Below are 57,671 nucleotides of genomic sequence, written 5' to 3' on the forward strand. Positions count from 1 at the left end.
CCCATAGAATACCCTGATTGGGAGGCCGGGTGGGGGAGCGGGCCGGCACCGCGAAATGCGCCCGCGGCGCATTTCCAAATAGATTCTAAGACGCTCAGGGGTCGGGCGCTGGACGCGCCGCCCGATAAACTCCGGTTGCGTCGCACAGATCGCTTTGCTAGGGGCGCTCGCCTGCCAGCCAGCGGCCCCGTCCGATGGCATCTAACACGTGCGGCCGTGGCGGAACTGGTAGACGCGCAACGTTGAGGTCGTTGTGTCCGAAAGGACGTGGAAGTTCGAGTCTTCTCGGCCGCACCACTCTCCCTCGCAAGAGGTTGAAACTAAAGAGAAAGCCTGGCGATCTTGGCTGGCTTGACGCTTTCGCCCAGCTGAGCTTTACATTCTCGTTCACCGATATGATTGGCTGGAAGAACTCGGCGACGGCGCGGCCGCGCTCGCGCTGCGACGCGCTATCGAGCGCCACATCGTTTGACACGCCCTCTAATTATGATAGCGCTACCTAAAATGTAGCGCGATTGTTGCAAGCTACGCGCCGCGGGCCATCGAGCGGAGAGGGTCGGAACGAATTGCGGTATCCTTCACCGGCGCGGGGATGGCCCCAGGCAGCGGAATCCAGACATTCCGGTCTGTCACGACCACCAGCAACAGCTGCCAGATCGCACAGCGCGCGTTGGATGACCGCGGGCCGGGACTCGTCGCGATGGACGAGCTTCTTTCTTGTCCCCCGGCACTAAAAAGGGATTTTCTCATGAGGCTTTCCAGACGCGATCTCGTGGCATCGTCCTTGGCGCTCGCAGGTGCATCCGCGATGGCGTCCGCGAGGGCCGACACGGGAAGCGGACTCCCTGCGACGGGATCAGGCGAGATTATCGAGCTATGGCCGCGTCCGCCCGCCGGCGCTCTGCATCCGGGTATGACCGAAATTGTCGAACAGAGCTCGTCGGACCCGGCCTATAGCAGCCGGCGTATCAAGGGCGTCTCCAGGCCTCGCGTCATCGCTTTCCCGGCGGCCCAACCGAACGGTTCGGCCATGCTGCTCATTCCCGGCGGCGGCTTCGCCTGGAACTATTTCGAGCATGAAGGCTATCGTGTCGCCGACATCCTCAATCGTGCCGGCATTACTTGTTTCGTTCTGATCTATCGCCTGGCTCAGGACGGGTGGAGCAATCCGGCGAGCGTTGGTCCAGCCGACGCTCAGCGCGCGATGCGCGTCATCCGCGCCCGCGCCACGCATTTCCATGTCGACCCCGACCGGGTCGGCGTCATGGGGTTCAGCGCAGGCGGCTTCCTGACCGCCACCCTGACCACGCGGCATTCCGCATCATTCTACGCTCCCGTCGATGCCGCCGACCAATTGAGCGCGCGGCCCTTCCTCACGGCACCGATCTATGCGGTCCAGACGGTCGACCCGGCTTACGCTTATGACGGAGTGGCGCCGTCGCTTTTTGGTGGGTCGCCAACCGCGGCACAAATTCGCGAATGGTCGCCTGATCTGAACGTCACGCCGGCGGCCACACCCGCTTTCCTGGTGCATGCCGAAGACGACGGCACCGTGCCCGTGGCCAACTCCGTACGACTGCGCGACGCGATGGTCGCGTCCAAGATTACGGTGGAGACCCATTTGTTCGCCCATGGCGGTCACGGCTTCGGCGTTGGCGGGCGACCAGGCGCACCCGACGGCCTGTGGCTCCCGCTTTTCCTCAATTTCGCACGGCAACAGAAACTCTTTCCGTGAATCCGTCGCGACAATATTCGTCTAATTATCTATTATAATTACAAAAAATCGACAGTGGAGGTGTCATGAAGCGGTTTGTTCGTTGGACGTCCTTCGGCGTTCTGTCGGTATCGCTACTGAACGGAGCAGCTTATGCTTCACCCGATCCACTGGCACCGACCGCTCGCTGGACCGCCGTTACCACCGGACAAGCGGCAACCCCGCCAATGGGTTGGAACTCGTGGAATGCCTTTCACACAGGCGTCATCGAGGCGGGCGTCCTGGATTCCGCCAAGGTAATCGTTGACAGTGGCTTGGCCAGAAAGGGCTATCGCTACATCAACCTCGACGATGGCTGGTGGCTGAAACGGCGCGCGACGGATGGCCGCATGATGGTGCGCACCTCGACCTTTCCCTCCGCGGCCGTTGGCGGACCCGGACAGGACAGTTTCAAGCCTTTCACCGATCATCTTCACGCCATGGGCCTGAAGGCCGGCATCTATTCGGATATCGGCGCCAACACCTGCTCGCAGGCCTTCGCACCCAATGCACCGAACATGCCCGAGGGTAACGTCGCCGAGCGCGAGGTCGGTCTATATGGTCATATCGATCAGGACATTAAGCTCTATTTCGGCGATTGGGGCTTCGATTACATCAAGGTCGACGGCTGCGGCATCCGTGCCTTCGGCCCCGACAGCCAAGGCGTCAAATCCGGCCAATACCGCGCGCTCGGACCGTTGGTCGACATAATGGAAATTCGCCGCACCGACATCTCGGCGGTTCGCGATCTCTACCAGCGGGTTGCCGACGCCCTGCATCGTACCAACCCCGATGGCGACTATGTTTTCTCGATCTGTGTTTGGGGATCGGCCGACGTCCGCGCCTGGGCTAAAAACGTGGGTAATCTTTCGCGGACCAGCGATGACCTCACGCCCAGTTGGACGCGGATGCTGGCCAATTTCGACAGCACGGCCAACCGCGCGCTTTATGCGCATCCCGGTTCGTGGAACGATCCCGACATGCTCTTTGTCGGCCAAGGCGACTTTGACGAGCATCATCTGACCGAAGCGAAATCGCATTTCGCGCTGTGGTCAATGCTGTCGGCGCCGCTTTTGATCGGATACGACCTGAGGCACGCGCCGCAATCGCTGATGGACATTTTCGGCAATAGCGACATCATCGCGATCGATCAGGATGCCGCGGGAAATCAGGCGGTACTGGCCTATGACACCGATGACGTGCAGATCCTGGTCAAAGTGCTCGGCAATGGCCACAAGGCGGTGGCCGTCTTCAACCGTGGACTCGCTCCCGCCGATGTGACCTTGACGGCCGAGCACATGAAGTTCGCCGGGACCTCCCCGGTTACGCTCAGGGATCTGTGGAGCGGCGCCACGCTTCCCGCCTTTTCCGGCGAATTGAAGCTCCATCTCGACCCGCGTGAGACACTCATCTTCGATGCGGCGGGCACGCCGGCCCTGGCGGATGGCGTCTATCTTTCGGAAATGCCGGGGCGGGTGAACCCAGCCGTTGATGGCGTGGTCGTCCCGCAACCGGACCCCACGATCCATCGCATGATCACTCCATGGGGTAGCACCGCCGATACCGGCGAACCGCCCGCTTATACCGGATGGGGCGGCGCGCAGGCCGATGCCACGCCCTATCGTCAGGCATTACGTGTCCATGGCGCGATGTACCGAACGGGCCTGGGCGCCCTTTCCAACTCCCGGTTCGAGATCAAGGCGAATGGCGAATTCCGTAGCTTCGTCGCTGATGTCGGCGTCGATGATTCGACATTCGATACCGACGATGTCGTGACCTTCTCCGTCTATGGCGACGGGAAACTGCTGGCGACCTCAACACCGGCGCGTTTTGGCCAGGCCGTACAGACATTGCGCGCCAAGATTGCCGGCGTGAAGATCGTCGAACTGGTAGCGCGCGGCAAATCCACCAAGAACAAGATGCCGACGGTCGTCACATGGGGCAATGCGGCGATGCTCAGGAACTAGTCCGGGTAATCGGCACGAACCGGATTGGAGCGTCCGATATTGAGCGCGCCCACCTCCTCGTTGGCGGGGGAGGATATGCGTGTCGCGGCCGGTTAGGTGCTCTGGATGCGGCTTCTGACTTACGGCGCCAAATTTGGACCCAGCAACTCCCGCAACTGGTGTTGATCCAGTCCTTCTAGCGGCCGGCACGTGCCGGCCGCGACGGGGTCAGGCCGGCACGTCGACCCGCGCCAGCTTCGGGCTGAGCAGATGGACCACGCCGATCGCGATCAGATAGACGCTGCCGGCGACCGCGAAGATCAACGTGTAGCTGTGCGTCGTCTGCAGGATATAGCCGGTGAACTTCGCCATCCCCATGCCGCCGATCGCGCCGACCGTGCCGCCGATGCCGATCACCGACCCGACCGCGGCCCGCGGGAACATGTCCGACGGGATGGTGTAGAGATTGGCCGAGAATGCCTGGTGCGCCGCCGTCGCCAGCCCGACGATCCCGACCGCCAGCCACACGCTGGCGGCATATTGCGCGAAGAAGATCGGCATCACCAGGAAGGCGCAGACCAGCATGGTGAGCTTGCGTGCCGCATTCGCGCTATAGCCGCGCTTCATCAGGGTCGAGGACGACCAGCCGCCGGCGACGCTGCCGATATCGGAGATCAAATAGATCGCGACCAGCGGCGGACCGAAGTTCTTGAGATCGAGATGATAGGTCTTGGCGAGGAAATCGGGCGTCCAGAACAGGAACAGCCACCAGATCGGATCGATCAGGAACTTGCCCAAGGCATAGGCCCAGGTTTCGCGATAGCCGAGCAGCTTGAGCCAGCCGATCTTTTGCGGCGGGTCGGCGGGGTCGCTCTCGATATAGGCAAGCTCGGCCGCCGACACGCGGGGTTGCTCGCGTGGGCGGCGATAGATCGCGATCCAGGCGACCAGCCAGATCAGGCTGAACACGCCGGTCGAGATGAACGCCATCCGCCAACCGTAGGCCAGCGTGATCATGGGCACGATCAGCGGCGTGATGATCGCGCCGACATTCGATCCGGCATTGAACACACCGGTAGCGAAGGCGCGCTCCTTGGCCGGAAACCATTCGCTGACCGCCTTGAGGCCGGCGGGGAAATTGCCCGATTCACCGACGCCGAGCACGAACCGCGCGCCGTTGAATTGCATCGCCGGCGAAATCATCGTGCCGAACAGCTTGAACGGCCCGGTGATGAGGCCGCACAAGGTGTGGCCGGCGGTCCAGATCACGAACGCGATCGAGTAACCGATCCGCGCGCCGACCATATCGACGATCTTGCCGAAGCTCAGATAACCGATCGCATAAGCGACCTGGAACCAGAAGACGATGTCGGCATAGGTGGTTTCGTTCCAGCCCAGTTCGGCTGAAATCGTCGGCTTGAGCACGCCGATCATCTGGCGATCGACATAGTTGATCGCGGTCGCCGCGAACAGCAGCCCGCAAATCACCCAGCGATAGCGGCCGACCCGCATATCCACCCGTCCGGCGTCCGGCATCCCGGTCGTCGCCATCGTCTCTCTCTCCCTCGAAAGTGACCTCTTAACGGGCCTTGATCGTGCACTCGACCGTCAACCGGTCATCGAATCTCGCCTCGACGCGGTCGCCGATGCGCACCGGGTGTACCCCAGTTACCGCGCCGGTCGATATCCATTGTCCGGCCTCCAGCGCGATACCGCGCGCGGCCATCAGCTCGAACAGGAAACGCGCCGCCCCGAATGGCCCGTCGAGCATCGTCGCGGTCGTGGCCGCGCCGGCACGCTCGCCCTCGATCCATGTTTCGACCGGCCAGGCGTCGAGGTCGATGTCGCGCCAGCCCTCGACCGCCGCGCCGACGATCAGGCCGTTATTGTTGCCAAAATCGGAAATGGTGACTGGCGCGCCGTGATCGTTGATCCCGGGAAACGGCGAACTGGCAATCTCGATCCCGACATGGACCGCATCGATCAGCGCCCGCGCGTCGTCGATCGTATAATGGTGTTTGGCCGGATCGGGCGCGGTGCCGATGCGCAGCAGGAATTCGGCCTCGGCGGCGGCGAAACCGTCCGCGAACACCGGCATCGCGATCGGCGAACCGTCGGCGATGACGACCTGATTGGTGAAGATCGGACCGGCCAGCCGGTCGACCGCGCCGATCGGCGGATTGATCCGCCCGACTTTCCATCCGGCGACTTTGCCCTCGGTCAGCGCCAGCGCGGCGTCCTGCACGGCATAGGCATCGTCGAGCTCGGCCGGCATGTCGCCGGGATAATCGGGCAGGGCGTGGCCGTCGCGGCGCGCGCCGACGAACGAGCGCGCAATACGCGTGATATTGTCGACGTTATCGTCTGGCTGCACCGCCGAACCCCTCCTCGCCCTGATGGCATTCTTCCTGGTCGACTGCGTATGGGAAACCGGTGTCAATGACAAGCCCGGCAACGTGTCAGGCGTGCATCTCGGCTGGAATTTCGCCGCGAAAGGCGGCGTTCGCGGCGGTTTTCAGCAGTGCGACCAGCTCTGCGTCGCCTTCGATCGCGGGCGGAAAGCCCAACCCCTCGTCGATCAGCCCTTCGACCACGCGAGCAGGCGTTTCGGCCAAAGCCAGCGCGGCAAGACGGTCACCCGCCGGATCGATGATTCTGCTACCCGCCCGCGCCCGCTGCATGAGAAATGCGACCCAGCCGCCCAGCGCCGCGACGACATGGCGCGGCATGCGCCCGGCCGCGCGATTGGCGAGCAAGGTATCGCCGAGCCGATACGGCAGCTTCTGCGATCCATCCTGCGCGATCTGATCGAGCCGGTGGACGATCGCCGGATTGGCGAAGCGCCGCAGCACCGCATCGGCATAGGTCCGGAGGTCCAGCCCCGGCACCGGGGGCAGCATCGGAATGATATCCTCGCGGATCATCGCATCGACGAAGCGCGCCAGCAGGGGATCGCCGATCGCCTCGGCAACGCTGACATGACCGCGCAGCAATCCGGCATAAGCAAGCGTCGAATGCGCGCCGTTGAGGATCCTGAGCTTGGCGCGCTCATAGCCGCCGACATCGGCGGTGAGGGTCGCGCCGACCGCGCCAAGATCGGGCAGCGCGCCGACATCCTCGATTACCCATTGCGCGAACGCCTCGCGCTGGACCGCGGCGCGATCCTCGACGCCCAGCGCCGCCGCGACATCGGCATAGAGCGCGTCGTCGGACGCCGGAGTGATCGAATCGACCATGGTCGACGGCACGGACACTTCGCCCGCCACCCAATCGCCCAGCGCCGGGTCGAGCCGCCTGGCGAACGCCACCAGCGCAGCATGGAGCTTGGCGCCGTTCGCGGCGAGATTGTCGCACGGCATCGGCACGAATGGCGCGATGCCGCCGGCATGCCGCGCCGCCAGCCCGGCGACGATCCAGCCGATCACGCTGGTCGGGACGGCCGGCCGCGCCAGATCGTGGACGATATCGGGATGGCCGAAATCGAGCGTTCCGTCCGCCGCCAGGCAATAGCCTTTCTCGGTCACCGTGGTGGTGACCAGCCGCGTGTCGGGCGCGGCGAGCAAGGCCAAGGTCCGCGCCGCGTCCTCCGGCCCCAGGAACTCTTTGTGCGCGCCGATCACGCGCAGGCTCGACTCGAGGTCGCGAATGGCGAGCGTGTAAAGCCCGTCCTGCTCCGCCAACGCCTCGATCGTGCCGCGGCTGCGCAGCGACACCGCGGCGATTCCCCAGCGCGGATCCTGGTCGAGCAAGCGGTCGACATACGCGGCCTGGTGCGCGCGATGAAAGGCACCCGGACCGAAATGGACGATCCCCGTCGCGACCGGGCCGCGCGTACGCGGCGCGGATATCCCCATCGGCAGCCCGGCCAGGGCAGCGCGCGACAACCGGGTCACAGGGTCACTCCGCGCTTCCAGATCGCGATTTCGCGCTCGCCATTGCGTTCGGCCGCGGTCGGCTCGCCCGAGGCGATCGCGCAGAGCCGCTCGGTCAGCGCCGCCTCCATCGTCTCGAACCCTCGATCGAGCACCATCCCCGCATCGAAGTCGATCCAGGCCGGCTTGCGCGTGGCGAGATCGCTGTTCGACGATATCTTGATCGTCGGCACCGGGAAGCCGAGCGGCGTGCCGCGCCCCGTCGTGAACAGGATCGCGGTCGCGCCCGCCGCCGCCAAGGCGGTCGACGACACCGCGTCATTGCCCGGCGCCTCGAGCAGGGTGAGCCCGTCTTTGGCGACGCGCTCGCCATAATGGATGACGTCGGCGATCGGCGCGCGGCCCGCTTTCTGCACCGCGCCGAGCGACTTCTCCTCGAGCGTGGTGATGCCGCCGGCAATGTTTCCGGGGGATGGATTTTCCGACACCGGCTCGCCGTGATCGATGAAATATTGCTTGAAGTCGTTGACCACGCCGACGACGCGGCCAAACACGTCTTCGTCGGCGGCGCGGTTCATCAGCATCTGCTCGGCCCCGAATATCTCGGGGATTTCGGTCACGACGACGCGCCCGCCCGATGCCGTGACGCGATCGCTCATCCGGCCGACCAGCGGGTTCGCGGTCAGCCCCGACAAGCCGTCCGACCCGCCGCATTTGACCCCGAGCACCAGGTCGGCGAGCGTCGCTTCCGACCGTTCGCACTGCGCTTGTGCAGCCAGTTCCTCGACCAAGGCGACGCCTTCCGCGACCTCGTCGCCGGCCAATTGCGTCGCCAGCGTGCGGATCGCCGGGCGGCGCCATTCGGGAATGGTCTCGACCAGCTTGGCGATCTGGTTGTTCTCACACCCCAGGCCGAGGATCAGCACGCCGCCGGCATTGGGATGGCAGGCGAGCGAGGCGAGGATCGCCCGCGTCCCGTCGAGATCCTCGCCGAGCTGCGAACAGCCGAAGGGATGCATGAAGGCATGGACGCCATCGACTTTGCCGGCCAGCGCCGCCTCCGCCCGCGCGGCGATCCGCTCGGCGGTCCGCGCGACGCAGCCGACCGTCGGCAGCACCCAGATTTCGTTGCGCGTGCCGACCCGCCCGTCGCCGCGGCGATAGCCCTGGAAGGTGGCGTCGCCCGGCGCGAGATTGGCGCGCGGCGTCGGCGCATAGGTATAAGCCTGTTGTCCGACGAGGGCCGTCGCGACATTGTCCGAATGGACATGTTCGCCCACCGCGATCGACGCGGTCGCGCGCCCGATCGGGAAGCCATATTTGATCACCGCATCGCCCGCCGCGATCGGCGCCAGCGCGATCTTGTGCCCGCGCGGAATCGCCATCGCGGCGGTTACCGGCGCACCATCGGCGACCACCGCCTCACCCGCCGCCGCATCGGCCAGCAAGGTCGCCACATTGTCGTTCGGATCGATCCGAACCGCGTTCGCCGTCATCTTTCGCCTTCTTGAGTAACCGGTGTCAGCTCTGCCCGCCCGGCGGGCCGGAAGCAAGGCTAGCCCAGTAGCGCGCGGCTCGCTATGCCTGTGACGATGGAAAAGACCGGCCAGCCGACGATCAACGATGTCGCGCGCATCGCGGGGGTGTCGAAGAAAACCGTCAGCCGCGTCATCAACCGATCCCCGCTGCTCAACGACGATACGCGCAAGAAGGTCGAGGACGTCATCGGCCAGCTCGGCTACGTCCCCAATCCGCAGGCGCGCGCGCTGGCACTGCGGCGCAATTTCCTGGTCGGGCTGGTCCATGACAATCCCAATGCCCAGACGGTGATGAACGTCCAGCAAGGCATGCTGGAAGCGATCCACGACAGCGAATTCGAAATGGTCGTGCGTCCGGTCGATCGCGGGTCGGCGACGATGCTCGAGGATCTGCGCCTCTTCCTCGAGCGTCAGCGATTGTTCGGCGTGCTGCTGATGCCGCCGATCAGCGAGAATGACGCGGTTGCCAAATTGTGCAGCAATCTCGGCTGCCGCTACGTCCGCATGGGCTCGGCCGAACTCGACACGCCCGAACATATGGTCGCGTCCAACGACCGTGAGGCGGTGCACGAGGCGACGCAATATCTCATCGCCCAGGGCCATCGCCGCATCGGGCTGGTCGCCGGCCCGCACGGCTTCCGCTCGGCACGCGAGCGCCGGCTGGGGTTCGAGGACGCGATGCGCGACGCCGGCATCTCGCTCCCGCGCAGCATGATCGCCGAGGGCAATTATACCTTCGAATCGGGGCTGATCGCGGCCGAGCGCCTGCTCGACGTCGTCCCGCGTCCGACCGCGATCTTCTCGAGCAACGACGAAATGGCGGCGGGCGTGATCCATGCCGCGTGCCAGCGCGGGTTGATCGTGCCGCGCGATCTGTCGGTGATCGGGTTCGACGACACGCCGATCGCCGCGCATATGTGGCCGCCGCTGACCACCGTGCGCTGGCCGATCGCCTCGATGGCGCGGTCCGCCGCGCTCAAGCTGATCACCGGGATCGCCGACAATGACGACGATTCGAGCGTCCCGGAACCGTCGATGTTCCTGTCGACCCTGATCCGCCGCGGGTCGGTGTCGCCACCGGTCGATTGAACGCGTCGGGAGCGGTTGAACTATTAGGTGACACCGGTTACCAGAGCCCCGCTCGACAGAAGCGGGGAGGATGGAGAAGGCTGATGGCTGGCACGCTGGAATTACACCCCGATCGTCTGTTTCCCGCCGATCCGGGCACGCGGTCGATCGCCCGCAATCTCTATGCCGCCGTCGCCGATTCGCCGATCGTCAGCCCGCACGGCCATACCGACCCGGCCTGGTTCGCGACTAACGACAAATGGACCGACGCGACCACCTTGTTGCTGTCCCCCGACCATTATCTCTATCGCATGCTCTACAGCCAGGGCGTCGATCTCGACGCGCTGGCGATCCCATCGCGCGCCGGCGTGCCCGCGACCGATCCGCGTGCCGCCTGGCGGCTGTTCGCATCGCATTACCATCTATTCCGCGGCACGCCGTCGCGGCTGTGGCTCGATCATGTCTTTTCGGTGGTGTTCGGGATCGACCGGGAACTCGACGCCTCGACCGCCGACACCTATTTCGACGCGATCGGGGAGAAGCTGGCGAGCGACGCCTTCCGTCCGCGCGCGCTGTTCGACCGTTTCCGGATCGATTTCCTGGCGACGACCGAGGGTGCGCAGGACGATCTGTCGCACCATCATGCCATCCGCCGCTCGGGCTGGGGCGGGCGCGTCGTTACCACCTATCGCCCCGACGGCGTGATCGACGTCGAGCATGAGGCATTCAAGCCGGCAATGGCGCGCTTCGCCGAGCTGACCGGCGAGGACGTCTATGACTGGCAGGGCTATCTCGCCGCGCATCGCAAGCGCCGCGCCGATTTTCGTGCGGCCGGGGCCACCGCGACCGACCATGGCCACCCGACCGCGGCGACCGCCAATCTGTCGCCAAGCGAGGCCGAGCGCCTGTTCCGCACCATCGTCACCGGCACCTGGACCCCGGCCGATGCCGAGCTGTTCCGCGCACAGATGCTGACCGAAATGGCGGCGATGTCGGTCGAGGACGGGATGGTGATGCAGATCCACCCCGGCTCCTGCCGCAACCACAATGCCGGGCTGTTCGCCAGCCATGGCCGCGACAAGGGCGCCGACATCCCGACGCGGACCGATTACGTCCATGCGCTGAAGCCGTTGCTCGATCGCTTCGGCAATGAGCGCGATCTGTCGATCATCCTCTTCACGCTCGACGAATCGACCTATGCGCGCGAGCTGGCGCCGCTGGCCGGCCATTATCCCTGCCTCAAGCTCGGCCCGAGCTGGTGGTTCCACGACAGTCCCGAAGGGATGCGGCGGTTCCGCGAGATGACGACCGAGACCGCCGGTTTCTACAACACGGTCGGGTTCAACGACGACACCCGCGCTTTCCTGTCGATCCCGGCGCGCCACGATGTCGCGCGGCGCGTCGACTGCGCCTTCCTCGCCAGACTGGTCGCCGAGCATCGTCTTCACGACTGGGAAGCGGCCGAGCTGATCCAGGAACTGACCAGCGGCCTGGTGCGCCGCGCTTACAAGATCGATGATCCCCATTTTGCCGCGCGTGCGGCCTGATTCCCAACGGAGAGTTTCATGTTCGACCGTACCTATTACGCCACCCATCCCGACATGATGGAGTGCGTCTCCAATGAGGAACTGCGCGACCGCTATCTGATCCAGGGCCTGTTCCGCGAGGGCGAGTGTGTGCTCAACTACACCCATGCCGACCGCTTCGTGATCGGCGGCGTCGCGGTCGGCGGCGCACCGGTCAAGCTGCCCGCGCAGACCGAGCCGCCCTCGGCCGTCGGTCATCCGTTCCTCGAGCGGCGCGAACTCGCGATCGTCAATGTCGGCACGGTCGACGGCAAGGTCATTGTCGACGGCGAGGAATTCACGCTCGGTAACAAGGACTGCCTGTACGTCACGATGGGCGCGACCGACGTCGAATTCGCCGGTCAGGGCGCGCGTTTCTATCTCGCCTCCTGCCCCGCGCATAAAGCCTTCCAGACGCGCAAGCTCGGGATCGCCGACGCCAATGCGCTCGAGCGCGGCAGCCTGCAGGAATCGAACGAACGCACGATCTTTCAGCTCGTCATCCCGGGTGTGTGCGACAGCGCGCAGCTGGTGATGGGCCTGACCGTGCTCAAGCCGGGCAGCGTGTGGAACACGATGCCGCCGCACATCCATGAGCGCCGCAGCGAGATCTATTTCTATTTCGAGCTCGACAATCTCGACACCGACCGCGTCATGCACTTCATGGGCGAAGGCGAGGCGACCCGGCACATCGTGATGCAGAACGAGGAAGCGGTGATCAGCCCGCCCTGGTCGATCCATATGGGCGCGGGCACCAAGGCCTATGCCTTCATCTGGGCGATGGCCGGCGAGAACCAGGATTATACCGACATGAACGTGCTGGATATCTGCCAGCTGGCGTAACGTGACTTCCCTCCCTGCAAGGGAGGGGCTGGGGGTGGGTGCCGAGCCGCAAGGCTCGGCGTCATCGCCAGCGAGCCGCGCGACGCTCCGCGCCGCGCACCCACCCATTGTCGGGTGGATCATGCTCCCAGCATGATCCAGAAATGTCCGGGGGACATTTCGACCCGATCAATCCCTCCCTTGCAGGGAGGGGAATGGATATGACAATGACCAATCCCTTCGACCTTTCCGGCAAAGTCGCGATCGTCACCGGCGCCAATACCGGCATCGGCCAGGCGATCGCGCTGGCGCTGGCCGAGGCCGGCGCCGATATCGCCGCCGTCGGCCGTACCCCTGCTCAAGAAACGGTCGAGAAAGCGCGCGCATTGGGCCGCCGCGCCGAGATCGTCTCGGCCGATCTGACGACGATCGAACCTGTGCAAAGAATTGTGGACGAAACGGTGGACAAGCTCGGCGGGCTGGACATCCTGGTCAACAATGCCGGCATCATCCGCCGCGCCGACGCGGTCGATTTCACCGAGGAGGATTGGGACGCGGTGGTCGACACCAACCTCAAATCGGTGTTCTTCCTGTGCCAGGCGGCGGGCAGGCACATGATCGCCAATGGCGGCGGCAAGATCATCAACATCGCGTCGATGCTGACCTTTCAGGGCGGCATCCGGGTGCCGAGCTATACCGCGTCGAAGAGCGGGATCGGCGGGCTGACCAAGTTGCTGGCCAACGAATGGGCGTCGAAAGGCGTCAACGTCAACGCGATCGCGCCGGGCTATATCGCCACCAACAATACGGCAGCGCTGCAGGCCGACGAAGTGCGCAACAAATCGATCCTCGACCGCATCCCGGCGGGGCGCTGGGGCGATGCGAGCGACCTGGGCGGGGCGGCCGTATTCCTGGCGAGCCGCGCGGCGGATTATGTCCAGGGGCATATTCTGGCGGTCGACGGCGGGTGGCTCGCGCGGTGATCTCGCCTCAGGCTCCTCGTCACCCCGGCCTTGTGCCGGGGTCCACGGAGCCGCAGACCGAAAAGCGTGCGGCTCTGTGGATGCCGGCACAAGGCCGGCATGACGGATTGGGGGAACGTAAGTAATGGGCAAACTCCTCGCCTTCGGCGAAATCATGCTGCGGCTCTCGCCACCGGGCCGCGAACTCCTCCTGCAAACACCCAAGTTCGACGTCTGGGTGGCGGGCGCCGAGGCCAATGTCGCGACCGCGCTCGCCCGGCTCGGTCACGAGGTCGGCTTCGTCAGCGCCGTCCCCGCCAACGATCTCGGCGATTCCGCCATCGCCACCTTGCGCAGCCACGGCATTGACACCAGCGGCATCCAGCGCCGCGGCGACCGGATGGGGCTCTATTTCGTCACCTCGGGCGCCGGCATGCGCGCGACCGAAGTGATCTACGACCGCGCGCATTCGAGCTTCGCCGAGGCGCCCACCGATGCCTGGGATTGGGACGCGCTGCTCGAGGGCGTCGATCGTCTCCATCTGTCAGGCATCACCCCCGCGCTCGGCCCGGTGCCGGCGCAGGCCGCGATCGCCGCGGCCGAGGCCGCCGCGGCGCACGGCATCCCGGTTTCGTTCGACGGCAATTGGCGCGGCAAATTGTGGGAGCGCTGGGACGGCAAGCCGCGCGAGATCCTGTCGCGGCTGGTCGCGCAGGCCGATTTGATGTTCGGTAACCATCGCGACATCGCCTTGCTGCTCGACAAGCCGTTTTCGGGCGATGGCGAGGACCGCCGGCGCGAAGCAGCCGACGCCGCCTTCGCCGCTTTCCCCAAGCTCCAGACGATCGCCTCGACCGCACGGCACACCGAGGATGTCGATCGCCATTTGTTGTCGGCGCGGATCGATACGCGCGACGCGCATGCACAATCGGCCGAGATCACGCTGGCCGGCATCGTCGACCGGATCGGCGGGGGCGATGCGTTCGCGGCGGGCGTCCTCCATGCGCTGCGCAACGGCGGAACCATCGACGATGCCGCGCGCACCGGCTTGGCGCTCACAGCGCTCAAACATTCGCTGCCGGGCGATGCCAGTCTGTTCCGCCAGGCCGATATCGACGCGTACCTAGCAGGGGGTCTGGATGTCCGACGCTGAAGGCTGGAGCCGTCGCACTCTGATCGGCGCCGGCGCCAGCGCCGGGGCGACGATGTTGTTGTCAAGCGCGGCGCGCGCGGTCGCGGCGCCCTATGTGCGCGCGCCGTCGGGCGATTTCGTCGGCGAAAGCGACCGCGGCGTCATTGCCTATCGCGGCATCCGCTACGGCGTCGCGCAACGCTTCCGCGCCCCGGTGCCCTATGCCGCGCGCGGCCAAATGCGGCAGGTGCAGAAATTCGGGCCGGTCTGTCCGCAATCGGGCAAATATCAGCCGCAATCCGAGGATTGCCTCTACCTCAACGTCTGGACCGCCGAGCCAAATCCGGCGGCGAAGAAGCCGGTGATGCTCTATATCCATGGCGGCGCCTATTCGAACGGCAGCGTCACCGATCCGCTCAACGACGGGCACAATCTCGCCGCGCGCGGCGATGTCGTGGTGGTGACGGTCAATCACCGCCTCAACGCATTCGGCTATCTCTATCTCGCGCGGCTCGATCCGCGCTTCGCCGATAGCGGCAATTGCGGCCAGCTCGATCTGATCCTCGCGCTCAAATGGGTGCGCGACAATATCGCGGCGTTCGGCGGCGACCCCAATCGCGTGATGCTGTTCGGCCAGTCGGGCGGTGGCGCCAAGATCGCCACCTTGACCGGCATGCCGGCGGCCAAGGGACTGTTCCATCGCGGGGTGACGATGTCGGGCCAGCAGGTCACCGCCTCCGGCCCGCTCCATGCCACCGACCGCGCGCGCGCCTATCTGCGCAAGCTCGGGGCGAGCGAGCGCGATCTCGGCCCGTTGCTGTCGGCACCGACCGAGAAACTGGTCGAGGCGCTGTCGGCCGACGATCCCTTCCTCGGCGGCGGGGTCTATTTCGGGCCGGTGCTCGACATGAAATGGCTCAATCGCCACCCCTTCTGGCCAGACGCCAACCCGCAGGGTCTGTCGATCCCGTTGATTCTGGGCAATGTCCATGACGAAGCGCGCGCGTTCATCCCGCCCGATTCGGACAAGGTGAAGGGCCTGACCTGGGGCAATATGCCCGATCGCCTCGCGCCCGAATTGCGCATCGATGCTTTGCCCGAATGGGTGGTGGCCGAATATCGCAGGCAATTCCCGACCTGGTCGCCGAGCGACGTCTTCTATGCCGCGGTCACTGCCGGACGGAGCTGGCGCGGCCAGGTGATCGAGGCGGAGGAGCGCGCCCGCGCCGGCGCCCCGGCCTGGGTCTATCAAGTGAACTTCGGCTCGCGCACCGACCCGCGCCGCGGCGCCTTCCACACGATGGACATCCCGCTGGCGTTCAGCACGCTCGACGCGGCGGGATCGCAGACCGGTACCGGGCTCGACGCGCGCGCGGCGTCGAAAGCGGTGCAGGACAGTTTCGTCGCCTTTGCCAAGACCGGCAATCCCAACCATCCGGGCCTGCCGGTCTGGCCGAAATACGATCTCGCGCGCCGCGCGACGATGGTGTTCGACGTCGACAGCCATATCGAGAACGACCCGCGCAAATGGCAGCGCGAGCTGTTCGCGCGCATTCCCTATATCCAGCCGGGCACCTGACATGACCGAGTTCGACCGCCGCACCGCCTTGTTCGCGACATTGGGCGCGGCGGTGGCGGCGAGCGGCGCAGCAGCGCAGACCGCGCTCCCGGCCGCTCCGGGCAACCTGCCGCTGACCCTGTCGCAGCCCGACGAGACGATCGACCTCTGGCCCAAAGGCGCGCCTGGCATGCCGGCCAAACCGCCGGTCGAGGTCACCACCGAACGCAGCAAGGACACCGCCAAGCTCAACGACCGCGCGGTCGCCGGCGTATCGACGCCGCGCATGGCGGTCTTCCGTCCCGCCAAGCCGAACGGCGCGTCGCTGCTCGTCTTTCCCGGCGGCGGGTACGTGCGGATGGCGATGGACAAGGAAGGCTATGAGATCGGCCGCCTGCTGGCCGCGCGCGGCGTCACCGTGTTCGTCCTGTTCTACCGCCTGCCCGGCGAGGGTTGGGCGAACCGCGCCGACGTGCCGCTGCAGGACGCGCAGCGGGCGATGCGGCTGATCCGGTCGCGCGCCACGAAATACCGGCTCGACCCCGACCGCATTGGCGCGATGGGGTTTTCGGCAGGCGGGCATTTGTGCGCCGACCTCGTGGCGCGGTTCGCGGCGAAGACGTACGAGCCCGTCGACGCCGCCGACGCGCTATCGGCGCGACCGATGATCGCGGCACCGATCTATCCGGTGGTGTCGATGGACCTGTCGGTCGCGCACGCCGGATCGCGCCAGGCGCTGCTCGGTCCCGATCCCTCGCCTGCGCTGATCGCGGCGCACTCGCCCGACCGCAACATCACGTCCGCCTGCCCGCCCTGCTTCCTCTGCGCGGCGGAGGACGACGCGACCGTGCCGGTCGAGAACAGCCTGTTGCTCCACGCAGCATTGCGCGCGGCCAAAGTGCCGGTCGAACTGCATCTGTTCGGCGAAGGCGGACATGGCTTCGGCCTGCGCGGCGTGGTCAGCAAGCCGGCTGCCGCCTGGCCGGAATTGTTCGTCACCTGGGCGAAGAGCCGCGGGTGGCTGGGCGCTATTTAGAGCGCGATGACGTGAGTTTGACCCGCCGTGACGGAGCGGATTTTGGCGCAGGGCGAGGAACGAGGAGCGGAGCGATGCAGAATGCATCGTGACCGACGAGAGACGCTGCTCTGCGCCAAAAGGCGCCCGCCGCTTTGCGGTTGCCCGGGCGCGCCCGCTGGTCTGCGTCGCGGTCCTTGCGCGTAGCGCCGCTACGCGCTGCACACCGCTCCTTGCCAGCGAACACGCCCGGGCAATCACGGCGGGTCAAACTCACGTCATCGCGCTCTAGCCCGCACCGCCAGCGGATAGCTGATGATCAGCGCCAGCGGGTGCTTGCCTTTCTGTCTTATCCCCATCGTCTCGCCGTCGAAGAAATAGATCGCCTGGCCCGCTTTCACCGGCGCAATGCGGTCGCCGGAGAACGCCTCGCCTTCGCCCGACAGCACGTAATAGACTTCGTCGTGCGCTAGCTTGTGCGCGCCGATCGCCGCGCCGACATGGAGAACGCGCTTGCGGAACTCCATCGCGCGGCCAGGCACCGCGTCGCTGTAACGATAGGCGGTGCTCATCCCGATATTGCCGTGCGGCGGCGGCTCGTCGCGCTTGACCGCTTCTCCGTCGATCACGACCATTCGGGGCGTCGCCGCCTCCTGCGTGAGCAACGCCGCTGCAGCCGCGATGGCGATACGTATTGACATGATTATCTCCTCGTCGCATGTCGTTGACACCGGTTACCAATAGACAGGTAACAGCGGCAAGACCGGTGGGAAAGCCGGCAGCCGTCAGGAGAGGGAAAAAGGGGCACACCACCCACAACCAACTCTCCAACCTGTTGCGCGGTCCGGCGGCACGCGGTGCAACAACCGGTGTCATGGCGACATGAGTCAGGGGAGAGACGATAATGCAAGACCGAGCGAAACCGTTGGCAGTGCGCATCGTGCGGATGGCGCAAGGAGGGTCGACCATCGCGCTCGCTTTCGGCCTGATGCAGCCGGGCTGGGCCTGCGCCGCCGACAAGCCCGCTACCCTACCGGCCGACCAGACCGCCGCAGCGGCGCAGGAAACCCCGGTGCCGGCCCCCACGGCCGCCGACCAGAGCACCGACGACAAGGCGTCCGATATCGTCATCACCGGCTTTCGCGCTTCACTCAACAAGGCGCTCGACCTGAAGCGCGAATCAGTCTCCTCGGTCGATGCAATCGTTGCCGAGGATATCGCCAAATTCCCCGACCAGAACCTCGCCGAATCGCTCCAGCGCATCCCGGGCATCTCGATCCAGCGCGACGGCGGCGAAGGCCGGTCGATCACCGTGCGCGGCCTGTCGGGGCAGTTTACCGCGGTCCGCGTCAACGGCATGCAGGCGCTGACCACGACCAGCGACGGCGCCAGCGCCGACCGCGAGCGCGCGTTCGACTTCAACGTCTTCGCGTCTGAACTGTTCACGTCGCTGGTGGTCAACAAGACCGCGGAACCGCAACTCGATGAGGGGTCGCTGGGCGCAGTGGTCGATCTCAACACCGGCAACCCGCTCGCGGGCAAGCCGGGGCTGACCTTGGCGCTGTCCGCTCAGGGCCAGTATAATGATCTGTCGAAGGACCTTGGCCCACGTGTTGCCGGGCTGATCGGCTGGAAATCCGATGATGGCAAGTTCGGTGTGTCGCTGTCGGCCGCCTATAGCAAGCAGGACCAGTTCGAACTCGGCAACAACAGCGTGCGCTGGGTTAACGGGCCGCGCTTCGACTCGGTCAACGGCGTCCCGTGCTTCTATACGTCGGCGACCAGCAACACCGCCGTGCGGAACACCGGCGGCACCTACACTAACGGACGCGTCGCGGCGTGCGACGCCGTCGCGCTGGCATTCCACCCGCGCATTCCGCGTTACGGCCTGATCGAGCATAACCGCGAGCGACTGGGCATCACCGGCAGCATCCAATGGGCGCCGACCGATCGCACCAAGATCTCGTTCGACGGCCTATGGTCGCGCTACAAGGAACTGCGCGAGGAGCGCTGGGGCGAGGTGCTGTTCCGCTCAAACGAGCGGTCGATCGACGTCACCGACTATACGATCGATTCGAATAATAATCTCATCAAAGCGACGATCAACGACGCCTGGGTCCGCGTCGAACATTATCAGCGCAAGCTCAACACCACCTTCTACCAGTTCAGCGGCAACTGGAAGCAGGACATCGGCGACAAGATCCATATCGAATTGCTCGCCGGCTTGTCGAAATCGGACGCCGACATCCCGCAGGAAACGACGATCATCCTCGATGACCGTGATGCGCAGGGGTATAGCTACGACTATACCAACATGAAGTCGCCAAAGCTGACCTTCGGTACCAGCGTCACCGATCCGACCAATTTCCAGCTCGCCGAGATTCGCGACCGGCCGTCGAACACGACCAACAAGTTCCGCACGGTCTCGCTCAAGACGACCTGGGACGTCGCCGACGGATTCAAGATCCGCGCCGGCGGGGTCTATCGCCGCTACGACTTCAACCTCTATGAAGCGGCGCGCGATACCGTCGTCTGCCCAACCAAGCCGGCCGCGGCGCCCGACGTCGTGCTGGGTACGATCACCTGTTCGGCGTCGAACGTGTTCGGCTCGGCGGCAGTCTACGGCTTCCCGGTGACCTCGGCACTGACCGAAGTGTTCAATCTGGGCAATGCCGGCCAGCCTGCGGGCAATACCAATTCGTGGGTGGTGGCGAACCTGCCCGCGGCCACCGCCTACACCAAGCTGTACTCACGCACCGCGGTGCCCAACCAGACCAACATCCGGTCGGTTCGCGAGACCGACAAGGGTTTCTACCTGCAGTTCGACGCCAAGGGTACTTTGCTCGGCCTCGACTACGCCTTCAATGGCGGCGTCCGCTATGTCGCGACCGACCAGTCGTCGACCGGTTATAATAGCGGCACCCTGGTGACGGTGCAGCGCAACTACGATGACTGGCTACCCTCGTTCAACGTCGCCTTCTACCCGGCGAAGAACCTCATTCTCCGCGGCGCGATCAGCAAGGTGATGACGCGCCCGAGCCTCGGCAATCTCACGCCGGGCGGGTCGGTCGACGGATTCAACTACAGGGTCAGCTTCGGCAACCCGTTCCTCGATCCGTTCCGCGCCACCGCGCTCGACGCCGCGGCGGAATGGTATTTCGCCAAGGAATCGGTCCTGTCGGTCGCCTTCTTCCAAAAGAACATCCAGAGCTTCCCAATCTCGACGACGCGCACCGGCACGTTCGCCTCGACCGGCTTGCCGTTGTCGGTCATCCTGGCGAGTTCGCCGGCGGCGTCCAACCCCGAGGGGCAGCTCTGGACGATCTCGACGATCGGCAACGCCTCCGGCGGTCGGGTGCGCGGCGTCGAGATCGGGTTGCAGGGACCGTTCCGCTTCCTGCCCGGCTTTCTGCGCAACTTCGGCGGGATCGCCAACGTGACGCTCATATCGAGCAACATCAACTATAACGTCAACGGTCCGGCAACAGTACCCAATGGCGGCTATGCAGGGTTCGTCACGTCATCGACCCTCTACGGCCTTGCCAAGCGTTCGCTCAACGGAACGCTCTATTATGACGATGGCAAGTTCAGTGCGCGCGCGTCGATCGCCTATCGTAGCGGGTTCGTCGACAACGGCTCGGCCACCGGCAATGTGCTCGAGGGCTATGACTCGATCACCAATGTCGACGCGTCTATCCGCTACAAACTCACCAAGAATTTCGAAGTTTCGGTCGAGGGCACCAACCTGACCGACGCCTATCGCTACCGCTACGTCGATCTCGAGGCCGACCGGAACTACGAGAACAATCACTTCGGCCGCACCTTCATGTTCGGGCTGCGCTACACTCACTAAGCCGGGGCTGGTTTGCTCCACTAAGGGCGCCGGCTTCTTCATGAGGCGGCGCCCGATCTGTTTCCGGGCGAGCGACATGACGATCAGCCGTCATTCCGGGGAACGCTCGCCGGGGTCGCCCTTGGGACAGGCTATCCGCTGATCGGTCGCCCCGCCGTCCGCGCGGCCAGCCGCCGATCGAGCGATGACAGGCGCAAGCGCCCGTCGGCGACCGCCGCCCGATGCCGCCGGGCTAGTCCAGCGACTGAACCACGACCGCAGCGATCCGCTAGTGCCAGCCAGGCGAGCGCTTCTCCGACGCGTGCGCCGGGTTCCAGGCACACCCGCTCGATGTCCTGATCGAACGTTGCGAAAAAGGCTGGCTCGCCTTGCATCTTCTCGAGCGTCTCCCGCGCTTCCCTGACGGACCATCGCTCGGCATGAATACCAGTATCGATGGCCGATCTGCCCAGGCGGAACATCATCCAGTGCAGAAAGCCGAGCCGCGCGCGGTCGTCGCCGGTGAAGGCACCCTGCCGCGCCATCAATTCCTCGGCATAAATCGCCCAGCCTTCGGAGAATCCCGCCGTATATTCAGTGCGTAAAGCATGCGCGCGCGCGTGCGTGTCGAGCGGCATCTGCACCATATGACCCGGCAGCAATTCGTGATGGACCACGCTGGCCAGGCTCCAGTCGGGCCGGCGGCGAATGTCGGACAGATCGACGAAATAGCTGCCGGGCGCACCATCGGGCGACGGCAGGACGCGATAGCCGCTTTTTTTCGCAGCCTCTTCCGCCGATGTCATTCGCCGCACGGCGACGTTCACGCATTCCGGCGGGAGCGACTCGAACAGGCGCGGCAATCGCCCCCGTGCGCGGCCCAGCCAGCGGTTCATGTCGGCAACCGCGCGATCGCGGCCGCTTTCGCTGTCGGCATAGAGGAAGCGCGGATCGCGAAAGGCGGCGTGGAAGCGCTCGCCTGTCGTCTTGCCGGCATAGCCCAATCGCGCGAGCAACTCGTCTGCTTCCGCCGCCACGTCCCGCGCCTTGGCCATCACCCGGCGATGGATCGCCGCCGCGTCGCGTCCGCCGAACTGGCGATCGATCAACAGGCCGAAATAGTCGGCGCCGTGCGGCAGCCGACCGACTCCGGGCTCTCCGGCCCGCGGCGCCAGCGACGACAACAATAGGCGCTGCTCCGCCAGCGCCGTGGCAACGGCGCCGGTGGCGCCGGCTGCTGCTGTCGAGAGGCCGGCGACGGTGCGGTCGAGGGCATCGCGCGGCAGGATAATCCCGGCCGCCGCCGCCTCGCGTACGGCAGCGCTATCGGTCGCGATGCGGTCTGCGGCATCGGGCGCGGCGAGGTCGCGCCATGCTCCGCTGGACGGCGTGATCGAATAGGGACTTCGCCCCAGCCGCCCGAACGGCATGATCGCCGCGATCCGCGCGTCGATCGCCAGCCCCTCGCGCGCCGCCTCGAGATCGAGCAGCGCGCCGGGCGACAGGCCCTGCTTGTCGCATCCCTCCAGCTTTTTCAGCTTGGCGGCGGGGCTGTCGAGCTTCGCCAACCCGTCGAGCGTCGCACGCAGCGCGGCATCCCGATCACCCGCGGCACGGGCCAAGGGCAAGACCGCCACCGTCGTGGCCGCTGTCGCCCCGGCCAGGAAGCAGCGCCGCCCGATCATGCTCCTTTCCCTCGATCCTTGGCCATCACCGCCGCCGGGTCGCAGCAGGGAGCGCGACCACATTGTTGAGCCAGGTCACTTCGGGCGCACCGTCCGGCAGCGCGACCCGCACGCGCCAGCCCGCCCCGGCACCGGCCGGCAAGGCCAGCCGGACCGAGACGGTCTTCGGCGTCAGGTCGGTCGGTGCGTCGAGCGTCGGCACCGCGACGCTGGCGGCAACCTTGCCCGTCGCGTCGACCAGTTCGGCGCGGCCGCCACTGGCCGGAAGTGCACCCAGGCTATGCACCGTCACCTCGACCGAACGGCCGGCGACCTTCACATCGTCCACCCCGATACCGAGATCCGCGCGGCGCTCGGTCGGCACCCCGGGCGTCTCCAGCGTGAATTCCAGCACCGTCGTGGTGTGCGCCGCGAAACTGACATCGACCGATCCGCTGCGCTCGAGCGTGACCTCGCTCGCCACCGGCGTGCCGTCGGCAACATCGCCGTCCGACGCGCTGGTCCCGGCGGTCATCTTCCATTTGCCCGCGGTCACGTTCCAGGTCGACATGGTCGCCGGCTGCGCAATGTCGCTGGTGTTATAGGCGATCACCTTGAAATGGCCGGTGGTCGCGCCGGGCACCAGGATCGCGACCGCTTCCGCCGCGCCGGGATTGGCGAAACGCCAGCTGACCGTGTTGCCCGGATAGGTCTGGTTGCGCACCAGCGCGATCCCGCCGAGCCGTTGCCGCTGCAGCAGATCGTTGGGCATGTCGACGCGATCGCTCCACCAATGGCCTTCGGTGTACATGGACATGTGCTGCGACTTGAACGCGATCGCGTCGGCCGCCTGCTCTTCGAGCAATTTGCGGTTCCCGGTCGCGTCCCAGCCGGCGATGCGGCCGAAATCGCTCTTGGATCCGGCCAGCGCCTTGCCCCAATCGGCTTTGCCGAGCGCCGCGACGATATTCTCGTTGAGGTCGTTGAGCGAACCCGCGCCATTCTTCGCGGTGCGGCTGAGGATCGGCATCAGATATTTGTCGTCGCCGGTGAAGCGATAGGCGGCCCAGATCGACTGATAGGGCGTCGCGACACCGCCGCCGTCACCGGCGCGCTCGGCATCGGTGCGCCAGTTGATCTCGTTGGGATAGGTCCAATTGCCGTCGGCGCCCTTCTTGCCATGCGCCATCCAACCGTCGACCACGCCCGTCACCAGGCCGGTGGCGATGGGATTGGCGTTGTAGACGCCCATCAGGATCGGCGCGTGCAGGACGGTGAAGCTGTACGGCTTCTGCCATTCCCACGGCCCTTCGCGATAGACTTTGCGCCCGCCATACCAGTTGCTGGCGAAGTGCATGTGGCCGGCGGGGTTCTTGAGGATGATGCCGGTCAGCGCCTTGGCCGTCGCCATCAGCCGCTCGACCGCCTTGGGCTCGCCCCAATTGAGATAGAGCCGCTCGGCGTCCGAATTGAGCCCTTCCTCATAAGCATGGAGCTCGTCGGTGGTGATATAGCCGAGCCCGTTGACCCGCATGCCGTTGGCGTAGACCGAGTCGGACAGCGCGCGGAGCGACGCGTTGATCTTGTCGGGATCGACCCCCATCAGCGCCAGGCCGGGCCATTGCCCGAGCAGGTCGACATCGTCCGAAATGCCGCCGCCGAAATCGCCATAGGGCACCTGGCGGTTATCGATCCACCAATCGACGAACTGACGGGTGAGCTTTAAATCCTCGAGCTGGCGGAACGCCCAGAGCGGCACGCCGGCCGGCGGCGCCGGCTGGGTGAAGGGCGGCATGCCCGTCGCGCCGTAGCTGATGTCGGCCCAATAGCGCCGCCCTTCGAGATTGTCGGGATCGACGCGGAGCAGGTCGGTGATGTCGCCCTTCAAGCGCCGGAACAACCCTTCGCGACCCGAGGCGGTATGTTCCTCAACCAGGAAGCCCCAATTGTCCTTCACCTGATTGAAGCGATCCTCGATATGCTCCTTCTTCGCTTCGTCGCGATCCTTGAACACCAGCCGCACGTTCATCCCGTCGAGCGAGTCCGCGCCGAAATCGCGCGAGGCGCTGGCGACGGTGATGTAGAAGGGATCGTTGGTCAGGAGGCGGTCGCGCAGGTCGAGCCACAAGGTCCGCGCCTGGCCCGGCTTCACCGATATCGTCACGTCGATCAGATCGCGGTCGGGCCAGATCGGGTCCTTGATCCGGATGTTGAGCGGGATCATTCCGTCCTTGTTCGCCGCGACCTTGAGCGCCGGGATGTCGAGCGCGATGCCGTCGAGCCCATCATGGGCGTTGGCCCAGGTATAGTTCCACGCGCGCGCCAGCGGCTTGCCGGGGAAGGCGTCACCGAAATCCGACGGGATCAGGATATGGACGATCGGCGCCTCGTTCCGCCCGCGCTCGGCATTGCCGACTTCGGTAGCACTGCCCGCGCCCGGCGCGGCGTGTCCCGCGCTGGCCGGCAGCGCCACCACGGTGGCGCGCTCGTCGGCGGGAAAGCGGCCGGCAATATATTTGGTCAGCGGCGTGAGGTTGGCGAAGGCCGGAGCGGTCTTCGAATCGACCACGTAACTGAGCTTGAACGTGCCCTTGGGCTCGGCGCCTTGCTTGACGTCATAGGCCCAGATTTCCTGGATCGGCGTTTCCTGGGCAATGTTGGTGAAGCGCAATTTGCCGCCGGCCTTGTCGCCAAAGCTGGTGATCGTTTTCTCGACACCCTGCGGCCGCTTCGCCAGCGAGACATAGTTGCTGCCGTCTGCTGAGTAATCGAGCGCGCCATAGGCCGCGCCGCGGATCTCGACGCGGTTGACGGTCTCGTTGGTGGGGACGGTCAGCTCGTAGCTCTTGCCGCCTTCGACATAGACGTTCCAATCGGGCAGCTCGAAATAGTCGTCCCGCCCGGGCAGGCGCGAACGGTTGTACACGCCCGGCCAGGTCGTCTCGGCGATGCCGTCGACGCCTTTCCACATCCATTCCTTGAGATCCTTGGCATCGGCGAACTCGACCTTGCGGATGCTGGTCTTGTCGGCGGTCAGCAGCGGCGGCGAGGCGCCGTCGAAGCCATAGCGGTGGAGGAACGCGGTGCGCTCGTCGCTGGCGACCGGTTTGTCATCGACCGGAGCGCTGTTGCTGGCGAGCGCGGCGACCGCGCCGGCACCGAGCATCCGGTCATAGATCCGGATCTCGTCGACATCGCTGCCGCGCATGAAGTTGTAGCGGCTCTGCACCTGATGCGGCGAGATGATCCGCCCGGCCAGGCCGAACTGATCGAGCCCGCTGTCGAGCACCGCTTTCTGATCCTTGCGCGCGACTTCCTTGCCGTCGACGAACAGCCGGACGCCGACCGCCTCGTCCCAGGCAAAGGCGATATGATGCCAGTCGGTCGGGCTGGGCAAAGTATCCATGCGGAACGACACGCGTTCTCGGGCGAGGTTGTTGTCGGTGACGAAGGCGTCGAAACCGTGGCCGTTCCAGTCGATCCGGAGGAACGCCATGTCCCAGCTGGTGTGGTCGGCATATCCGACGCGGAACAGGACGAACGGCGCTTCGCCGACCGGCGTGCGCGAGCGCCAGAAGAAAGAGAGCGTGCCGCGCCGCGCATAGATATTGCCCGGTGCTTTCCACGCGACATAGCCGTCGTCCTGCCATTCGATCGCGCCGCCCGATTTGCCAGTGGGAACGATCGCGACCTTCGACTGGAAATTGGGCACGGCCTCGCCGCTCGCGGTGTCGGCGGCCAGCGTCTTGTCGGCGGATACGTGGAACAGCAGCTTGGGCGGCGCTTCCTGTGCATTCGCGCCCGACCCGATCATCGCCGCGGCACAAACCGCCGCCAGCAATGCCACCCGCTTGTTGCTCGCCATGCCGCTCTCTTTCGCATCTGGACGCTCGTTGGCGGCCGACTCTCCCAAGCCCTTGCGGGCGACCGATCGATAGAAACTTATGACACCGGTATCAATGATGTTTTCCCGGCCGTTGCGGTCCGATCACTCAAAGCATCGGCGTCTCAAAGAGGCAGAGAGTTGTGCAATCGCAATCGATCGATAGTTCATCAGGTCAGGTCCCGTCTCGACCTGGAACGGGGTGCTGCCCGTATCATGTCGCGCTTGGCAAGTGCCTTACCTGCTTGCGCTTCAATCTGACACCGGTTACCATTTCAGTTTAGCCGATTGCTCCGAGCGGGAGCCTGGTCGGCCGATGACACTTTCCTCCCCTAAGGGCGCGGCTCTATCCGGAGCGGCGCCCGATTTTTTGCCTGAGCCACGGCGCGCTGGCGCGCCGGCGTGACTCGCCGTAAGTGGCCGGCATGACGACGACCAGTTTCGACGCCGCACGGGCCGGAATCATCGCGGTGGGCCGCCGCCTCGACGCGCGCGGCTGGGCGCCGGCGACGGCAGGCAATTATTCGGTCCGGCTCGACGACGGCTTCGCGGTGACCGCGTCGGGCTGGCACAAGGGGCGCTTGACCGAGGACGGCGTGCTGCGCCTCGATGCTGACGGCCATGTCGTCGGATCGGGCAGGCCATCGGCCGAAACGCATCTCCATCTGTCGATCTATCGCCAGTTTCCGGCGGCGGGCGCCGTCCTGCATGGTCATTCGCCGCAAGCGGTCGGCCTGACCCGCGCCTTTCGCGACCTCAAGGCCTGGAACTTCGTCGGCCACGAATTGCTCAAGGTGTTTCCCGGCCAGACCACGCACGACACCGAAATCGCGCTGCCGATCGTCGACAACAGCCAGGACATGACGGTCATCGAAGCGGCGATCGCCCCGGCATTGGCACGGCCCGGCGCGGCGCCCGCTTATCTGATCCGCGACCACGGCCTTTATGCCTGGGGCAAGGACCTTGACGAAGCCGAGCGCGTGCTTGAAGCCGTCGAATGGCTGATCGCCGCCGAACTGGCGGAACGCAGTTTCAGGGAGAGCGCGTCATGACTCGCCTTCGCGTCTTTACCGCCGATGACGGCGATACTCCGGTGCTCGACACCAGCGACCCCAAATGGATCGGCGATGCGCTGAAGCGGATCGGCGTACGCTATGAGCGCTGGCCGTTGCGCGACACTGCCGGTGCCGACACCGACGCCGTGCTCACCGCTTACGCGCCAGAGATCGACAAACTGAAGGCCGAGCAAGGCTATCAGTCGGTCGACATCATCGGCGTCACGCCCGATCATCCCGATCGCGCCGCGATGCGCGAGAAATTCCTGTCCGAGCATCGCCATTCCGAGGACGAAGTGCGCTTCTTCGTCGCCGGCGAAGGGCTGTTCACGCTGCGCACCGACGACGACCGCATCCACGCCGTCTTGTGCACCGCCGGCGATCTGATCTCGGTTCCGGCCGGCATGCGCCATTGGTTCGACATGGGCCCCGAGCCAAGCTTCACCGTGATCCGTCTGTTCGAGAATCCCGACGGCTGGGTGGCGAAATTCACCGGTGACGCGATCGCCGACCGCTTCCCGCGGCACAATGGCGGTGCCGGCGAGCCGAAGACCAACCGATCCTCCTGAGACCGCAATGACCGATACGCCGCCCAAGGTGATCCTGCTCGATATCGAGGGGACGACCACCAGCATCGCCTATGTGGCGGACGTCTTGTTCCCTTATGCCCGCGCGCGCATTCCTGGCTGGGTGCCGATCCATCGCGAGGAGCTCGCGCCGGTGATCGCCGCGATGCCGCCGGGCGATCCGGTCGCGACATTGCTCGCCTGGATGGATGTCGATGCCAAGGAGACCGCGCTCAAACATATCCAGGGGCGCATCTGGCGCGAAGGATATGAAGCCGGCGAGCTCAAGGCGCATGTCTATCCCGACACGCCCGAGGCGCTGAAACGCTGGACCGAGGCGGGGATCAAGGTCTGCATCTATTCCTCGGGATCGATCGAGGCGCAGAAGCTGATCTTCGGACATAGCGAGGCAGGCGACCTGACCGGCTATCTCTCGGGCTATTTCGACACGACCACGGGGGCCAAGCGCGAAGCTGAATCCTATTCGAAGATCGCCGCTGCGCTGAGTCTCGACCCTGCCAACATCCTGTTCGTGTCCGACGTCGTCGCCGAGACCGATGCGGCGAAATCGGCCGGCCTGCGCGCGCTGCTGATCGACCGCGACACCGGCCAGGGCGATGTGGCCGGCTTTGCCGAGATACTGCCATGATCCTGGACGGCGAACGCACGCGCTCGATCATGCCGACCGCCGATGGCAAGGGCGCGCGCATCCTCGACCAGCGCCAGCTCCCCTGGGAAGTGCGCTGGGTCGAGCTCAGGAGCGAGGACGACGCGGCGGTGGCGATTCGCGACATGTGGACGCGCGGCGCGCCGATGATCGGCGCGGTCGGGGGTTATGGCCTGGCAATGGCGATCGCCGCCGATCCCGGCGATGGCGCGATCGATGCCGCATACGCACGCCTGCACGAGACGCGCCCGACCGCGATCAACCTCAAATGGGCGCTCGACCAGGTCGCCGCTGCGGTACGCCCACTGCCATCCGCCGATCGCGCCGCCGCCGCGTTCGCGCGCGCCCAGGCGATCGTCGATGAGGATGAGCGTTTGTGCCGCGCGATTGGCGAGCACGGCCTCGCGCTGCTTCGCGACCTTCATGCCAGGAACCCCGATCGTCCGCTCAATATCCTGACGCATTGCAACGCCGGCTGGCTGGCGACGGTCGATTACGGCACCGCCACCGCGCCGATCTATCTCGCGCACGATGCCGGATTGCCCCTGCATGTCTGGGTCGATGAGACGCGGCCGCGCAACCAGGGCGCATTGCTGACGGCGTTCGAGCTGCGCAACCATGGCGTCCCGCATACCTTGATCGCCGACAATGCTGGCGGCTTGCTGATGGCGCGCGGCCAGGTCGACGCGGTGATCGTCGGCACCGACCGCGTTACCGCCAATGGCGACGTCTGCAACAAGATCGGCACCTATCTGAAGGCGCTCGCCGCGCACGATACCGGCGTGCCTTTCTATGTCGCGCTTCCCTATACCACCTTCGACGCCGCGACCCCGAGCGGCGATGCGATCCCGATCGAGGAACGCTCGCCCGCCGAGCTGACCGAGATCACCGGCGCGACCGATCACGGGCTGGAAACGGTGCGCTTGACCCAGTCTGATGCCTACAACCCCGCCTTCGACGTTACCCCGGCGCGGCTGGTGACCGGCTACATCACCGAACGCGGGGTGCTGGACCGGCTGCAGACTCCCTTCTAAGGAGGCGCGCAAACCTCGAAGGGGCGAGCACCAATGAAGCTGATGACCGGCAATTCGAACCTGCCACTGGCCAAGGCAATTGCCGGCTATCTCGAACTGCCGCTGACCGATGCGCTCGTCCGGCGCTTCGCCGACGAGGAAATCTTCGTCGAGATCAACGAGAATGTCCGTGGCGAGGACGTCTTCGTGCTGCAGTCGACATCGTTCCCGGCCAATGACAACCTCATGGAATTGCTGATCTGCATCGATGCGCTGCGACGTGCATCGGCCAAGCGGATCACTGCCGTGCTGCCCTATTTCGGCTATGCCCGCCAGGATCGAAAGCCCGGCCCGCGCACCCCGATCTCGGCCAAATTGGTCGCTAATCTGATTACCGTCGCCGGCGCCAACCGCGTGCTGTCGGTCGACCTCCATGCCGGGCAGATCCAGGGCTTTTTCGACATCCCGACCGACAATCTGTTTGCGGCGCCGGTGATGTCGACCGACATATTGGCGCGCCATTCGGGCAAGAATTTGATGGTCGTGTCGCCCGATGTCGGCGGCGTGGTGCGCGCCCGTGCGCTGGCCAAGCGACTCGACAACGCGCCGCTGGCGATCGTCGACAAGCGCCGCGAGCGCGCCGGCGAATCCGAAGTGATGAACATCATCGGTGACGTCGAAGGGCGCTTCTGCATCCTGATCGATGACATCGTCGATTCGGCCGGCACCCTCTGCAACGCCGCCGCCGCGCTGAAGGAAGCAGGTGCCGAGGGCGTCGTCGCCTATGTCACGCATGGCGTGCTGTCGGGCGGCGCGATCGCGCGGGTCGAGGGATCGGTGCTCGAGGAACTGGTCATCACCGATTCGATCGGCAACCACGACACGATCGCCGCCGCGAACAAGGTCCGCCATTTGACCATCGCGCCGTTGCTCGCCGAAGCGATCCGGCGGATCGCGGACGAGAGCTCGGTGTCGAGCCTGTTTGATTAGGCCAAGCGGCCCCCGGAATAGCAGCCGCTATTCCGGGAGAGACGCTGGCCCGGCCGGCGGCGCCAAGGGCGCCGTCCGACGCGGCTTTGCCGCGGCGAGAGGCCGGCTATCGACGCGCTGGAGCACGAAAAAGCCCTAATGCCCTAACGTCTTGACGATGTGATCGAGCACCGGCGGGTAGAGCGGCTGGCGGAAACTGCATCCGATCTCCAGGCCCTGACGCCAGGCGATCGTCGCCTCCAGTCCCTGCATGCCGGGAATCGCCAGCCAGACGATCTGCCCCGCATCGAGCGAATAATGCGCCTCGGCGCGGAATCCCGTGACCGACAGATCGAGCAGGCGGACATCATATTTGTTGGAATGCCGGTCGCGCAATCGCGCCCGCATGACGATCGGCACGCGCTGCTGGTGGCGATGATCGTCGTCACCGTCAGTCGCTCGATCGGATCCGAACGAATGCGTGTCCATGACGCACATTATGCTTAGCCGCGCTTAACATTTGGCAAAGACCCGGCCGATCCGGACCAATGCGCCGTCAGGCGAAGGCATCCCACAGCAATTTCGCCCCGACCAGCACCATCAGCACGTAAATCGCGACATAGAATCGCTCGGGGGAAACGCGCCGCACCAGCCAGACGCCGGCGAAGGTCGAGGCGATCGCCACCGGAAGCAATGCGGCGGCGGTCAGCAGATTGGCGTGGGTGAACTGGCCGAGCGCGACATAGGCCGGCACCTTGATCCAATTGACCGCGGCGAAGAAGATCGCGGTCGTCCCGACCAGCGTGTCGCGCGACAGGCGGCGCGGCAACACCCAGACCTGGAACGGCGGCTGGCCGGCATGCGCGATCTGGCTGGTGAAGCCCGAGGCGATTCCGAACAGCGTGCCGAGCCACTCGGGAAGTCCCTTGGCCATCTGCGGCGGGCCGTTGCGATCCGCCCAGAGTCGATAGACGCCGAACAGCAAAGAGATCGCGCCGACCGCGCCGAGCACCGCGCTTTCCGACAAGCGCGCGGCGAACAGATAGCCGAGCACGATCCCGAGGATCGCCCCCGGCATCATCCAGCCGAGCAATCGCCAGTCGACCGTGCGGCGAAACGCCCAGACTCCGACCACATCCTGGACGATCAGGATCGGCAACAGGATCGCCGCCGCCTGGACCGGCGAGATGACGAAGGCGAGCATCGGCAGCGACAGCGCACCGAGTCCCGCGAACCCGCCCTTGGACAAGCCGAGCATCAGCACCGCCGGGATCGCCAGCGCATAAAAATGCCAGTCGAGGATCACCGCGCGTCTATACCGATATCTATCGAGCGAGATCGCCGGACGGCGCGCGAATCCCGGCGTTGCCGCGGCGGTTGAGCTCGGCCTTGAGCGTCTCGGGGGGCGGCGCCCACAGGAAACCGAAGCTGACCGTGCCGCGCTTCGTCTCGACCACATGGTGCAGCCGATGCGCCTGGATGATCCGCTTCATATAGGCCGATCGCGGCAGATAGCGCGTCGCGACCCGGCGATGGACGATGACGTCGTGAAACCCGAAATAGATCGCGCCGTACGCCGCGATTCCCGCGCCGATCCAGGTGCATCCCCACCACCAGCCGAGATCGACGCCGCCGAGCAGCAACAGGATCGACGGCACCGCGAAGATCACCGCGTAGAGATCGTTGAGTTCCCATCGGCCGGTCCGTGGCCGGTGATGGCTCGCATGGAGGAACCAGCCGGGGCCATGCATCACCCAGCGATGCATCACATAGGCGAACCCCTCCATCGCGATCACGGTGGCGAGGAACAGCGGAAGAGCTAACCAGCCCGTCATGAGCGGCCTCTAGCCAATAGTGCGAGGCGATGCATACGCAAATTTTTCCTGACCGCCGCAGGCCACAGCCTATCGCGAATAAAATATAATTACAACCGATATGAACTAAATTGACGTCGGACTACCTCAGAAATTTCGTTGACTCTTGCCAGTTGGACGTGCTTCCATTCGACAAAATCAGCAATCGAGTCGCGCAATATATTTTGAATGATCTTGAAGGAGGTCATGATGATTAAGCGCGAACACAGTCGTAATCTCGTAACACTTAGTGAAAACGACATCTATGCTCGTCTGAATCTCCAAACACTCGCCCTGTCTATTACCGACGACCCGATTGCGTTTCGTGAGGACCCGAGCGACGCGTACTCGACGTCCGACACGGCGGAAGGACCTGTTCTGGACAGGCGTCCCGCCATACGACCGCTTCTGTTCGGCGCGGAAAGTCCATTAGCCGACCGCCCGCGCCTCGGCCGGTTGACCATCAATATCAGCAATGCCTGCAACCTCGCCTGCAGTTATTGTTACGCTGACCACGGGCTATACCACGCCGCCAAATCGCTGATGGCCGACAGTCCCGCGCGCGCGATCGTAGACCGCGTGGTGTCGATGTACGGGAGAATCGAAACCGTTCATCTGTTCGGCGGCGAACCCCTAATGAACATCGGCGCCTTCGATGCGATCGGCGAGGCATTTGAAGCCGCGACGTCGGACGGCCGACTGGCAAAGATGCCCCGGTTTGTCGCGACGACGAACGGCACCTTAAGCGGCCCACGCGTGATCGCCGCGCTGAAGCGCTGGGGGGTCGCGCTGACGATCAGTTGGGACGGTCCGGACGCAGTACATGACCGCATGCGTCCCACCGCCAGTGGCAAGCCCAGTTCCGCGCTGCTGCGCCGGTCGATTGCCGCTTTTGCCGCGGCAGGCATCGACTTCGAGTTCGAATGCACGTTCAGCCGGGCGCATATCGATGCCGGGATCAGCGTCGTCGATCTGATGGGTTTTTTCGCCCGCGAAACCGAAGATCGGGTCATCCACATCGCGCCGGCATTCTTGCCGGATGAGGCCAAGCAGGCGACGGACCTAGCATCGGGCATCTTCGACAATCACGGCGATTGGCAACAATGGGCAGTCGCGATGCGCGATCTCGTCCCGCAATATCGAGCCGCTGCTCGCTTGACGGTCGACAACATGTTCGCCGGGGCCGGTCCGATGCTCGAGTTTGCTGTCCGCATTCTCGAACAGGTAGATGCGCGCCGGCCATCCGCCACCTACTGCCCCGCCTTCTTCAACCAATTGTCGATCGCCGCCGATGGGTCGGTCTTCCCCTGTTTCATGTTCATCGGCGATGACCGGTTTCGTCTCGGCAACATCCTAACCGACAGCTTCCCGACTGACGACAGCCGTCGTCTGTTTTCGCGGTATTTCGAAGAGTTCGGAGATGGCGGCACGGGTAGCGACGACTGGTATGCGCCGCTTGCCAGCGGCTGCATCGCGGGCGACGCGATCGTCACCGGGTCATTCGGCCGGCGCGCGCTAGGTCCGATCTTTGAGGCAATGGCGGAGGAATGTCTGATGGGAATCGGCCGCCATGTGTCCAGCCACCCCGACATGGAGCCGGGGCAACCCAAGGAGACCTTCAATGTCTGACAATGCCAAGGTGGCAGCCGCTGTGCTGCGCGAAGTACCGATCGGCCGGCTGTCTTCGTTTCTGAAAGGAATAAAGCCCGGCAGCGAGGTTGCTATGGGCGATGGCTGCGGCGGCGGCTGTGGCGGAGGTGCCGGGTGCATCGACCAGTTTGGTCATACTGGTCTCTCGCCAGAAGCCTTCACTAATGCCTTCCGAGACAAGGCTACATTGAAGACCGCGCTGCAGAACGGCGTGAGGGATGCAGCAGTCCACATCTAGCGCCGCTCATCCAGCCGACAAAATGGCCGCCGGGCATCGGTACCCGGCGGCCATTTGCTTGTCCGATGGACGGTGACGGGATCGACCGATGTTTCATCCCCAAAGTCTACTGCATGCCATTGTTGGACAGCTTCGCACAGCTGTCATTTGGCACTATCCGCGCGTCACTGCTCAAGGGGTAGATTCATCCCGCGGCCTGTGCTTAAGGCCTCCCCATTCCCTTTCTTCGAAAACCGAGAGAAGGCCCTTCATGAACATCCACGAATACCAGGCCAAGGAACTGCTCGCGAAATTCGGCGTGCCCGTGCCCGCCGGCTATGCCGCGATGACCGTCGACGAAGCGGTCGATGCCGCCAAGAAGCTGCCCGGGCCGCTTTATGTCGTGAAGGCCCAGATCCATGCCGGCGGCCGCGGCAAGGGCAAGTTCAAGGAACTCGGCCCCGACGCCAAGGGCGGCGTCCGCCTGGCCAAGACGCTCGATGACGTCCGCGCCGCCGCTGCCGACATGCTCGGCAACACGCTCGTCACGGTTCAGACCGGCGAGCATGGCAAGCAGGTCAACCGCCTCTACGTCACCGACGGCGTCGACATCGCCAAGGAATTCTACCTCGCGGCGTTGGTCGATCGCGTCACCGGCCGCGTCGCGTTCGTCGTCTCGACCGAAGGCGGCATGGACATCGAGACCGTCGCGCACGACACGCCCGAGAAGATCCACACGTTCGACGTCGACCCCGCGACCGGCTTCATGCCGCATCACGGCCGCGCCGTCGCTGCCGCGCTCGGCCTGACCGGCGATCTCGCCAAGCAGGCCGCTTCGGTCGCCGGCAAGCTCTACGACACGTTCCTCGGCACCGACGCCAGCCAGATCGAAATCAATCCGCTCGCCGTCACCGATGACGGCAAGCTGATGGTGCTCGACGCCAAGGTCGGCTTCGATTCGAACGCGCTGTTCCGCCACAAGGACTTGCTCGCACTGCGCGACGAGACCGAAGAGGATCCCGCCGAGCTCGAGGCGTCGAAATACGACCTGGCTTACATCAAGCTCGACGGCGATATCGGCTGCATGGTCAACGGCGCCGGCCTCGCCATGGCGACGATGGACATCATCAAATTGAACGGCATGTTCCCGGCCAATTTCCTCGACGTCGGCGGCGGCGCCAACAAGGAAAAGGTCACAGCGGCGTTCAAGATCATCCTCGCCGATCCGAACGTGAAGGGGATCCTGGTCAACATCTTCGGCGGCATCATGAAGTGCGACATCATCGCCGAGGGCATCGTCGCCGCGGCGAAGGAAGTGAATCTGAGCGTGCCGCTGGTCGTTCGCCTCGAAGGCACCAACGTCCAGCAGGGCAAGGACATCCTGGCCAATTCGGGCCTGGCGATCGTTCCGGCCAACGATCTCGGCGACGCGGCACAGAAGATCGTGGCTGAGGTAAAGAAGGCGGCTTGATTTCCCCTCTCCCGTCGGGAGAGGGTTGCGTAGACTTGGGTCTTGCGCAGCAAGGCCCTAGGCGTAGCTGGGTGAGGGGATCACCCTATCGAGAACATATCCCCTCATCCAAGCTCCGCTAGGCAGCAAGCTGCCAAGCTGCGCTATCCTTCTCCCTCTGGAGAAGGTTTGGACTGACCTCCTCTCCTCCCCGGGAAGGAGTTGGGACCACAGGAGTGGATGGAATGAAAGTCTTGGTGCCGGTCAAGCGCGTGCTTGACTATAACGTAAAGCCCCGCGTGAAAGCGGACGGGACGGGGGTCGATTTGGCCAACGTCAAGATGTCGATGAACCCGTTCGACGAGATCGCGGTCGAAGAAGCGATCCGCCTGAAGGACAAGGGCGTGACCGAGATCGTCGCCGTGTCGATCGGCGAGCAGAAATCGCAGGAAACCTTGCGCACCGCGCTGGCGATGGGTGCCGACCGCGCGATCCTGGTCGTCAGCGACGAGAAGATCGAGCCGCTTGGCGTGGCCAAGTTGCTCAAGGCGATCGTCGATGCCGAGAAGCCCGATCTGGTCATCCTGGGCAAGCAGGCGATCGACGACGACAACAACCAGACCGGCCAGATGCTGGCGGGCCTGCTCGGCGTCGGCCAGGCCACTTTTGCTTCCAAGGTCGAACTGACCAGCGACAGCGTCACCGTGACGCGCGAAGTCGATGGTGGGTCGGAGACCGAGAAGCTGTCGCTGCCGGCGATCATCACCACCGATCTGCGCCTCAACGAGCCGCGCTACGCCTCGCTGCCCAATATCATGAAGGCCAAGTCGAAGCCGCTCGATCAGAAGACGCCGGCCGATTACGGCGTCGACGTCGCGCCGCGGCTGACGACGCTCAAGGTTGTCGAACCGCCCAAGCGCACCGCCGGCGTCAAGGTCGCCGATGTCGATGAGCTGGTCGCCAAACTCAAGGCTCTGGGAGTCGCCAAATGAAGACGCTCGTCTGGGTCGAACATGACGGCAAGACCGTCAAGGACGCCACGCTCGCCGTGGTCACCGCCGCTGCCAAGCTCGGCGAGGTCGATCTGCTGGTCGCCGGGTCGGGTGTCGATGCCGTCGCCGCCGAGGCTGCCAAGATCGCCGGGGTCAGCAACGTGCTGACCGCCGACAATGCCGCGCTCGAACACCCGCTGGCCGAGACGGTCGCGCCTTTGGTCGTCAAATTGATGGCCGATCACGACGCGTTCCTCGCGCCCGCCACCTCGAACGGCAAGAACATCGCGCCGCGCGTCGCCGCGTTGCTCGACGTGATGCAGATCAGCGATATCTTGTCGGTCGAAAGCGCCGATACGTTCACGCGCCCGATCTATGCCGGCAACGCGATCGCCACGGTGCAGACCAGCGACAAGAAGCTGGTCATCACCGTGCGCGGCACCGCGTTCGAGAAGGCCGCGCCCGAGGGCGGTTCTGCGCAGGTCGTCGCGACCGATGGCGCCGGGCTGGAGCAGTCGGTGTCGACCTATGTCGGGTCGGAGATCGCCAAGCTCGAACGCCCCGAACTGACCAGCGCCAAGGTCATCGTCTCGGGCGGCCGCGCGCTCGCCTCGAGCGAGAACTTCCACGCGGTGATCGAGCCGCTCGCCGACAAGCTCGGCGCCGCGGTCGGTGCGTCGCGCGCCGCGGTCGATGCCGGCTATGTCCCCAACGACTATCAGGTCGGCCAGACCGGCAAGATCGTCGCTCCCGAAGTCTATGTCGCGATCGGCATTTCGGGCGCGATCCAGCATCTCGCCGGCATGAAGGACTCGAAGACGATCATCGCGATCAACAAGGACGAGGACGCCCCGATCTTCCAGGTCGCGGACATCGGCCTGGTCGGCGATCTGTTCAAGATCGTGCCGGAATTGACGGAGAAACTCTGACCGCGCGAGGCGCGTAGCCCAGGGCTACGCGCCGGTGCGAACGAGCAAGGCGAAGAGCGCGGGCACGGCCGGCGGCGCTCCAGCGCCGACCGACGACGCGGGACTTGCTCCCGCGTCGTTGCCCGTTTGAGGGAAGTGCGGGTGAGCGGCGACCGACTGCGCGATCGCAGATCGGGTAGGCCCCAAAAGCAGTAAGCCCCGTCGCACATAGTGCGGCGGGGCTCCCTAAGACGATCCTACGCGTGAAGCGTCTGATCGTCGAAATGCTCTCTCTTTCGTTCAAGCTAGGTAATAACGCTCGGTGTCGCGCGGGGTTCCCGCTTGTGACGAAATTATTTCAATCGGTGCCGAGTGGTTTGGGCGACGTGACCTCGTTCTGCGGCAGCGGCGGGATCGTCCTGAGGATCAGCCCCAGAATCAACGCGATGACGCCAAGCGCGCCGCAAAAGAACGCCACACCCAGCCATCCGGCGCGCGTCCAGGCGATCCCGCACAGCGATCCCAGCACGCTCGACCCGGCATAATAGAAGAACAGATAGAGCGCCGCTGCCTGCCCGCGTTGGGCGAGCGCGCGACGCCCGACCCAGGCGCTGGCAATCGAGTGCGCACCGAAGAAACCGACCGTCACGACACCGATCCCAGCTACGACCAAAGCGAGCGGCCGGGCCGCGGTCAGCGCCACGCCGGCGATCAGCAACACGACCGGTATCCAGAAGATGCGCCGGCGCCCCAGCCGCCCGGCGACGCCGCCGAACCAGGCCGAGCTCCACGAGCCGAGCAGATAGAGCAGGAAGATCGCGCCGACCGCGGCATGGCCCAGCGAATAAGGCGGCGCCATCAACCGAAAGCCGGCATAATTGTAGATGCTGACGAACACGCCCATCAGCACGAACGCCTCGAGGAACAGCAGCGGCATCGCACGATCGCGAAACAGATCGAGGAAGCCGCGCGCCACCTCGCCCAATGGCGGCGCTGAGCGAACGAAATGCCGCGATTCGGGCGCGAGCCGGCGGAACGCCTCGGCCATCGCGATGCCCGCTACCCCGACCAATGCCACCGCGCCGCGCCAGCCGGCGATATCGGTCAACAGGCTCACGCCGAGCCGCCCCGCCATCCCGCCAATCGCGCTGCCGCCGATATAGAGCCCCATCGCCGATCCGACCGAGGCGTGATCGACCTCTTCGCTAACATAAGCCATCGCCACCCCGGGCACACCGGCGAGCGCGACGCCGGTCAGGAAGCGCAAGGCGAGCAGCGCCGGCCACCCCGGTGCCGCCGCGGTCGCCAGGCTGAACCCGCCGGCCAGGAACATCGCCGCGACCATCATCGGCCGCCGCCCCCAACGATCCGACAAAGCCCCCGCGATCAGGATGCCGACCGCCAGCGGTCCGGTCGCGAGCCCGACCGCCAGGCTCGCTGCCTCGGCGCTCAGGTGGAAGTCATGTGCGAACAGCGGCAGGAGGGGTTGCGCCGAATAAAGCAGCGAAAAGGTCGAGAAGCCGGCGAATAGCATCGCCAATGTCAGGCGGCGGTAATCGGCGCTTCCTTTGGCCAGCGCCATTCAGAATCCGCTCAACAGGCTCGCGACGTTCTCGCCGAGCGCATCGACCGCATAGCCGCCTTCCATCACGATCACCGTCGGCAATCCCGCAGCGGCGATATCCTGGGCGAGCAGGGCATAATCGGGCGTCTCGATCCTGAACGCGGAGATGGGATCGCCGATATAGGTGTCCGCACCGAAGCTCACCACGAGCAGCTCGGCGCCGAAGTCGCTGATCGCTTCCAACGCCTGGGCCTGCGTGCGGCGAAAGACGTCGAGGGTGGTCCCCTGCGGCAAGGGCAGATTGAGTGTGGTGCCTTGCCCCTCGCCCTCGCCGACCTCATCGGCATGGCCCCAATAGAAGGGATAGTCGGTCACGGGATCGGCGTGGAGCGAGGCGTAGAACACGTCGCCGCGCGACCAGAAGATGTCCTGGGTGCCGTTGCCGTGGTGATAGTCGATGTCGAGGATCGCGACCCTGCGCTTGCCCGCGTCACGCGCGGCCTGCGCTGCGATCGCCGCGACGTTCAGATGGCAATAGCCGCCATAATAATCCGCGCCGGCATGATGGCCGGGCGGGCGGCACAAGGCGAAAGCGGCGCGCTCGCCGTCGAGCACCGCCTGCGTCGCGGCGAGCGCCGATTGCGCGCTCCAATAAGCGCTTTCCCAGGTCTGCGGCGTGATCGGCGTGGACGCGTCGAAACTGTACTGGCCGATCTGCGCATCGATCCGGTCGAGCCGGAGCGGCCGGCGGCCAACCACCGGCCAGACATAGCCGACGACATCCCCCGGCCGGCCGGCTTCCGCCCAGCGCGCCGCCGCGGTTTTGAGGAAGGCGATGTAATCGGCGTCGTGCACCGCCAGGATCGGCACCTCGCCGCGATCCTCGGGCGCGTCCGCCCCGCCGATCGCGGCCAGGATCGACTCCACGCGTGACGGCGTCTCGGCATAATCGGTGAAGCCGCCATTGTGCAGCTCGCGCGTCGGCGCGTGGAGCAATTGCCGGGGATCGAAGAAGTTGCGCATCACGCCGCGGCCGCCGGTCGCGCCAGCCAGCGCAGCACCACGAACCCGGCCAGCCCCGACAGGATCGATCCGATCAGCACCCCGACCTTGACCCGGTCGATCAGGACCGGGTCGACGAAAGCGAGTCCGCCGATGAACAGGCTCATCGTGAAGCCGATCCCGGCGAGCAGCAGCACGCCATAGAGCTGCGTCCATGACGCCCGGCCCGGCCGCTCCGCCCAGCCCAGTTTCACCGCGAGCGCGACAGCGCCAAGCATGCCGGTCTGCTTACCGACGAACAGGCCCGCGGCGACGGCGATGACCAGCGGCTCGGCGAGGACATGCAGCCCCTGACCGCCGAGCGACACCCCGGCATTGGCGAAGCCGAACAGCGGCACCACCATGAACGCAATCCATGGGCTGAGCGCGTGTTCGAGCCGATGCAGCGGCGATTCGGCATCGTCGGGCGCGCCCGGCGAGGTCCGGATCGGGATCGTCATCGCCGCCAGCACCCCGGCGATCGTCGCATGCACGCCCGATCGCAGCACCAGCCACCACAGCACGCCGGACAGAATGATATAGGGCAGCAGACGCACCACGCCGCCGCGGTTCATCGCGATCATGATGCCCAGCACGACCGCCGCGCCGGCCAGCGAGACGAGGTCGAGCCCATGGCTATAGGCGACCGCGATGATCGCCACCGCGCCCATATCGTCGACGATCGCCACCGTGGTCAGGAACAGCTTGAGCGGTGCCGGCACGCGGGATCCGAGCAATGCCATCACCCCGACCGCGAAAGCGATATCGGTTGCCGCCGGGATCGCCCAGCCGCGCACCAACGCCGGATCGCCCGCGACAACTGCGAGATAGACGATCGCCGGGGCGATCATCCCCGCCGCCGCCGCGATCACCGGCAAGGTGCGATCGGCAGGCCGCGACAATTCGCCATCGACCAGCTCGCGCTTGATCTCGAGCCCGACGAGGAAGAAGAACCCCGCCATCAGCGCGTCGTTGATCCACAGATGCACCGTCATCGGTCCGAGCTTGGGCGCAAGCACCGGGCCGGTTTCGATATGGAGCAGGTGGAAATAATCGGCGGCGACCGGCGAGTTGGCGGCGATCATCGCGAGCATGGCCGCGACGATCAGGACGATACCGCCGGCGGCTTCGTCCTTGAGGAAATCCCGGAGGATGGACCCGCGTTTCGCCACCATCACTTCACTCCGTCATGCCGGCCTTGTGCCGGCATCCACTGTGCAGCAAGCGCCGCACTCGGTTGGTTTGCGGCACGGTGGACCCCGGGACAAGCCCGGGGTGACGCAGGTTTTTGGTTAGCTTGGTAATCCTACCGCGCCAATGCCTCGGCGATCAGTTTCCGCGTATTGTCCACCCCATAGAGCGCGATGAAGCTGCCCATGCGCGGTCCCTGGCTCGATCCGAGCAATGTCTCGTACAGCGCTTTGAACCAGTCGCGCAGCTCGGCGAATCCGCCGGTCTTGCCGATCTCGTAGACGATGTTCTGGATATCCTCGGGCGGCGCGCCCGCCGGCAGCGCGGCGAGGTCCGCATCGAGCCGCTTGAGCGCCTCGATCTCGACACCCTCGGGCGCGCGGCGCTGGAGCGTCGGTGCGACGAAATCGCGGGCATAGGCCAGCGCATAACCGATCAGCTGGTCGAGCGCCGGATACTTTTCCGGCGACGCATCGGCCACATAATTGCCGAGATAGCCCCAGACCTGATCCTTGGTCGCGTCGCCGCCCATCACCCCGACCAGGTTGAGCAGCAGCCCGAACGTCACCGGCAAGGTCTCCGCCGGCGGCGGGCCGTTATGGATGTGATGGACCGGATTGCCCAACCTTTGCTCGACCGGCTGGCCCGCATAGTTCGCGCGGAACTGCCAATAATCGTCGACCGCGCGCGGGATCAGCCCGAGATGGAGCGACTTCGCCTTTTTCGGCTCGCGATAGATGTAGAAAGCCAGGCTTTCGTCGGGGCCATAAGTCAGCCATTCGTCGATCGACAGGCCGTTGCCCTTCGACTTGGAGATCTTCTCGCCCTTTTCGTCGAGGAACATCTCGTAATTGAAGCCTTCGGGCGGGCGCCCACCCAAAGCGCGCGTGATCTTGCCCGACTGGATCACCGAATCGATCAGGTCCTTGCCCGCCATTTCGTAATCGACGCCGAGCGCGACCCAGCGCATCGCCCAGTCGACCTTCCACTGCAGCTTAGCGCCGCCCGACAGGATCGACTGCTCGACCGTCTCGCCCTCATCGACGAAGCGGACGATCCCGGCCTCGGCATCGACCACTTCGACCGGCACCTGGAGGACGATTCCCGACTTATGGCTGATCGGCAGCACTGGCGAATAGGTCGCCTGCCGCTCGGCGCGCAGGGTCGGCAGCATGATGTCCATCACCGCCCGATAATTGCGCAGGACGTTGCGCAGGGCGTCGTCGAACTTGCCGCCCAGATAATAGTCGGTCGACGAAACGAACTCGTACTCGAAGCCGTAACGGTCGAGAAAGTCGCGCAGCATCGCGTTGTTGTGCGCGGCGAAGCTGTCATGCGTGCCGAACGGATCGGGGATCTTGGTCAGTGGCTTGCCGAGATATTGCGCCAGCATCTCCTTGTTGGGAACATTGTCCGGCACCTTGCGCAGGCCGTCCATGTCATCCGAAAAGGCGATCAGCCGCGTCGGGATGTCCGACAGGGTCTCGAACGCGCGGCGCACCATCGTCGTGCGCAGCACTTCGTTGAACGTGCCGATATGCGGCAGGCCCGACGGTCCGTAGCCAGTCTCGAACAGGACATGCCCCTTGGCCGGTGCGCCATCGGGGTAGCGCTTGAGCAATTTGCGCGCTTCCTCATACGGCCAAGCCTTGGAGTCGATCGCCGCTGTGCGCAGGGCGTTTGCTGTCTGTTCGATTTCCGCTGTCATGATGCCTGCCGAGTGCGCGAAGCAGGTCGGTTTTGCAACCTCGCGGGCGCTTTGGTCGCTGCGATCGGCTGATGGTATCCGACAATCTTGCCACGGAGTGGGCCGAACGCGCTCCGTTTACGCGGGTTTAAGCGGATGCCGCTATTCCGCTTTCGAAAAATTGGAGGGCGAGAGAATGGAGGCTCAGGGGTTCGGCCGCAAAGGCTTCCCAGCGGGCAGCGCCGCCGCCGCGCCCGCGCCAATGTCGCGCCCGGTCGCGCCGGCGGTAGCGCGCCGCGATCCCTATGCCGAACCGCGCACGGGCTTCGTTGCACAAGAGCGGCCGAACGGCGCAGAGGATGTCCGTACCCTGGCATGGGATACGCCGACGTCGGGACGAAGCTGGACCAAGTCGCGGCTGATCGCCTACCTTTTGTGGTTCTTCGTTGGCGGCCTCGCTGCCCACCGCATCTATTGCGGACGCTACATTTCGGCGGTGCTGCAGTCGGTGATCGGGGTGGTCGGTTTCTGTGTGATGTACCTCTCGCCGTACAGCTTCAGCACTTGGGGATCTCTACTCCTGATCCAAGGCGTTTGGCTCCTGTTCGACATCGTCCTCATTCCCGGCATGTGCCGGAACCCGCCCGCCGCTTATTGAGCCGCGGCCCGCCCGCCGCAATCACTGTTGCCAATCTGTTCTGCATCGCGCACCGTCGCGCGATGCCGATCCCGCCTTATCCAGCCCTACACGCCAGCCATGCCGGGGTGTGGATCGCCGACGCCGAGGGCTGCCGCGCGGTCGGGCGCGGCGAGGCGATCCGGCTGGCGGCGGATACGCCGATGATCGTGCTCAACGCGCCGTTGATCGGACAGCGGCTGGGTTATGCCGATCTGTCGGGACTCGATCTGCTCGAACTCTACGCCTTCCTCAAACCCGCGACCTTCCTCGCTCCCACGCCCCGCGGGTTCGCTCGCGCGCTCGGCCTGACCGAGCCCGAGAGCGAGGATCGCATCGCACCGTTCCTGCGCGACGCCGCCGCGGCCTTGCTGGCGCTCGCCGAGGGCGACTGGCCCGAGCGCGAGGGCGCCTGGACCGCCGCACAGAGCCTGGCGCGGCTGCGCTGGCCATGGTCGCCGCTGGTCGCCGAGCGGATCGCCAAACCGCGCGAGCACGAGCGCTGGCTGTTCACCAAATTGCCCGAATGGGACGAGACCGCGCCGCGGCCGGCGCCGCGTCCGGTGACGTTGCACGACGCCGATATCGCCGCGCGGCTCGATTATCTGACCGGCGCCGGCGCCGAGCAGCGTTCCGGCCAGCGCGCCTTTGCCGAGGCGTGCGCCGCCGCCTTCGCGCCGCGGGTCTTGCGCGACAATCCCAACATGGTGCTGGCCGAGGCAGGCACCGGAATCGGCAAGACATTGGGCTATCTCGCCCCCGCCTCGCTCTGGTCCGAAGCGGCCGGCGGCCCGGTGTGGATCTCGACCTTCACCAAGGCGCTGCAACGCCAGCTCAACCACGAGACGTCGCGGCTGATCCCCGATCCGGTCGAGCGCCGCCGCCGCGTGGTGACGCGCAAGGGTCGCGAGAATTACCTCTGTCTGCTCAACCTGGAGGATGCGCTGCAAGGCGGATTCGCCGGCCGCGCATCGGTCCTCGCCCACCTCGTCGCGCGCTGGGCGGCCTATACCGCCGATGGCGATATGATCGGCGGCGACCTGCCCGGCTGGCTGCCGACCTTGTTCCGCCGCAACGGATCGACCGCGCTGACCGACCGGCGCGGCGAGTGCGTCTATGCCGGCTGCCCGCATTACCGCAAATGCTTCATCGAGCGTGCCGCGCGCGCCAGTGCCGAAGCCGACATCGTCATCGCCAATCATGCATTGGTGATGGTCAACGCCGCGCGCGGGCGCGAAGCCAACAGCCGTCCGACCCGCTACGTGTTCGACGAAGGCCATCATCTGTTCGACGCCGCCGATTCGATGTTCGGGGTCGCTTTGTCGGGCCAGGAATCGATCGAGCTCAGGCGTTGGATCGTCGGCCCCGAATCGACCTCGCGCGGCCGCCGCCGGGGGCTTGCCGCGCGGCTGAGCGATGTCGCCAGCTATGACGAACCCGGCGGGCGCGCGATCCACGACGCGGTCGAGGCCGCGCGCGCGCTCGCCAGCGACGGCTGGTTGCAGCGCGTCGCGGAAGGCGAGCCATTCGGCGTGGTCGAACGCCTGCTCGCCGCGGTACGCGGACTGACCTATGCGCGGGCAGCGCAGGATGGCGATGCCGGCTATGGTCTCGAAACCGAACTCGCCGAACCCGACGGCGCGTTGATCGAGGCCGCCGCCGAGGCCGCGCAAGGGCTCGAAGCGTTGCTCCGCCCGCTCATGGCGCTGGGCCAGCGGCTCGAGGCAGTGCTGGCCGAGGCGCCCGACTGGATGGACGGCCAGGCCCGCGCGCGGGTCGAGGGCGCGATCGCCTCGCTCGGCTGGCGGACCGACACGGTGGGCGCCTGGATCGGGCTGCTCGCGCGGATCGGCGGGCCGGCCGATCCCGATTTCGTCGACTGGCTGGCGGTCGAGCGGATCGAGGGGCGTGAGATCGATATCGGCCTGCACCGCCGCTGGCTGGACCCGACCCGCCCGCTCGCCTCGACCGTGCTCAAGCCGGCGCACGGCGTGCTGGTGACCTCGGCGACGCTCAAGGCGGGCGATCCCGACTGGGTGACCGCCGAGGCACGCGCCGGCGTCCCGCATCTCGATCGCGGCGCCGGATTGTTCGAGGCGCAGAGCCCTTTCGATTACCCCAACCAGGCCGAAGTGTTGATCGTCACCGACGTCAAGCGAGGCGATCTCGCCGCACTCGCCAATGCCTATGCCCGGCTGATCGAGGCGGCGGGCGGCGGCACGCTTGGTCTGTTCACCGCGATCCGCCGGCTGCGCGGCGTCCATGCCCGGATCGCCGACCGCCTCGCCCGCGATGGCCTGCCGCTCTACGCTCAGCATGTCGATCCGATCGATCCCGGCACCCTGGTCGACATGTTCCGCGACGATCGCCGCGCCTCGCTGATCGGCACCGATGCCTTGCGCGATGGCGTCGACGTGCCCGGCGAATCGTTGCGCCAGGTGATCCTGGAGGGCGTGCCCTGGGCCAAGCCGACCGTGCTCCACGCCGCGCGGCGGCTGGCGGGCGGCGGATCGGCTTATGACGACCGCATCGTGCGCGCCAAGCTCGCCCAAGCATTCGGCCGGCTGATCCGCCGCGCCGACGATCGCGGCGCCTTCATCCTGCTGTCCGCGGCGATGCCAAGCCGGCTGCTCTCGGCCTTTCCCGTCGGCGTGCCGATCGCGCGCGTCCCGCTCGATGAAGCGGTCGCGCGCGTCAGATCGCGTCTTTCTTCTGTCGCACAGGTCGGGCAAGGGAACGAAACTGTTCGTTGAACCAGAAGGCGCCATGAAGACGCTCATCCTGCTCCGGCACGCCAAATCGAGTTGGGACGATCACGGCGTGCGCGATTTCGACCGCGGCCTCAATCCCAAGGGCGAACGTGCCGCGCGCACGGTCGGCAGCCATATGCGCGCGATCGGCCTGAGCTGGGACTATGCCATCGCCTCTCCCGCCACGCGCGTGATCGAGACGCTCGAACAGGCGTCGCAAGGCTATGGCCGCCGCATCGACCCCGATTGGGACCGCCGCGCCTATCTCGCCTCGGCCGCGACCTTGCTCGAACTGGTCCACGACGCGCCGGTGATCGCCGACAGCCTGCTCCTGTCGGGGCACAATCCCGGGCTCGAGGATCTGATCCTCCTGCTGGTCCCCGATGGCGACACTCGGCGCGACCAGGTTGAGGTCAAATTCCCGACCGCCAGCCTGGCGGTGATGACGTGCGAGGCCGACAGCTGGGCCGACGTCGCGGCGGGCGGCTGCACGCTCACGACTTTCGTTCGCCCGCGCGATCTCGACCCGGGGCTAGGGCCTGACGCCGACTGACCGTCGCGCGACGAGGGCGATTCTCCCCTCCCGCAAGCGGGAGGGGAATATGCCGCGATCACTTCTTCGCGAGCTTGTCTTTCAACCCCGCGAGCGCGCCAAACGGACCGGCCTGCTCCTCGCTCAACACGCCCGCTTCCTTGAGCACCACTTCGGCATTCGGCCCGCGGGGAAAGGGATCGAGCGCCAGTGCCATCGTCTCGGCGGCGACTTCACCCAAATCGATCGTCCCGCCGTCATAGGGAATCACGTCGATATCGCTGTCGCCCAGTTCGACTTCGTCCTGGCCGGAATCCTCTTCGGCGACGAATCGCAGGGCAACCGGCTCGTCGACCGTCGCGGGCAGCGGGTCGCCGGTGATGCTGCACGCCTGGGTCACCGCTGCCGCGACGCGTCCCTCGGCGACGATCCCGGCGGCGTCGCGGCGAATCGTGAACTTGCCCGTCAGCTTCTCGATGCCGATCAGGTCGAATCTTTTGGCCAGCGCGGCGCGTTCCTGCGCATCGGCGTCGATCTCGATCGTGCGCGCGTCGTCGCCGATCGTGTCGACGCGCTGCGGCCGCGCGAATTCGACACTCACGGGAGCTGACCCGCGACCAAGGCATCGAGCGCGATGCCGTCCAGGCCCTGGCGCAACGCCAGCAATTCGCGCTCGACATGCGCCAGCGCGGCCGGCTCGGGCGCCTCGCCGCGATAGAGGTTGCGGACCAAAGCCGGCTTGAGGTCGCCTGCCGCGAGGCCATCGCGATAGGCGCCCAGCCGGCCGCCGAGCATCCCCATCATCCGCCCGACATGCTTGCCGACCAACAGGTCGCCGATCCCGATCTCGCGCAATTGCGGATCCATGTCGTCGACGAACGCTTCGGACAGGTGCGCCGCCGCGGCGACTCCGGCGGGATCGGCCTCGAGCCGCAGCATGACCATCGCCAGCACCGCCGCGATCATGTCGAACCGGCCGTCGACCGTATCGGCGACCGCGCCGTCGAGATACCAATGCGGCTGGCGCGCGCGCGCCACCAATGCCGCGTACAACGCCGCGGTTTCGTCACGTTTCGCCCTGAACCTGTCGAAAAAACCCATCAATCCTGCCTTCGCGGGACGCGGCCTTGTGCCGTCCGCCCACCCCGCATATTGAGGCGAACGGCGCGCGATGCAAATGCGCCGGGTGATTGGCGTCGGCGCACGGAGAGTATCGAATGGTGAAGGCAGTCCGGATGGTTGGTCGGTTTGGCGGCCTGACCGCGGCAATCGCGGTTGTGGCGCTCGCCGGCGGCTGCACCTCGCTGCGCTCGCACCAGGGCTATATCATCGACGCCGACCTGGTGAATTCGGTCCAGCCGGGCGTCGACAACCGCGCCTCGGTGATGCAGACGCTGGGCAAGCCCAGCTTCGCCAGCCAGTTCAATTCGGGCGAATGGTATTATGTCGCGCGCGACAGCCGCAACCTCGCTTATATGAACCCCAAGGCGCGGAGCCAGCTGACGCTGAAGATCGCGTTCGACCAGAAGGGCGTGGTGTCGAACATCACCCGCACCGGTCTCGATCAGGTCGCGTCGGTCCGGCCGTACGGCAAGACCACCCCGACCTTGGGCCGCAAGCGCAGCTTCTTCGAGGAATTGTTCGGCAATATCGGCTCGGTCGGCGCGGCCGGTGCCGGCACCGGCGGCGGCGACGACAGCCAGCCGTAGGGTCTTCGGGCGACGCTCTAATTCGTCATGCCGGCCTTGTGCCGGCATCCACGGAGCCGAGAACCCTCAGCTTGCGGATCAGTGGACCCCGGGACAAGCCCGGGGTGACGTCAGTTCCTGGCACCATCGTCTGGCCTTGCAAACCCTTGCTGTAACCTGACCGAGACGTTCGCGACGCGTTCAGCGTCGCGGTCCTAATCCTCCCCGACATGGCGGCGCTGGAGACGTGCCGTCCGAAAAAGAAGGAGACGATCATGCGTAAATTGATCCTCACCGCGCTGATCGCGGCGACCGTGATGCCGGTCGCGGCGCAAGCGCAGTCCTGGCGCGACGTCCGTCGCGACCAGCGCGAGATTCGCGAGGACCGCCGCGATCTGCAACGCGACCGCCGCGACTTGGGCGAGGACCGTCGCGATTGGCACGCGGACCGTGACCGGCGCTGGGGCGACAATGACTGGCGCGACTGGCGCGGCCGTAACCGCGGCATCTATGCGCGCGGCACCTGGCGGGCGCCGTTCCGTTATTATGCCTTCCGCCCGGGCGTGCGCATCGCGCCGACCTATTGGGGTTCGGCTTATTGGATCAACGATCCCTGGCGCTATCGCCTGCCGCCCGCCGGCTGGGGCCAGCGCTGGGTGCGCCATTATGACGACGTCCTGCTGATCGATACGCGTCGCGGAATCGTGCTGCGCGTGATCCACAACTTCTACTGGTAAGCTCCCAGTGGAAGGCGGGGCGTCCGGGCGTTTTCAATGCCCGCCCGGACGCCCCGTTTTTTTCCTTCGCGATCCCCAGCCCGGCTCAGGCCGGCTTGATCGGGAACGCCTTGCCCGTCGCCGCCGCATAGAGCGCGAAGGCCAGCGGCGGATGAATATCGCGCTCGTAATTCTGCGCGCTCGCGACCGTTAGGCGAGCCTCGGGGCTGACAATCAGCATCGCGCGCGTCTCTGGCTGGCCGCCGTCGTGGAACAGCACGCAATCCTTGCCTTGGCCGAGCACGCTCCAACCCATTGCATAGCCGTCGGTACGCGGGAATCCCGCGATCCTGCCGTCGCGGGTCCGCATTGGCGTGCGCATCAGTGCCATGCTGGCGAGGCTGATCAAGCGCCCTTCGCTCAGCGCTGTCCCGAAGCGCAGCAGATCGGGCACCGTACCGCGCGAGGCACCAGCCGCGAACCGGCTGCTGACGTCGACGAACTCGGAATTGCGCACCTGACCGTCGACAAAGCGATAGCCGTGCACCCGGTTGGGGATGATCGCCGCCGGGTCTTCCATCCGGGTATCGGCCATGCCTGCCGGCCCCCAGACATGCTCGCGCATATAATCGCCATAGGCCTTGCCCGACACCGTTTCGATCGCCGCGCCGAGCAGATTGTAGCCGTAGCTGGTATATTTGAACCTGGTGCCCGGCTCCGCGATCAGCGCACGATCGGCGAATAGCGCGATCGCCTCGCGCGTAGTCTTGTGCTCGGTGAGATGCTCGTCGGCCTCGCTCGCATAATCGGGGATGCCGGCGATATGGCCGAGCAACTGGCGCGGCGTGATGCGGTGGCCCTTGTTAGGAAAATAGGGAACGTACTCGCGAATATCGGCATCGAGGTCGATCTTGCCGCGCTCGACCAGTTGCAGCACGGCAACCGCGGTCATCGGCTTCTGCACCGAGGCATAGCGATAGGCCGATATCGCGGTCGCGGGCACCTTGTTTTCCAGGTCGGCATACCCGTAGCCGCGCACCCATTGCGTGGCGCCTCGCGCGAACCCCGCGGTCATTCCGGGGATCGCTTCCGCGCTCATCGTCGCGCGCACGCGGCGCTCGAAGTCGGCAAGTCCTGGGTTGGCACCGGCAGTAGCAGCGGAGGCGGAAGTGCCATCGAACGCCAGGAACGGCATCGCGGCCGCGCCCGCCAAAATATCGCGGCGACCCATATAGCGCGCCGTCTCCGATGTCATCGCGATCCCCTCGTCAGATTACCCAAGTCGCCCTGTAATCACTGGAGATGTGAGGCGGTATCGGAAATTATCTGTCCGCATAGGTGCCGGACTCGTCGAGTCCGTCACCGCATCGTGAACATCACCTGGTCGACCACTTTCCCCGATAGATCGAGCAACGCCAGCCGGTGCCGCCCGGGGCCCGGCAGGATCAGCGGCGCGGTGCTGGCGTCGCCCAGATCCTGCTTGTCGAGCACCAGCCGGTGGGTGACCGCGTCGCCCGATACCGCGACCGCGAGGCGCTGGCGGTCGATCGGGATGTCGGGATCGATCGCATAGACGCTGCCCGAGACGGGGTTGGTGATGCGCGGCCGGCGCGAGGTGTCGGGCGCCGCCGTGACCACGTTCATGCCGGTGCCGGCGAGGAAATATTCGCGCCGTGGCTGTTCGATATTGTCGGCGAAGCGGATCGCGCGCGCTTCCACCCCGCTCGGCATCGGCGGCGCCTTGCTGGCGCGGTCGGCGTGGAGCGCGAGCATCACGTCGCGCCATACCGGCGCGGCACCGCTGGTGCCCGAGACGGCGCGCATCGGGTCGCCTTCCATATTCCCGACCCACACCGCGACAGTGTAGCGATCCGAAAAACCGACGCACCAATTGTCGCGCATCGCCTTAGACGTGCCAGTCTTCACCGCCGCCCAGAACGGTAGCCGCAGCGACGAATCGAGCCCGAAGGTGACTGCGCGCGCATTGGGATCGGCCATCATGTCGGCGACGATCCACGCGGCTTGCGGCGTGGTGATCGGCTTGGACGCCGGGACCGGGTCGGTCGCCGTCATCCGCACCGGCGCCCAGCGCCCGGCATTGGCGAGACTGCGATAGGCGTCGGCCTGTTCGAGCAGGGTCACCTCGGCCGAGCCGAGCGCGAGCGAAAAGCCGTAATAATCGCCATCCTCGACCAGCCCCTGATAGCCGGTGTCCCACAGCCGATCGCGGAACGAATCGACGCCGATCAACAGCAAGGTCCGTACCGCGGGCACGTTGAGCGATCCCGCCAGCGCCGAGCGCGCCGACACCGGGCCCTTGAAGCCCTTGTCGTAATTCTGCGGGACGTAGAGGCCTGAGGCGGTGTCGAGCTGGACCGGCGAATCGTCGAGGATCGAGGCGGGGGTGAGATATCCCTTCTCGATCGCCTCGGCATAGAGGAACGGCTTGAGCGTCGACCCCGCCTGGCGGTAGGCCCCCGCGGCGTCGACCGAGGGCGCGGTCGAATTGCCGCCGATCCCGCCGACATAAGCGAGCACGTCACCGGTCGCATTGTCGAGCACCACTACCGCGCCGTCGCGCGCGCGGCTGCCGCCCAATCCTTCGAGCTGGCGTTTGAGCGCGCCGATCGCGAGTCGCTGGATGTCGGCGTCGAGCGTCGAGGTGACGCGCAATCCCGCCTTGGTCAGCAACTTGTTGGCGAGGTGCGGCGCGAGACCCGGATCGAGCATCAGGCTGCGCGCGGGGCCGAGCATCGAATAGGCCTCGCCCTCGAACCGCGAGCAATCCTTCTCGTGGCTGAGCAGGCAGGCGCGGCGTGCCACCGTGCCCGCACCGGCTTGCGGATCGGGCAGCAAGGCCGCGAGCATCAGCGCGTCGTCGCGGCTGAGCGCGTCGGGGGTCTTGCCGAACAGACCGAGCGCGGCGGCGCCGATCCCCTGCGCCTCGCCCCTGAAGCCGGCGAGGTTGAGATAGGCTTCGAGGATCTCGTCCTTGCCCCAGACGCTCTCGACCGCCATTCCGGCACGCATCTGGCGGATCTTGTCGAGCCACGACCGCGCACCCGGCCGCGCCAGATCGGGCGACAGGAATCCGGCGAGTTGCATGCTGAGCGTCGAGGCGCCGCGCGATTTGCGCCCCTCGATCCGGTCGCGCAGCGCGCCCAGGCTCGCCAGCCAGTCGACGCCACCGTGATCGTAGAAACGATGATCCTCCGCCGCGACCAGGGTCGTCCTGGTGGTGTCGGCGACCTTGTCGAGCGGCACCCAGGCCAGCCGGCGCCGGGCGTAATCGACCCGCGACGAATCGATCAGCACGCCGTGGCGGTCGTAGAGCCAGGCCTCGGACGACCTCCAGCCGGCGCGGACGTCGCGATAGGTCGGGATCGGCGGGGGCAGGGTCAGATAGTCGATCACCCCGCCGGCGACGATGAGCAGGCCGAGGGCCGCGACGACCCAGTGCGCGCGGGTGCGTGGGCGGTGGTCGACCAGCCAGCGGCCTGAGGCGGCGATAAAGTCATCGACCCGGCCCTCGACCGCGCGAGCCCATACCCAAGCGGTGCGCATGTACTCACGCCAACGCATCATGAATTGAACCCTAGGGCGAGGCGAGCTCCAAATCTCCCCTCCCTGCTTGCAGGGAGGGGATCAAGGGGTGGGTTTAGCGTCGGGCGAGGCTCGATGCCTCGTCCGGCGCTGTCTTGCGGACGGCCAATGAGTCTTTTGAGGCGCGCGGACGCGCGCACCCACCCAGTGTTCGGGTGAACCATGCCCCCGGCATGGTTCAGAAATGCGCGGGGCGCATTTCGGCCCGAACACTCCCTCCCTTTCAGGGAGGGGAGTTTTGGGCCGATACCCTCAAACCCCATCACTTCTGCGCGATGGTCATCGACGCATTGGGCAGCTGAGCATTGATCGACGGCGAATACATCGCCTCGACCCGCGTCGAGGGCATGCTGAACGTGCCGGCCCCATTGAGCCGCATCAGATAGACGATGGCGAAATTGCCGCGCGGGACCCAGTCGAAATAGCCGCGCCACGAATCGCGCCGCCGCTCGACATAAGCCGGTGAGACCCCGGCCTGGACGTCCCACACCTTGCCGTCCTTGTCGGTCACGTTGAACCGCGAGCCGCCTCCGGCCTGCTCCTGGCCGGCCAGCATCTGCGACTGGCCGCCGAGATCGCTGACCAAAGTCGCGCCCGCCGGGATCGGGTCGTTGACTACCACCCAGTTGCGCTCGGCGGTCGCCTCGACCAGCAAGGTCACCTTGAGCACGTCGCCGCGGCTATACTGCCCCTTCACCCGCTGGCTGACCGGCTCGACCTTCTTCGACACGCGATAGCCGGCGAATAAAGGCTGGGTCAGCGGCACCGCGGCCGAGACCTGGACCGTCGCCCAGGGTCCGGCGCCTGCCGATTGCCGCAACACCAGCGGCGTCTGGGCCGACGGCAGCGCGAAGCTCGCCTTGCGGGCATCGGCGGCAAGCGGCCAGGATTTCAGGACCGATTGCTGTCCGAACGACAGGCTGGTCGTCCCAGTGATCGCCGTCGCCGGATAGAGCCCACCGAACTTCTTCGCCGCGATCGTGCCCCAGGCATTGGCGGTGGTAGTGTCCCAGCGCCCGCGCTGCTGGCGCAGCGACACGCCGACCATCATCTTGGGCGCATCGTCGTTCCAGCCGGGCCGGCCGAGCGTGGCGATCACCGCCTTGATCGCGCCTTCGTCGCCCGACGACATCAGCCACCACGGCGCATTCGACTGATCCGAGAGATCGAGCCGCGTGCCTTCATAGACCAGCCGCGTGCGCAGCACGTTCTCAGCCGTGCCGCGCAAGGCATTGGCATTGGCCAGCCCCGATACCTTGTCGAGCGCCATCATATAGTCCGACAGCATCGAGGTCGGCATTTCCTGCGGCGTGATGCCGATCTGGCCGAGCATCGCCGGGGTCGCCGCGCCGGCCCGGGCCAGCGCGTTGAACGCGTTGAGGCGTTGCAGGCGGACGTCGCCATAATCCTCGTGCCGCAAGCGCCCATCGAGCACGGCCTTCAGCCCCTCGACCATCCTGGTCTTGGCGGCATCGGGGATCGGCAGGCCGGCATCGCTGGTCAGTTCGAGCACATAGGAGGTCAGCGCCTCGGACCCCTTGAGCGAAGCCTGCGGCCAGTACCGCAACAGGCCGTCATCCGCCTGATAAGTCGGGATTTCGCCCGCCAGCTGGATCCAGCCGGCGGAATCGCCCAGGGCGACGATCCGGCTCAGCCGCTGCTCGAAACAATCATAGGGATAGGCCGCCATGAAGCGGCGCACGCCTTCGAGCGGCGGAGCCAGGCTGTCGTCGAGCTTGATATCGACCACGCCGAAGCCGGGGAGAGCGCCCTTGGGCGGGGTGATCGCGATCGAGGTGTTGGGCCCGACCCGCGCCAGCGTCGCCGCCCACACCTCGGTCGGAACCGCCGGCACGACATCCTGCACCGTGGTCATCTTGTCGACCGCCTTGCCGTCCGACGACTTGGCGCTGACCGTCCATTTGAGCTGGCCGCCTTGTGCCGGCGCGGTCAGGTTCCACGCGATCGGCGCGGCGCCGCCGGCCGGGATCGTCACCGTGATCGGATTGCCCTTGGCGATCTGCGGCTCGAGCGCGACGTTCGCGGTCACCGTCATCGGCTTGTCGGAACCATTGCGCAGCGTGAAGCCCGCGGCGTAACTGTCGCCGGTGCGCACCAGGCTAGGCAGGCCGGCATAGACCGACAGATCCTGCGCGGTGCGGATATCGGCGCTGCCGGTGCCGAACAATTGCGCGCCGTCGGTCGCGATCGCCACCAGCTTGAAGCTGGTCAGCGCGTCGTTGAGCGGGACTGGCACCTGGGCATGGCCATTGCCATCGAGCGTCACCCGGCCTTTCCACAGCAAGACCGGCTGGAAATTCTCGCGATTCAATCCCGACAGATCGCCGCCGCCGCCGCCGCCGGCCTCGACCGCTTTCTTGCCGTAATGGCGCTTGCCGACCACTTGCGTCTGCGCGGTCGCGGTCAGCACTGACAAGGGCCGGTCGCCCATCATCGCGTCGAGCACGTTCCAGCTGTCGTTCGGCGCCAATTGCAACAGCGCCTGGTCGACCGCGGCGAACGCCACCTCTGCGGTCTTGGCCGGTTTGCCGTCGGGACCCCTGACCGAGACGTCGACCGTCGCGGTATCGCGTGCGGCATAGCGTTCCTTGTTGGCCTTGACCGTCACGCCCAATTGGTGCGCTTCCCAGCCCACCTTCACCTTGGCGATGCCGAGGCGATAGCTCGGCTTGGCGAGGTCGACCAAGGCGGTCGGTTCCTGCGCTTCGGTCGGCGCGCTGGTGAGGCCCAAGGCCTTGCCGATCCCCTGGAGCCAGCTCCACGCCCCTGGTTGCGCGCGCCCGCGCACCGCCATCACCGAGACGAACACATCGGGGGCATAGCTGCCCGGCATCTTGACCTCGACCACCGGATTGGCGCCGGACAGCTTGGTCACGAAGCTCGACAGCACGCCTTCGCGCTCGACCGTGACCAAGGCCTCGGCCTCGCGGAACGGCATGCGCACCTGGAAGCGCGCGGTCTCGCCCGCCTTGTAGGTCTGTTGTTCGGGAACCACGTCCATGCGGTCGCCATTGTCGCCGCCGAACCACCAATCCTGGTCGCCCGCCAGCCATACCGAGCGCACCGCACGCGACACGTTGCCGTCGGCGTCGCGCGTTGTCGCGACGATATAGACTTCGCCCGACACGCCCGGATCGATCGTGCATTTGGCCAGGCCAAGCTCATCGGTGGTCGCGCTGCACGACCCGGCGAGCTTGGTCGTCTTCATCTGGTTGTCATAGGCGTAGAAGCCGCCGATCAGCCGCCGCCGCGCGGTCAGCACCTGACGGCTATAGAGCGCGACGCTGATCGCCTGACCCTTCTTGGGCTTGTTGTCGGTATCGAGCGCGATGAAGCTCAGCCGCAGATCATCCTGCTTCATCAGCCAGCCGTCGGTCTTGGCGCCCAATTGCACTGCCGAGGGAAAGATCGGGATGCGCTTCGACGCGGTCAGCACTTCGCCATTCGCGTCCTGATAATCCATCTCGACCAGCATGTCGGTCGCGGAGTCGATCGCCGGCACGTCGACCGAGGTTCGCGTCGTGCCATCACTACCCAGCGTCGCGGGCAAGGTCTGGGTCGGCGGCAGCGGCGCGCTTTCCTCCTCGCCATCGCCGTTGAGCGGCTTGGTCCCCTCCTGCACGTCGGTCCCACCGAAGGTGTAGCTGTCATAGCCTTCGGGCGTGGCCGAGCGGCCGAAATAGCCGACGCGCATTTCGACCGGCAGGTTCGACGCGCCGCCACCCGCGAGATAGCCGACGAACAAATCGAGCGGCAGCGACTTGGGCCGGATCGCCGCGTCCTTGGGCCCGGACACCGTCGCGCGCATCGTCGGAAGCTTGTATTCGTCGACCTTGAACGACTGGTTGGTCGAGATCGTCTTGTCGCCGTCGATCACCGATATGTCGTAATCGCCCATCGGCGCGCCGGCGGGCGCGGTCCATTCGGTCTCGCCGATGCCATTGGCGTCGATCGTCAGCGGCAAATCGAAATTGGTGTCCGACCCACGATGCGACAGCCGCAGCGTCCCGCTGAACCCCGGCGCCAGCGAGAAGCCGGTGCCGTTGGGCTGACGCAGGATGTGCTTCATGTGGATCGTCTCGCCCTGGCGAACCAGCGCGCGGTCGAACACGGTGTGAAACACGTCGCCCGACGCCGAATAGCCATAAGGCAGGTCGAAATCGTACGGGCGGATACCCTCGCCCCAATCGGTCAGCGTGAAGCTGAAATCGTCGCCGGCGCGCGCAGAGACCATCAGCGGATGTTCCTGATA

44 protein-coding genes and 1 tRNA gene (1 of these 45 running past the window's edge) are annotated in these 57,671 nt (G+C 65.8%); 26 read left to right on the forward strand and 19 right to left on the reverse strand.

Features of this window, described 5'->3' with window-relative positions; translation table 11 throughout:
• Positions 1–210: 210 nt before the first annotated feature.
• The 3 genes from AC1DQQ_RS19675 to AC1DQQ_RS19685 all read left to right on the forward strand — a co-directional run bounded on the left by AC1DQQ_RS19675 (position 211) and on the right by AC1DQQ_RS19685 (position 3,720).
• Positions 211–297, forward strand: a tRNA-Leu gene (locus AC1DQQ_RS19675).
• Between the two features lie 616 nt (positions 298–913).
• Complete coding sequence (locus AC1DQQ_RS19680; protein WP_478046486.1) at positions 914–1,735, forward strand: alpha/beta hydrolase; 822 nt, start codon at positions 914–916, stop codon at positions 1,733–1,735.
• A 65-nt stretch (positions 1,736–1,800) separates the two neighbouring features.
• On the forward strand, positions 1,801–3,720 hold the full coding sequence (locus tag AC1DQQ_RS19685) for an NPCBM/NEW2 domain-containing protein (RefSeq protein WP_478046488.1): 1,920 nt from the start codon (positions 1,801–1,803) through the stop codon (positions 3,718–3,720).
• 207 nt (positions 3,721–3,927) lie between these two features.
• Here AC1DQQ_RS19685 and AC1DQQ_RS19690 read toward each other — a convergent pair whose 3' ends face one another.
• The 4 genes from AC1DQQ_RS19690 to AC1DQQ_RS19705 all read right to left on the reverse strand — a co-directional run bounded on the left by AC1DQQ_RS19690 (position 3,928) and on the right by AC1DQQ_RS19705 (position 9,067).
• On the reverse strand, positions 3,928–5,250 hold the full coding sequence (locus tag AC1DQQ_RS19690) for an MFS transporter (protein WP_478041222.1): 1,323 nt from the start codon (positions 5,248–5,250) through the stop codon (positions 3,928–3,930).
• A gap of 28 nt (positions 5,251–5,278) precedes the next feature.
• Entirely contained in the window at positions 5,279–6,073 is a 795-nt protein-coding gene (locus AC1DQQ_RS19695; protein ID WP_478046490.1) for a 2-keto-4-pentenoate hydratase, read from the reverse strand.
• A gap of 85 nt (positions 6,074–6,158) precedes the next feature.
• Positions 6,159–7,592 carry a mannitol dehydrogenase family protein gene (locus tag AC1DQQ_RS19700; RefSeq protein ID WP_478046491.1) on the reverse strand — a complete coding sequence of 478 codons (1,434 nt, stop codon included), beginning with the start codon at positions 7,590–7,592 and terminating at the stop codon, positions 6,159–6,161.
• Entirely contained in the window at positions 7,589–9,067 is a 1,479-nt protein-coding gene (locus AC1DQQ_RS19705) for a UxaA family hydrolase (protein ID WP_478046493.1), read from the reverse strand. The genes AC1DQQ_RS19700 and AC1DQQ_RS19705 overlap by 4 nt, the downstream gene beginning before the upstream one ends.
• A gap of 96 nt (positions 9,068–9,163) precedes the next feature.
• Here AC1DQQ_RS19705 and AC1DQQ_RS19710 point away from each other — a divergent pair, with 96 nt between their 5' ends.
• The 7 genes from AC1DQQ_RS19710 to AC1DQQ_RS19740 all read left to right on the forward strand — a co-directional run bounded on the left by AC1DQQ_RS19710 (position 9,164) and on the right by AC1DQQ_RS19740 (position 17,252).
• Positions 9,164–10,198 (forward strand): LacI family DNA-binding transcriptional regulator, encoded by a 1,035-nt coding sequence (locus tag AC1DQQ_RS19710; RefSeq protein ID WP_478046551.1) that lies wholly within the window; start codon positions 9,164–9,166, stop codon positions 10,196–10,198.
• A gap of 83 nt (positions 10,199–10,281) precedes the next feature.
• Positions 10,282–11,724 (forward strand): glucuronate isomerase, encoded by a 1,443-nt coding sequence (gene uxaC / locus AC1DQQ_RS19715; protein WP_478046495.1) that lies wholly within the window; start codon positions 10,282–10,284, stop codon positions 11,722–11,724.
• Between the two features lie 18 nt (positions 11,725–11,742).
• Positions 11,743–12,585 carry a 5-dehydro-4-deoxy-D-glucuronate isomerase gene (gene kduI, locus AC1DQQ_RS19720; RefSeq protein ID WP_478046497.1) on the forward strand — a complete coding sequence of 281 codons (843 nt, stop codon included), beginning with the start codon at positions 11,743–11,745 and terminating at the stop codon, positions 12,583–12,585.
• A gap of 206 nt (positions 12,586–12,791) precedes the next feature.
• Entirely contained in the window at positions 12,792–13,547 is a 756-nt protein-coding gene (gene kduD, locus AC1DQQ_RS19725) for a 2-dehydro-3-deoxy-D-gluconate 5-dehydrogenase KduD (protein WP_478046499.1), read from the forward strand.
• A gap of 124 nt (positions 13,548–13,671) precedes the next feature.
• Positions 13,672–14,679: a sugar kinase gene (locus AC1DQQ_RS19730; RefSeq protein ID WP_478046501.1), complete on the forward strand. Its 1,008-nt coding sequence runs from the start codon at positions 13,672–13,674 to the stop codon at positions 14,677–14,679.
• Positions 14,666–16,237, forward strand: coding sequence for a carboxylesterase/lipase family protein (locus AC1DQQ_RS19735; protein WP_478046503.1), 1,572 nt, complete (start codon positions 14,666–14,668; stop codon positions 16,235–16,237). The genes AC1DQQ_RS19730 and AC1DQQ_RS19735 overlap by 14 nt, the downstream gene beginning before the upstream one ends.
• 1 nt (position 16,238) lies before the next feature.
• Positions 16,239–17,252, forward strand: coding sequence for an alpha/beta hydrolase (locus tag AC1DQQ_RS19740; RefSeq protein ID WP_478046505.1), 1,014 nt, complete (start codon positions 16,239–16,241; stop codon positions 17,250–17,252).
• 257 nt (positions 17,253–17,509) lie between these two features.
• Here the strand turns inward: AC1DQQ_RS19740 and AC1DQQ_RS19745 are convergent, their stop codons facing one another.
• Positions 17,510–17,932 (reverse strand): cupin domain-containing protein, encoded by a 423-nt coding sequence (locus AC1DQQ_RS19745; RefSeq protein WP_478032537.1) that lies wholly within the window; start codon positions 17,930–17,932, stop codon positions 17,510–17,512.
• Between the two features lie 203 nt (positions 17,933–18,135).
• Here AC1DQQ_RS19745 and AC1DQQ_RS19750 point away from each other — a divergent pair, with 203 nt between their 5' ends.
• A complete protein-coding gene (locus tag AC1DQQ_RS19750; RefSeq protein ID WP_478032536.1) occupies positions 18,136–21,084 on the forward strand; it encodes a TonB-dependent receptor in 2,949 nt (982 codons plus the stop codon).
• Between the two features lie 131 nt (positions 21,085–21,215).
• On the opposite strand, the gene AC1DQQ_RS19755 is transcribed toward AC1DQQ_RS19750, so the two are convergent.
• Both AC1DQQ_RS19755 and AC1DQQ_RS19760 read right to left on the reverse strand, forming a co-directional pair.
• Entirely contained in the window at positions 21,216–22,748 is a 1,533-nt protein-coding gene (locus AC1DQQ_RS19755) for a DUF885 family protein (RefSeq protein ID WP_478046507.1), read from the reverse strand.
• A 25-nt stretch (positions 22,749–22,773) separates the two neighbouring features.
• On the reverse strand, positions 22,774–26,592 hold the full coding sequence (locus AC1DQQ_RS19760; RefSeq protein ID WP_478046509.1) for a LamG-like jellyroll fold domain-containing protein: 3,819 nt from the start codon (positions 26,590–26,592) through the stop codon (positions 22,774–22,776).
• 443 nt (positions 26,593–27,035) lie between these two features.
• On the opposite strand from AC1DQQ_RS19760, the gene mtnB reads away from it, so the two are divergent.
• Genes mtnB through AC1DQQ_RS19785 form a run of 5 tightly spaced genes read left to right on the forward strand, consistent with a single transcriptional unit; the run spans position 27,036 to position 30,901 of the window.
• Positions 27,036–27,662, forward strand: a complete 627-nt coding sequence (gene mtnB / locus AC1DQQ_RS19765; protein ID WP_478032533.1) for a methylthioribulose 1-phosphate dehydratase — start codon at positions 27,036–27,038, stop codon at positions 27,660–27,662.
• Positions 27,659–28,234, forward strand: coding sequence for a 1,2-dihydroxy-3-keto-5-methylthiopentene dioxygenase (locus AC1DQQ_RS19770; RefSeq protein ID WP_478046511.1), 576 nt, complete (start codon positions 27,659–27,661; stop codon positions 28,232–28,234). The genes mtnB and AC1DQQ_RS19770 overlap by 4 nt, the downstream gene beginning before the upstream one ends.
• 7 nt (positions 28,235–28,241) lie before the next feature.
• Positions 28,242–28,880, forward strand: a complete 639-nt coding sequence (gene mtnC / locus AC1DQQ_RS19775) for an acireductone synthase (protein WP_478046513.1) — start codon at positions 28,242–28,244, stop codon at positions 28,878–28,880.
• Entirely contained in the window at positions 28,877–29,932 is a 1,056-nt protein-coding gene (gene mtnA, locus AC1DQQ_RS19780; RefSeq protein WP_478046515.1) for an S-methyl-5-thioribose-1-phosphate isomerase, read from the forward strand. The genes mtnC and mtnA overlap by 4 nt, the downstream gene beginning before the upstream one ends.
• 33 nt (positions 29,933–29,965) lie before the next feature.
• Entirely contained in the window at positions 29,966–30,901 is a 936-nt protein-coding gene (locus tag AC1DQQ_RS19785) for a ribose-phosphate pyrophosphokinase (protein ID WP_478032528.1), read from the forward strand.
• A 135-nt stretch (positions 30,902–31,036) separates the two neighbouring features.
• Here the strand turns inward: AC1DQQ_RS19785 and AC1DQQ_RS19790 are convergent, their stop codons facing one another.
• From AC1DQQ_RS19790 to AC1DQQ_RS19800, 3 genes are all read right to left on the reverse strand, one after another.
• Positions 31,037–31,369: a PilZ domain-containing protein gene (locus tag AC1DQQ_RS19790; RefSeq protein ID WP_478046517.1), complete on the reverse strand. Its 333-nt coding sequence runs from the start codon at positions 31,367–31,369 to the stop codon at positions 31,037–31,039.
• Positions 31,370–31,436: 67 nt separating this feature from the next.
• Positions 31,437–32,138 (reverse strand): sulfite exporter TauE/SafE family protein, encoded by a 702-nt coding sequence (locus tag AC1DQQ_RS19795; protein ID WP_478046552.1) that lies wholly within the window; start codon positions 32,136–32,138, stop codon positions 31,437–31,439.
• 67 nt (positions 32,139–32,205) lie between these two features.
• Entirely contained in the window at positions 32,206–32,715 is a 510-nt protein-coding gene (locus AC1DQQ_RS19800; protein WP_478032525.1) for a sterol desaturase family protein, read from the reverse strand.
• Positions 32,716–32,943: 228 nt separating this feature from the next.
• Between AC1DQQ_RS19800 and AC1DQQ_RS19805 the strand changes: the two genes are divergently transcribed.
• The 5 genes from AC1DQQ_RS19805 to AC1DQQ_RS19825 all read left to right on the forward strand — a co-directional run bounded on the left by AC1DQQ_RS19805 (position 32,944) and on the right by AC1DQQ_RS19825 (position 37,971).
• On the forward strand, positions 32,944–34,362 hold the full coding sequence (locus tag AC1DQQ_RS19805; RefSeq protein WP_478046518.1) for a radical SAM protein: 1,419 nt from the start codon (positions 32,944–32,946) through the stop codon (positions 34,360–34,362).
• Complete coding sequence (locus AC1DQQ_RS19810; protein WP_478032523.1) at positions 34,355–34,621, forward strand: hypothetical protein; 267 nt, start codon at positions 34,355–34,357, stop codon at positions 34,619–34,621. The genes AC1DQQ_RS19805 and AC1DQQ_RS19810 overlap by 8 nt, the downstream gene beginning before the upstream one ends.
• A gap of 250 nt (positions 34,622–34,871) precedes the next feature.
• Positions 34,872–36,071 (forward strand): ADP-forming succinate--CoA ligase subunit beta, encoded by a 1,200-nt coding sequence (gene sucC / locus AC1DQQ_RS19815; RefSeq protein ID WP_478032521.1) that lies wholly within the window; start codon positions 34,872–34,874, stop codon positions 36,069–36,071.
• 224 nt (positions 36,072–36,295) lie between these two features.
• On the forward strand, positions 36,296–37,042 hold the full coding sequence (locus AC1DQQ_RS19820) for an electron transfer flavoprotein subunit beta/FixA family protein (protein ID WP_478041243.1): 747 nt from the start codon (positions 36,296–36,298) through the stop codon (positions 37,040–37,042).
• Complete coding sequence (locus AC1DQQ_RS19825) at positions 37,039–37,971, forward strand: electron transfer flavoprotein subunit alpha/FixB family protein (protein WP_478041244.1); 933 nt, start codon at positions 37,039–37,041, stop codon at positions 37,969–37,971. Before AC1DQQ_RS19820 ends, AC1DQQ_RS19825 begins: the two co-directional genes overlap by 4 nt.
• Before the next feature lie 337 nt (positions 37,972–38,308).
• Here the strand turns inward: AC1DQQ_RS19825 and AC1DQQ_RS19830 are convergent, their stop codons facing one another.
• From AC1DQQ_RS19830 to AC1DQQ_RS19845, 4 genes are all read right to left on the reverse strand, one after another.
• On the reverse strand, positions 38,309–39,532 hold the full coding sequence (locus AC1DQQ_RS19830) for an MFS transporter (protein ID WP_478046520.1): 1,224 nt from the start codon (positions 39,530–39,532) through the stop codon (positions 38,309–38,311).
• A complete protein-coding gene (locus AC1DQQ_RS19835; protein ID WP_478046553.1) occupies positions 39,533–40,537 on the reverse strand; it encodes a histone deacetylase family protein in 1,005 nt (334 codons plus the stop codon). It lies immediately after the preceding gene.
• Positions 40,537–41,730 (reverse strand): Na+/H+ antiporter NhaA, encoded by a 1,194-nt coding sequence (gene nhaA, locus AC1DQQ_RS19840; RefSeq protein WP_478046522.1) that lies wholly within the window; start codon positions 41,728–41,730, stop codon positions 40,537–40,539. The genes AC1DQQ_RS19835 and nhaA overlap by 1 nt, the downstream gene beginning before the upstream one ends.
• Before the next feature lie 131 nt (positions 41,731–41,861).
• Positions 41,862–43,454: a lysine--tRNA ligase gene (locus AC1DQQ_RS19845; protein ID WP_478041247.1), complete on the reverse strand. Its 1,593-nt coding sequence runs from the start codon at positions 43,452–43,454 to the stop codon at positions 41,862–41,864.
• A gap of 175 nt (positions 43,455–43,629) precedes the next feature.
• Here AC1DQQ_RS19845 and AC1DQQ_RS19850 point away from each other — a divergent pair, with 175 nt between their 5' ends.
• The 3 genes from AC1DQQ_RS19850 to AC1DQQ_RS19860 all read left to right on the forward strand — a co-directional run bounded on the left by AC1DQQ_RS19850 (position 43,630) and on the right by AC1DQQ_RS19860 (position 47,412).
• A complete protein-coding gene (locus AC1DQQ_RS19850) occupies positions 43,630–44,091 on the forward strand; it encodes a TM2 domain-containing protein (RefSeq protein ID WP_478032514.1) in 462 nt (153 codons plus the stop codon).
• A gap of 62 nt (positions 44,092–44,153) precedes the next feature.
• Positions 44,154–46,862 (forward strand): ATP-dependent DNA helicase, encoded by a 2,709-nt coding sequence (locus AC1DQQ_RS19855; protein WP_478046554.1) that lies wholly within the window; start codon positions 44,154–44,156, stop codon positions 46,860–46,862.
• Between the two features lie 13 nt (positions 46,863–46,875).
• On the forward strand, positions 46,876–47,412 hold the full coding sequence (locus AC1DQQ_RS19860) for a SixA phosphatase family protein (RefSeq protein WP_478032512.1): 537 nt from the start codon (positions 46,876–46,878) through the stop codon (positions 47,410–47,412).
• A gap of 58 nt (positions 47,413–47,470) precedes the next feature.
• On the opposite strand, the gene AC1DQQ_RS19865 is transcribed toward AC1DQQ_RS19860, so the two are convergent.
• Both AC1DQQ_RS19865 and AC1DQQ_RS19870 read right to left on the reverse strand, forming a co-directional pair.
• Positions 47,471–47,992 (reverse strand): YceD family protein, encoded by a 522-nt coding sequence (locus AC1DQQ_RS19865; RefSeq protein WP_478046524.1) that lies wholly within the window; start codon positions 47,990–47,992, stop codon positions 47,471–47,473.
• Positions 47,989–48,492, reverse strand: a complete 504-nt coding sequence (locus AC1DQQ_RS19870) for a ubiquinol-cytochrome C chaperone family protein (RefSeq protein ID WP_478046526.1) — start codon at positions 48,490–48,492, stop codon at positions 47,989–47,991. The genes AC1DQQ_RS19865 and AC1DQQ_RS19870 overlap by 4 nt, the downstream gene beginning before the upstream one ends.
• A gap of 116 nt (positions 48,493–48,608) precedes the next feature.
• Here AC1DQQ_RS19870 and AC1DQQ_RS19875 point away from each other — a divergent pair, with 116 nt between their 5' ends.
• Positions 48,609–49,100: an outer membrane protein assembly factor BamE gene (locus AC1DQQ_RS19875; protein WP_478041251.1), complete on the forward strand. Its 492-nt coding sequence runs from the start codon at positions 48,609–48,611 to the stop codon at positions 49,098–49,100.
• A gap of 254 nt (positions 49,101–49,354) precedes the next feature.
• On the forward strand, positions 49,355–49,816 hold the full coding sequence (locus tag AC1DQQ_RS19880) for an RcnB family protein (protein WP_478041252.1): 462 nt from the start codon (positions 49,355–49,357) through the stop codon (positions 49,814–49,816).
• An 85-nt stretch (positions 49,817–49,901) separates the two neighbouring features.
• On the opposite strand, the gene AC1DQQ_RS19885 is transcribed toward AC1DQQ_RS19880, so the two are convergent.
• The 3 genes from AC1DQQ_RS19885 to AC1DQQ_RS19895 form a co-directional block, all read right to left on the reverse strand.
• The gene (locus AC1DQQ_RS19885; protein ID WP_478046527.1) at positions 49,902–51,050 is read right to left on the reverse strand and encodes a serine hydrolase domain-containing protein; all 1,149 of its coding nucleotides are present in this window, start codon (positions 51,048–51,050) and stop codon (positions 49,902–49,904) included.
• A gap of 104 nt (positions 51,051–51,154) precedes the next feature.
• Positions 51,155–53,380, reverse strand: a complete 2,226-nt coding sequence (gene pbpC / locus AC1DQQ_RS19890) for a penicillin-binding protein 1C (RefSeq protein ID WP_478046529.1) — start codon at positions 53,378–53,380, stop codon at positions 51,155–51,157.
• A gap of 280 nt (positions 53,381–53,660) precedes the next feature.
• Positions 53,661–57,671 carry the 3' portion of an alpha-2-macroglobulin family protein gene (locus AC1DQQ_RS19895; protein ID WP_478046531.1) on the reverse strand. It continues 1,794 nt past the right edge of the window, so 4,011 of the gene's 5,805 nt are visible here — the last part of the coding sequence; the start codon falls outside the window, past its right edge; the stop codon is at positions 53,661–53,663.

This window comes from Sphingomonas sp. P4_G3 (assembly GCF_056401105.1).

Excerpts from the sequence above, each read along its gene's own strand:
- AC1DQQ_RS19745 (WP_478032537.1), bottom strand. The coding sequence starts at position 17,932 with ATGTCAATACGTATCGCCATCGCGGCTGCAGCGGCGTTGCTCACGCAG.
- AC1DQQ_RS19740 (WP_478046505.1), top strand. The coding sequence starts at position 16,239 with ATGACCGAGTTCGACCGCCGCACCGCCTTGTTCGCGACATTGGGCGCG.
- AC1DQQ_RS19735 (WP_478046503.1), top strand. The coding sequence starts at position 14,666 with ATGTCCGACGCTGAAGGCTGGAGCCGTCGCACTCTGATCGGCGCCGGC.
- AC1DQQ_RS19830 (WP_478046520.1), bottom strand. The coding sequence starts at position 39,532 with ATGGCGCTGGCCAAAGGAAGCGCCGATTACCGCCGCCTGACATTGGCG.
- mtnB (WP_478032533.1), top strand. The coding sequence starts at position 27,036 with ATGACGACGACCAGTTTCGACGCCGCACGGGCCGGAATCATCGCGGTG.
- AC1DQQ_RS19825 (WP_478041244.1), top strand. The coding sequence starts at position 37,039 with ATGAAGACGCTCGTCTGGGTCGAACATGACGGCAAGACCGTCAAGGAC.
- AC1DQQ_RS19795 (WP_478046552.1), bottom strand. The coding sequence starts at position 32,138 with ATGCTCGGCTTGTCCAAGGGCGGGTTCGCGGGACTCGGTGCGCTGTCG.
- AC1DQQ_RS19730 (WP_478046501.1), top strand. The coding sequence starts at position 13,672 with ATGGGCAAACTCCTCGCCTTCGGCGAAATCATGCTGCGGCTCTCGCCA.
- uxaC (WP_478046495.1), top strand. The coding sequence starts at position 10,282 with ATGGCTGGCACGCTGGAATTACACCCCGATCGTCTGTTTCCCGCCGAT.
- AC1DQQ_RS19820 (WP_478041243.1), top strand. The coding sequence starts at position 36,296 with ATGAAAGTCTTGGTGCCGGTCAAGCGCGTGCTTGACTATAACGTAAAG.
- AC1DQQ_RS19860 (WP_478032512.1), top strand. The coding sequence starts at position 46,876 with ATGAAGACGCTCATCCTGCTCCGGCACGCCAAATCGAGTTGGGACGAT.
- kduD (WP_478046499.1), top strand. The coding sequence starts at position 12,792 with ATGACCAATCCCTTCGACCTTTCCGGCAAAGTCGCGATCGTCACCGGC.
- AC1DQQ_RS19800 (WP_478032525.1), bottom strand. The coding sequence starts at position 32,715 with ATGACGGGCTGGTTAGCTCTTCCGCTGTTCCTCGCCACCGTGATCGCG.
- AC1DQQ_RS19685 (WP_478046488.1), top strand. The coding sequence starts at position 1,801 with ATGAAGCGGTTTGTTCGTTGGACGTCCTTCGGCGTTCTGTCGGTATCG.
- AC1DQQ_RS19790 (WP_478046517.1), bottom strand. The coding sequence starts at position 31,369 with ATGGACACGCATTCGTTCGGATCCGATCGAGCGACTGACGGTGACGAC.
- AC1DQQ_RS19760 (WP_478046509.1), bottom strand. The coding sequence starts at position 26,592 with ATGGCGAGCAACAAGCGGGTGGCATTGCTGGCGGCGGTTTGTGCCGCG.
- mtnA (WP_478046515.1), top strand. The coding sequence starts at position 28,877 with ATGATCCTGGACGGCGAACGCACGCGCTCGATCATGCCGACCGCCGAT.
- AC1DQQ_RS19845 (WP_478041247.1), bottom strand. The coding sequence starts at position 43,454 with ATGACAGCGGAAATCGAACAGACAGCAAACGCCCTGCGCACAGCGGCG.
- sucC (WP_478032521.1), top strand. The coding sequence starts at position 34,872 with ATGAACATCCACGAATACCAGGCCAAGGAACTGCTCGCGAAATTCGGC.
- AC1DQQ_RS19810 (WP_478032523.1), top strand. The coding sequence starts at position 34,355 with ATGTCTGACAATGCCAAGGTGGCAGCCGCTGTGCTGCGCGAAGTACCG.
- nhaA (WP_478046522.1), bottom strand. The coding sequence starts at position 41,730 with ATGGTGGCGAAACGCGGGTCCATCCTCCGGGATTTCCTCAAGGACGAA.
- AC1DQQ_RS19870 (WP_478046526.1), bottom strand. The coding sequence starts at position 48,492 with ATGGGTTTTTTCGACAGGTTCAGGGCGAAACGTGACGAAACCGCGGCG.
- AC1DQQ_RS19705 (WP_478046493.1), bottom strand. The coding sequence starts at position 9,067 with ATGACGGCGAACGCGGTTCGGATCGATCCGAACGACAATGTGGCGACC.
- AC1DQQ_RS19770 (WP_478046511.1), top strand. The coding sequence starts at position 27,659 with ATGACTCGCCTTCGCGTCTTTACCGCCGATGACGGCGATACTCCGGTG.
- AC1DQQ_RS19680 (WP_478046486.1), top strand. The coding sequence starts at position 914 with ATGACCGAAATTGTCGAACAGAGCTCGTCGGACCCGGCCTATAGCAGC.
- AC1DQQ_RS19835 (WP_478046553.1), bottom strand. The coding sequence starts at position 40,537 with ATGCGCAACTTCTTCGATCCCCGGCAATTGCTCCACGCGCCGACGCGC.
- AC1DQQ_RS19875 (WP_478041251.1), top strand. The coding sequence starts at position 48,609 with ATGGTGAAGGCAGTCCGGATGGTTGGTCGGTTTGGCGGCCTGACCGCG.
- AC1DQQ_RS19690 (WP_478041222.1), bottom strand. The coding sequence starts at position 5,250 with ATGGCGACGACCGGGATGCCGGACGCCGGACGGGTGGATATGCGGGTC.
- kduI (WP_478046497.1), top strand. The coding sequence starts at position 11,743 with ATGTTCGACCGTACCTATTACGCCACCCATCCCGACATGATGGAGTGC.
- AC1DQQ_RS19755 (WP_478046507.1), bottom strand. The coding sequence starts at position 22,748 with ATGATCGGGCGGCGCTGCTTCCTGGCCGGGGCGACAGCGGCCACGACG.
- AC1DQQ_RS19885 (WP_478046527.1), bottom strand. The coding sequence starts at position 51,050 with ATGACATCGGAGACGGCGCGCTATATGGGTCGCCGCGATATTTTGGCG.
- AC1DQQ_RS19855 (WP_478046554.1), top strand. The coding sequence starts at position 44,154 with ATGCCGATCCCGCCTTATCCAGCCCTACACGCCAGCCATGCCGGGGTG.
- AC1DQQ_RS19750 (WP_478032536.1), top strand. The coding sequence starts at position 18,136 with ATGCAAGACCGAGCGAAACCGTTGGCAGTGCGCATCGTGCGGATGGCG.
- AC1DQQ_RS19785 (WP_478032528.1), top strand. The coding sequence starts at position 29,966 with ATGAAGCTGATGACCGGCAATTCGAACCTGCCACTGGCCAAGGCAATT.
- AC1DQQ_RS19850 (WP_478032514.1), top strand. The coding sequence starts at position 43,630 with ATGGAGGCTCAGGGGTTCGGCCGCAAAGGCTTCCCAGCGGGCAGCGCC.
- mtnC (WP_478046513.1), top strand. The coding sequence starts at position 28,242 with ATGACCGATACGCCGCCCAAGGTGATCCTGCTCGATATCGAGGGGACG.
- AC1DQQ_RS19880 (WP_478041252.1), top strand. The coding sequence starts at position 49,355 with ATGCGTAAATTGATCCTCACCGCGCTGATCGCGGCGACCGTGATGCCG.
- AC1DQQ_RS19710 (WP_478046551.1), top strand. The coding sequence starts at position 9,164 with ATGGAAAAGACCGGCCAGCCGACGATCAACGATGTCGCGCGCATCGCG.
- pbpC (WP_478046529.1), bottom strand. The coding sequence starts at position 53,380 with ATGATGCGTTGGCGTGAGTACATGCGCACCGCTTGGGTATGGGCTCGC.
- AC1DQQ_RS19805 (WP_478046518.1), top strand. The coding sequence starts at position 32,944 with ATGATTAAGCGCGAACACAGTCGTAATCTCGTAACACTTAGTGAAAAC.